This is a genomic window from Pseudomonas sp. Marseille-QA0332, from assembly GCF_054950175.1.
In genome coordinates this window covers 1,867,344-1,924,840 of the sequence record NZ_CM143106.1, presented here as the reverse complement: position 1 = coordinate 1,924,840, position 57,497 = coordinate 1,867,344, and the positions used below count along the sequence as shown (strand labels likewise).

45 protein-coding genes and 1 tRNA gene (2 of these 46 cut by a window edge) are annotated in these 57,497 nt (G+C 63.5%); 28 read left to right on the top strand and 18 right to left on the bottom strand.

Features of this window, described 5'->3' with window-relative positions; genetic code table 11:
- The 7 genes from ACY8GK_RS08955 to ACY8GK_RS08925 form a co-directional block, all read left to right on the top strand.
- Positions 1–2,595: the 3' portion of a 2-oxoglutarate dehydrogenase E1 component gene (locus ACY8GK_RS08955; RefSeq protein WP_196180139.1), read on the top strand. 237 nt of this gene lie to the left of the window's left edge; only the last 2,595 of its 2,832 coding nucleotides appear in the window; its start codon lies off the left edge, out of view; its stop codon occupies positions 2,593–2,595.
- A gap of 39 nt (positions 2,596–2,634) precedes the next feature.
- A complete protein-coding gene (gene odhB, locus ACY8GK_RS08950; protein ID WP_196180138.1) occupies positions 2,635–3,861 on the top strand; it encodes a 2-oxoglutarate dehydrogenase complex dihydrolipoyllysine-residue succinyltransferase in 1,227 nt (408 codons plus the stop codon).
- A 95-nt stretch (positions 3,862–3,956) separates the two neighbouring features.
- The gene (gene lpdA, locus ACY8GK_RS08945; protein ID WP_196180137.1) at positions 3,957–5,393 is read left to right on the top strand and encodes a dihydrolipoyl dehydrogenase; all 1,437 of its coding nucleotides are present in this window, start codon (positions 3,957–3,959) and stop codon (positions 5,391–5,393) included.
- 171 nt (positions 5,394–5,564) lie between these two features.
- Entirely contained in the window at positions 5,565–6,731 is a 1,167-nt protein-coding gene (sucC, locus tag ACY8GK_RS08940) for an ADP-forming succinate--CoA ligase subunit beta (RefSeq protein WP_196180136.1), read from the top strand.
- Positions 6,731–7,615 (top strand): succinate--CoA ligase subunit alpha, encoded by an 885-nt coding sequence (gene sucD / locus ACY8GK_RS08935; RefSeq protein ID WP_462402849.1) that lies wholly within the window; start codon positions 6,731–6,733, stop codon positions 7,613–7,615. Before sucC ends, sucD begins: the two co-directional genes overlap by 1 nt.
- A gap of 422 nt (positions 7,616–8,037) precedes the next feature.
- Positions 8,038–9,351 (top strand): branched-chain amino acid transport system II carrier protein, encoded by a 1,314-nt coding sequence (gene brnQ, locus ACY8GK_RS08930; protein WP_196180134.1) that lies wholly within the window; start codon positions 8,038–8,040, stop codon positions 9,349–9,351.
- Between the two features lie 176 nt (positions 9,352–9,527).
- The gene (locus tag ACY8GK_RS08925) at positions 9,528–10,286 is read left to right on the top strand and encodes a DUF599 domain-containing protein (RefSeq protein ID WP_196180133.1); all 759 of its coding nucleotides are present in this window, start codon (positions 9,528–9,530) and stop codon (positions 10,284–10,286) included.
- Between the two features lie 60 nt (positions 10,287–10,346).
- Here ACY8GK_RS08925 and ACY8GK_RS08920 read toward each other — a convergent pair whose 3' ends face one another.
- Entirely contained in the window at positions 10,347–10,619 is a 273-nt protein-coding gene (locus ACY8GK_RS08920; RefSeq protein WP_196180132.1) for a hypothetical protein, read from the bottom strand.
- 390 nt (positions 10,620–11,009) lie between these two features.
- Between ACY8GK_RS08920 and htpG the strand changes: the two genes are divergently transcribed.
- Positions 11,010–12,917 carry a molecular chaperone HtpG gene (gene htpG / locus ACY8GK_RS08915; RefSeq protein WP_196180130.1) on the top strand — a complete coding sequence of 636 codons (1,908 nt, stop codon included), beginning with the start codon at positions 11,010–11,012 and terminating at the stop codon, positions 12,915–12,917.
- A gap of 79 nt (positions 12,918–12,996) precedes the next feature.
- Positions 12,997–13,722 (top strand): dienelactone hydrolase family protein, encoded by a 726-nt coding sequence (locus ACY8GK_RS08910; protein ID WP_462402848.1) that lies wholly within the window; start codon positions 12,997–12,999, stop codon positions 13,720–13,722.
- 70 nt (positions 13,723–13,792) lie between these two features.
- On the opposite strand, the gene ACY8GK_RS08905 is transcribed toward ACY8GK_RS08910, so the two are convergent.
- The 3 genes from ACY8GK_RS08905 to mfd are packed head-to-tail and all read right to left on the bottom strand — an operon-like array spanning position 13,793 to position 21,153.
- Positions 13,793–17,119, bottom strand: a complete 3,327-nt coding sequence (locus tag ACY8GK_RS08905) for a DEAD/DEAH box helicase (protein WP_462402847.1) — start codon at positions 17,117–17,119, stop codon at positions 13,793–13,795.
- A 1-nt stretch (position 17,120) separates the two neighbouring features.
- Positions 17,121–17,693 (bottom strand): CsiV family protein, encoded by a 573-nt coding sequence (locus ACY8GK_RS08900; protein WP_462402846.1) that lies wholly within the window; start codon positions 17,691–17,693, stop codon positions 17,121–17,123.
- A 10-nt stretch (positions 17,694–17,703) separates the two neighbouring features.
- Positions 17,704–21,153 carry a transcription-repair coupling factor gene (gene mfd, locus ACY8GK_RS08895; protein WP_196180125.1) on the bottom strand — a complete coding sequence of 1,150 codons (3,450 nt, stop codon included), beginning with the start codon at positions 21,151–21,153 and terminating at the stop codon, positions 17,704–17,706.
- A 334-nt stretch (positions 21,154–21,487) separates the two neighbouring features.
- Here mfd and ACY8GK_RS08890 point away from each other — a divergent pair, with 334 nt between their 5' ends.
- Positions 21,488–22,951, top strand: a complete 1,464-nt coding sequence (locus ACY8GK_RS08890) for a glyceraldehyde-3-phosphate dehydrogenase (RefSeq protein WP_196180124.1) — start codon at positions 21,488–21,490, stop codon at positions 22,949–22,951.
- Between the two features lie 379 nt (positions 22,952–23,330).
- The gene (sthA, locus tag ACY8GK_RS08885) at positions 23,331–24,725 is read left to right on the top strand and encodes a Si-specific NAD(P)(+) transhydrogenase (RefSeq protein WP_196180123.1); all 1,395 of its coding nucleotides are present in this window, start codon (positions 23,331–23,333) and stop codon (positions 24,723–24,725) included.
- Between the two features lie 42 nt (positions 24,726–24,767).
- Here sthA and ACY8GK_RS08880 read toward each other — a convergent pair whose 3' ends face one another.
- Both ACY8GK_RS08880 and ACY8GK_RS08875 read right to left on the bottom strand, forming a co-directional pair.
- Positions 24,768–25,490: a glycerophosphodiester phosphodiesterase gene (locus tag ACY8GK_RS08880; protein ID WP_196180122.1), complete on the bottom strand. Its 723-nt coding sequence runs from the start codon at positions 25,488–25,490 to the stop codon at positions 24,768–24,770.
- A gap of 15 nt (positions 25,491–25,505) precedes the next feature.
- Positions 25,506–26,108 carry a PilZ domain-containing protein gene (locus tag ACY8GK_RS08875; RefSeq protein ID WP_196180121.1) on the bottom strand — a complete coding sequence of 201 codons (603 nt, stop codon included), beginning with the start codon at positions 26,106–26,108 and terminating at the stop codon, positions 25,506–25,508.
- A 93-nt stretch (positions 26,109–26,201) separates the two neighbouring features.
- On the opposite strand from ACY8GK_RS08875, the gene ACY8GK_RS08870 reads away from it, so the two are divergent.
- The 3 genes from ACY8GK_RS08870 to ACY8GK_RS08860 are packed head-to-tail and all read left to right on the top strand — an operon-like array spanning position 26,202 to position 29,448.
- Entirely contained in the window at positions 26,202–27,452 is a 1,251-nt protein-coding gene (locus ACY8GK_RS08870) for a lipoprotein-releasing ABC transporter permease subunit (protein WP_196180120.1), read from the top strand.
- Between the two features lie 7 nt (positions 27,453–27,459).
- Complete coding sequence (gene lolD, locus ACY8GK_RS08865; protein WP_196180119.1) at positions 27,460–28,143, top strand: lipoprotein-releasing ABC transporter ATP-binding protein LolD; 684 nt, start codon at positions 27,460–27,462, stop codon at positions 28,141–28,143.
- A 60-nt stretch (positions 28,144–28,203) separates the two neighbouring features.
- Entirely contained in the window at positions 28,204–29,448 is a 1,245-nt protein-coding gene (locus ACY8GK_RS08860) for a lipoprotein-releasing ABC transporter permease subunit (protein WP_462402845.1), read from the top strand.
- A gap of 40 nt (positions 29,449–29,488) precedes the next feature.
- On the opposite strand, the gene ACY8GK_RS08855 is transcribed toward ACY8GK_RS08860, so the two are convergent.
- Positions 29,489–30,844, bottom strand: coding sequence for a heavy metal sensor histidine kinase (locus ACY8GK_RS08855; RefSeq protein WP_462402844.1), 1,356 nt, complete (start codon positions 30,842–30,844; stop codon positions 29,489–29,491).
- Positions 30,844–31,524: a heavy metal response regulator transcription factor gene (locus tag ACY8GK_RS08850; RefSeq protein WP_196180115.1), complete on the bottom strand. Its 681-nt coding sequence runs from the start codon at positions 31,522–31,524 to the stop codon at positions 30,844–30,846. Before ACY8GK_RS08850 ends, ACY8GK_RS08855 begins: the two co-directional genes overlap by 1 nt.
- A 157-nt stretch (positions 31,525–31,681) precedes the next feature.
- Between ACY8GK_RS08850 and ACY8GK_RS08845 the strand changes: the two genes are divergently transcribed.
- Both ACY8GK_RS08845 and queF read left to right on the top strand, forming a co-directional pair.
- Positions 31,682–32,170: a cupredoxin domain-containing protein gene (locus ACY8GK_RS08845; RefSeq protein WP_462402843.1), complete on the top strand. Its 489-nt coding sequence runs from the start codon at positions 31,682–31,684 to the stop codon at positions 32,168–32,170.
- 68 nt (positions 32,171–32,238) lie between these two features.
- Positions 32,239–33,069: an NADPH-dependent 7-cyano-7-deazaguanine reductase QueF gene (queF, locus tag ACY8GK_RS08840; RefSeq protein WP_462402842.1), complete on the top strand. Its 831-nt coding sequence runs from the start codon at positions 32,239–32,241 to the stop codon at positions 33,067–33,069.
- Between the two features lie 113 nt (positions 33,070–33,182).
- Here the strand turns inward: queF and ACY8GK_RS08835 are convergent, their stop codons facing one another.
- Both ACY8GK_RS08835 and ACY8GK_RS08830 read right to left on the bottom strand, forming a co-directional pair.
- Complete coding sequence (locus tag ACY8GK_RS08835; protein ID WP_196180112.1) at positions 33,183–33,446, bottom strand: DUF4404 family protein; 264 nt, start codon at positions 33,444–33,446, stop codon at positions 33,183–33,185.
- A 124-nt stretch (positions 33,447–33,570) separates the two neighbouring features.
- Positions 33,571–34,134 (bottom strand): phosphonoacetaldehyde phosphonohydrolase-related protein, encoded by a 564-nt coding sequence (locus ACY8GK_RS08830; protein ID WP_196180111.1) that lies wholly within the window; start codon positions 34,132–34,134, stop codon positions 33,571–33,573.
- Positions 34,135–34,319: 185 nt separating this feature from the next.
- Here ACY8GK_RS08830 and ACY8GK_RS08825 point away from each other — a divergent pair, with 185 nt between their 5' ends.
- On the top strand, positions 34,320–35,027 hold the full coding sequence (locus tag ACY8GK_RS08825) for an MlaA family lipoprotein (RefSeq protein ID WP_196180110.1): 708 nt from the start codon (positions 34,320–34,322) through the stop codon (positions 35,025–35,027).
- A gap of 80 nt (positions 35,028–35,107) precedes the next feature.
- Here ACY8GK_RS08825 and ACY8GK_RS08820 read toward each other — a convergent pair whose 3' ends face one another.
- The 4 genes from ACY8GK_RS08820 to ACY8GK_RS08805 form a co-directional block, all read right to left on the bottom strand.
- Positions 35,108–37,393 carry an Orn/Lys/Arg family decarboxylase gene (locus ACY8GK_RS08820; RefSeq protein ID WP_462402841.1) on the bottom strand — a complete coding sequence of 762 codons (2,286 nt, stop codon included), beginning with the start codon at positions 37,391–37,393 and terminating at the stop codon, positions 35,108–35,110.
- Positions 37,390–38,796 carry a putrescine-ornithine antiporter gene (potE, locus tag ACY8GK_RS08815; protein ID WP_462402840.1) on the bottom strand — a complete coding sequence of 469 codons (1,407 nt, stop codon included), beginning with the start codon at positions 38,794–38,796 and terminating at the stop codon, positions 37,390–37,392. Before potE ends, ACY8GK_RS08820 begins: the two co-directional genes overlap by 4 nt.
- A gap of 232 nt (positions 38,797–39,028) precedes the next feature.
- Positions 39,029–39,105 (bottom strand) — tRNA-Pro (locus tag ACY8GK_RS08810).
- Between the two features lie 66 nt (positions 39,106–39,171).
- Positions 39,172–39,393, bottom strand: a complete 222-nt coding sequence (locus ACY8GK_RS08805) for a YgdI/YgdR family lipoprotein (protein WP_196180106.1) — start codon at positions 39,391–39,393, stop codon at positions 39,172–39,174.
- 194 nt (positions 39,394–39,587) lie between these two features.
- Between ACY8GK_RS08805 and moaB the strand changes: the two genes are divergently transcribed.
- From moaB to yegS, 3 genes are all read left to right on the top strand, one after another.
- Positions 39,588–40,127: a molybdenum cofactor biosynthesis protein B gene (moaB, locus tag ACY8GK_RS08800; RefSeq protein WP_196180104.1), complete on the top strand. Its 540-nt coding sequence runs from the start codon at positions 39,588–39,590 to the stop codon at positions 40,125–40,127.
- Positions 40,128–40,149: 22 nt separating this feature from the next.
- Entirely contained in the window at positions 40,150–41,337 is a 1,188-nt protein-coding gene (locus ACY8GK_RS08795) for a molybdopterin molybdotransferase MoeA (RefSeq protein WP_196180199.1), read from the top strand.
- An 84-nt stretch (positions 41,338–41,421) separates the two neighbouring features.
- Positions 41,422–42,303 (top strand): lipid kinase YegS, encoded by an 882-nt coding sequence (gene yegS / locus ACY8GK_RS08790; protein WP_196180103.1) that lies wholly within the window; start codon positions 41,422–41,424, stop codon positions 42,301–42,303.
- On the opposite strand, the gene ACY8GK_RS08785 is transcribed toward yegS, so the two are convergent.
- Both ACY8GK_RS08785 and ACY8GK_RS08780 read right to left on the bottom strand, forming a co-directional pair.
- Positions 42,287–42,946 (bottom strand): response regulator transcription factor, encoded by a 660-nt coding sequence (locus tag ACY8GK_RS08785; RefSeq protein ID WP_196180101.1) that lies wholly within the window; start codon positions 42,944–42,946, stop codon positions 42,287–42,289. The two genes, yegS and ACY8GK_RS08785, sit on opposite strands and share 17 nt — an antisense overlap.
- A gap of 203 nt (positions 42,947–43,149) precedes the next feature.
- Positions 43,150–43,584, bottom strand: a complete 435-nt coding sequence (locus ACY8GK_RS08780) for a histidine kinase (RefSeq protein WP_196180099.1) — start codon at positions 43,582–43,584, stop codon at positions 43,150–43,152.
- 337 nt (positions 43,585–43,921) lie between these two features.
- On the opposite strand from ACY8GK_RS08780, the gene ACY8GK_RS08775 reads away from it, so the two are divergent.
- The gene (locus ACY8GK_RS08775) at positions 43,922–44,857 is read left to right on the top strand and encodes a chemotaxis protein CheV (protein WP_196180097.1); all 936 of its coding nucleotides are present in this window, start codon (positions 43,922–43,924) and stop codon (positions 44,855–44,857) included.
- Between the two features lie 66 nt (positions 44,858–44,923).
- Here the strand turns inward: ACY8GK_RS08775 and ACY8GK_RS08770 are convergent, their stop codons facing one another.
- Positions 44,924–46,852 (bottom strand): transglycosylase SLT domain-containing protein, encoded by a 1,929-nt coding sequence (locus tag ACY8GK_RS08770; RefSeq protein ID WP_462402839.1) that lies wholly within the window; start codon positions 46,850–46,852, stop codon positions 44,924–44,926.
- Between the two features lie 209 nt (positions 46,853–47,061).
- On the opposite strand from ACY8GK_RS08770, the gene ACY8GK_RS08765 reads away from it, so the two are divergent.
- Positions 47,062–48,987, top strand: a complete 1,926-nt coding sequence (locus tag ACY8GK_RS08765; protein ID WP_462402838.1) for an ATP-binding cassette domain-containing protein — start codon at positions 47,062–47,064, stop codon at positions 48,985–48,987.
- Between the two features lie 43 nt (positions 48,988–49,030).
- On the opposite strand, the gene ACY8GK_RS08760 is transcribed toward ACY8GK_RS08765, so the two are convergent.
- Positions 49,031–49,471, bottom strand: coding sequence for a universal stress protein (locus ACY8GK_RS08760; protein ID WP_196180091.1), 441 nt, complete (start codon positions 49,469–49,471; stop codon positions 49,031–49,033).
- A 108-nt stretch (positions 49,472–49,579) separates the two neighbouring features.
- On the opposite strand from ACY8GK_RS08760, the gene ACY8GK_RS08755 reads away from it, so the two are divergent.
- The 6 genes from ACY8GK_RS08755 to ACY8GK_RS08730 form a co-directional block, all read left to right on the top strand.
- Positions 49,580–50,017: a hypothetical protein gene (locus ACY8GK_RS08755; RefSeq protein WP_196180088.1), complete on the top strand. Its 438-nt coding sequence runs from the start codon at positions 49,580–49,582 to the stop codon at positions 50,015–50,017.
- Positions 50,018–50,408: 391 nt separating this feature from the next.
- A complete protein-coding gene (gene fadB / locus ACY8GK_RS08750) occupies positions 50,409–52,556 on the top strand; it encodes a fatty acid oxidation complex subunit alpha FadB (protein WP_196180086.1) in 2,148 nt (715 codons plus the stop codon).
- A gap of 32 nt (positions 52,557–52,588) precedes the next feature.
- Positions 52,589–53,764 carry an acetyl-CoA C-acyltransferase FadA gene (gene fadA, locus ACY8GK_RS08745; RefSeq protein ID WP_196180084.1) on the top strand — a complete coding sequence of 392 codons (1,176 nt, stop codon included), beginning with the start codon at positions 52,589–52,591 and terminating at the stop codon, positions 53,762–53,764.
- Between the two features lie 68 nt (positions 53,765–53,832).
- Positions 53,833–54,084, top strand: coding sequence for a DUF1653 domain-containing protein (locus ACY8GK_RS08740; RefSeq protein ID WP_196180082.1), 252 nt, complete (start codon positions 53,833–53,835; stop codon positions 54,082–54,084).
- 100 nt (positions 54,085–54,184) lie between these two features.
- Complete coding sequence (topA, locus tag ACY8GK_RS08735) at positions 54,185–56,794, top strand: type I DNA topoisomerase (protein WP_462402837.1); 2,610 nt, start codon at positions 54,185–54,187, stop codon at positions 56,792–56,794.
- Positions 56,795–57,044: 250 nt separating this feature from the next.
- Positions 57,045–57,497 carry the 5' portion of a DUF6586 family protein gene (locus tag ACY8GK_RS08730; protein ID WP_196180078.1) on the top strand. Its footprint extends 66 nt past the window's final position, so only the first 453 of its 519 coding nucleotides appear in the window; the start codon lies at positions 57,045–57,047; its stop codon lies beyond the right edge, outside the window.

Here is a 57,497-nt window from a genome sequence, read left to right as displayed (position 1 = left end):
GTGTCCGCCGGGAGCGTGAGCAGTGAACACGAGAAGAAGCAGGTTGAAGTTCTGCGTCTGATCCAGGCCTACCGCATGCGCGGGCATCAGGCTGCCAAGCTCGACCCCCTGGGCTTGTGGCAGCGACCCGCGCCGGTAGACCTGTCGATCAATCATTACGGCTTGACCAATGCCGATCTTGATACGACCTTCCGTGCCGGCGACCTGTACATCGGCAAAGAGGAAGCGAGCCTACGCGAAATCATCGACGCGCTGGAGAAGACATATTGTCGCACCATTGGCGCCGAGTTCACCCACATCGTCGACTCCGAGCAGCGTAGCTGGTTCCAGCAGCGCCTGGAGAGCGTGCGTGGGCGCCCTGACTACTCCGCCGAGGCGCAGGTGCACCTGCTCGAGCGCGTCACCGCCGCCGAAGGCCTGGAGAAGTACCTGGGCACCAAGTACCCCGGCACCAAGCGCTTCGGCCTGGAAGGCGGCGAGAGCCTGATCCCGATGCTGGACGAGATGATCCAGCGCTCCGGCTCCTATGGTGTCAAGGAAGTCGTCATCGGCATGGCCCACCGTGGCCGCCTGAACGTGCTGGTCAACACCTTCGGCAAGAACCCGCGCGAGCTGTTCGACGAGTTCGAAGGCAAGAAGAAGAACGAGCTCGGCTCCGGTGACGTGAAGTATCACCAGGGCTTCTCCTCCAACGTGATGACCACCGGTGGCGAAGTCCACCTGGCCATGGCCTTCAACCCGTCGCACCTGGAAATCGTCTCGCCGGTCGTCGAAGGTTCGGTACGCGCCCGCCAGGATCGCCGCAATGATCGTCTCGGCGACAAGGTCCTGCCGATCACCATCCATGGCGATGCCGCCGTGGCTGGCCAGGGCGTGGTCATGGAGACCTTCCAGATGTCGCAGACCCGCGGTTTCAAGACCGGCGGCACCGTGCGCATCGTGATCAACAACCAGGTCGGTTTCACCATCAGCAACCCGCTGGATTCGCGATCCACCGAGTACTGCACCGACGTCGCCAAGATGATCCAGGCGCCGATCCTGCACGTCAACGGCGACGACCCGGAAGCCGTGCTGTTCGTCACCCAGCTGGCCATCGACTACCGCATGCAGTTCAAGCGTGACGTGGTCATCGACCTGGTCTGCTACCGTCGCCGCGGCCACAACGAGGCCGACGAGCCCAACGGCACCCAGCCGCTGATGTACCAGCAGATCAGCAAGCAGCGCACTACTCGCGAGCTGTATGCCGAGTCGCTGATCCAGGCCGGTCGCATCGATGCCGAGCGCGCCCAGGCCAAGATCGACGAATACCGCAATGCACTGGACAACGGCCTGCACGTGGTCAAGAGCCTGGTCAAGGAGCCGAACCGCGAGCTGTTCGTGGACTGGCGTCCATACCTGGGCCACGCCTGGACCGCGCGTCACGATACCCGCTTCGACCTCAAGACCCTGCAGGACCTGTCCGGCAAGCTGCTCGAGCTGCCCGAAGGCTTCCTGGTCCAGCGCCAGGTCTCGAAGATCTACGAGGATCGCCAGAAGATGCAGGCCGGCGGTCTGCCGATCAACTGGGGCTTCGCCGAAACCATGGCTTACGCCACCTTGCTGTTCGAAGGCCACCCGGTGCGTATCACCGGCCAGGACGTCGGGCGCGGTACCTTCTCGCACCGCCATGCCGCGTTGCACAATCAGAAGGATGCCAGCACCTATCTGCCGCTGCAGCACCTGTTCGATGGCCAGCCCAAGTTCGAGCTGTACGACTCCTTCCTCTCCGAGGAAGCCGTGCTGGCGTTCGAATACGGCTACTCCACCACCACGCCGAACGCGCTGGTGATCTGGGAGGCCCAGTTCGGTGACTTCGCCAACGGTGCCCAGGTAGTGATCGACCAGTTCATCACCAGTGGCGAGCACAAGTGGGGTCGTCTCTGCGGCCTGACCATGCTGTTGCCGCACGGCTACGAAGGTCAGGGGCCGGAGCACTCCTCGGCGCGCCTGGAGCGCTATCTGCAGCTGTGCGCCGAACACAACATCCAGGTCTGCGTACCGACCACGCCGGCGCAGATCTACCACCTGCTGCGTCGTCAGGTCATCCGGCCGCTGCGCAAGCCCCTGGTCGTGCTGACGCCCAAGTCGCTGCTGCGCCACAAGCTGGCGGTCTCGACCCTGGAAGATCTCGCCGAAGGCTCGTTCCAGACGGTGATCCCGGAAGTCGACAGCATCGATCCGGCCAAGGTCGAGCGTCTGGTGCTGTGCAGCGGCAAGGTCTACTACGACCTGCTGGAAAAACGTCGTGCCGAAGCTCGCGAGGACATCGTCATCGTGCGCATCGAGCAGCTGTACCCGTTCCCCGAGGACGACCTGGTCGAGATCCTGGCCCCCTACACCAACCTCAAGCATGCGGTCTGGTGTCAGGAAGAGCCGATGAACCAGGGCGCCTGGTACAGCAGCCAGCACCATATGCGCCGTATCCTGAACCGTCTCGATTCGTCGCTGGTTCTGGAGTACGCCGGTCGCGAAGCTTCCGCGGCCCCGGCCTGTGGCTACGCATCGATGCACGCCGAGCAGCAGGAACGCCTCCTGCAAGCCGCATTCACCGTCTGACGCTTCGCACAAGAAACCGTATTTAAGGAAACCCTGATAATGGCTATCGAGATCAAAGCCCCAACCTTCCCGGAATCGGTCGCCGATGGCACCGTCGCCACCTGGCACAAGCAGCCTGGCGAAGCAGTCAAGCGCGATGAGCTGATCGTCGACATCGAGACCGACAAGGTTGTCCTGGAAGTCCTGGCCACCGCCGATGGCGTGCTGGGCGACATCGTCAAGGGCGAGGGCGATACCGTCCTGTCCGACGAGGTCCTAGGCTCGATCGTTGAAGGTGGCGCCGCAGCTGCCGCTCCGGCCGCTGCGCCGGCCGCCGCTCCTTCCGCCGCACCGGCCGCCGCCGATGCCGGCGAGGATGATCCGATCGCGGCGCCCGCCGCACGCAAGCTGGCCGAAGAGAACGGCATCGACCTGGGCTCGGTCGCCGGCACCGGCAAGGGCGGTCGCGTGACCAAGGAAGACGTGGTCGCGGCAATCGCCAACAAGAAGTCGGCCCCGGCTGCCGCCCCGGCCACCAAACCGGCCGCCGCCGCTGCGGCGCCTGTGGTCACCAGCGGTGGCGATCGTACCGAGAAGCGCGTGCCGATGACCCGCCTGCGTGCCAAGATCGCCGAGCGCCTGGTCGAGGCGCAGTCGAGCATGGCCATGCTGACCACCTTCAACGAAGTCGACATGACCGAAGTCATGGCGCTGCGTTCGAAGTACAAGGAACTGTTCGAGAAGACCCACAACGGCGTGCGCCTGGGCTTCATGTCGTTCTTCGTCAAGGCGGCCACCGAAGCGCTCAAGCGCTTCCCGGCGGTCAACGCCTCGATCGACGGCAACGACATCGTCTACCACGGCTATGCCGACATTGGCGTCGCGGTATCCAGCGATCGTGGCCTGGTGGTCCCGGTCCTGCGCAATGCCGAGCAGATGAGCCTGGCGGAAATCGAGAACGGCATCGCCACCTTCGGCAAGAAGGCCCGCGACGGCAAGCTGGCGATCGAGGAAATGACCGGTGGTACCTTCACCATCACCAACGGTGGTACATTCGGTTCGATGATGTCCACCCCGATCGTTAACCCGCCGCAGGCCGCGATCCTGGGCATGCACAACATCATCCAGCGCCCGATGGCAGTCAACGGCCAGGTGGTCATCCGTCCGATGATGTACCTGGCGCTGTCCTACGACCACCGCCTGATCGATGGCAAAGAGGCCGTGACCTTCCTGGTGACCATCAAGAACCTGCTGGAAGATCCGTCCCGCCTGCTGCTGGACATCTAATCGCATAGCCGCAAGTTGCAAGCGCCAAGCTTCAGGCCGAAGCCGATCGTCTTGCAGCTTGCAGCCTGTAGCTTGTAGCTGAAAAGGAATCCCTTATGACCCAGAAATTCGATGTGGTAGTGATTGGTGCAGGTCCTGGCGGCTACGTCGCCGCCATCAAGGCTGCACAGCTCGGTCTGAAGACTGCCTGTATCGAGAAGTACACCGACGCCGAGGGCAAGCTGGCCCTGGGCGGTACGTGCCTGAACGTGGGTTGCATTCCTTCCAAGGCATTGCTCGACAGCTCCTGGAAATACAAGGAAGCCAAGGAAAGCTTCAACGTGCACGGCATCTCCACCGGTGAGGTGAAGATGGACGTCGCGGCGATGGTCGGTCGCAAGGCAGGCATCGTCAAGAACCTGACCGGTGGCGTCGCCACGCTGTTCAAGGCCAATGGGGTCACCTCGATCCAGGGCCACGGCAAGCTGCTGGCCGGCAAGAAAGTCGAAGTGACCAAGCCTGACGGCAGCACCGAGACCATCGAGGCCGACAACGTGATCCTGGCCTCCGGCTCGCGTCCGATCGACATTCCGCCGGCACCGGTCGACCAGAAGGTCATCGTCGACTCCACCGGCGCCCTGGAATTCCAGTCCGTGCCTCAGCGCCTCGGCGTGATCGGCGCCGGCGTCATCGGTCTGGAACTGGGTTCGGTATGGTCGCGCCTGGGTGCCCAGGTAACCGTGCTCGAGGCGCTCGATACGTTCTTGATGGCCGCCGACTCGGCAGTTTCCAAGGAAGCCTACAAGGTCCTGACCAAGCAGGGCCTGGACATCAAGCTGGGCGCCCGGGTGACCGGCTCGCAGGTCAACGGCGAAGAGGTCGAAGTGACCTACACCGACGCCAACGGCGAGCAGAAGATCACCTTCGACCGGCTGATCGTCGCGGTCGGCCGTCGTCCGGTGACCACCGACCTGCTGGCCGCCGACAGTGGCGTGGACATCGACGAGCGTGGCTACATCTATGTCGATGACTACTGCGCCACCAGCGTTCCGGGCGTCTATGCCATCGGTGACGTGGTGCGCGGCCTGATGCTGGCACACAAGGCCTCCGAAGAGGGCATCATGGTCGTCGAGCGCATCAAGGGCCACAAGGCCCAGATGAACTACGACCTGATCCCTTCGGTCATTTACACCCATCCGGAAATCGCCTGGGTCGGCAAGACCGAGCAGACCTTGAAGGCCGAAGGTGTAGAGGTTAACGTGGGCACCTTCCCGTTCGCGGCCAGTGGCCGTGCGATGGCGGCCAACGACACCGGCGGCTTCGTCAAGGTCATCGCCGACGCCAAGACCGACCGCGTGCTGGGCGTTCACGTGATCGGCCCATCCGCTGCCGAGCTGGTACAGCAGGGTGCGATCGCTATGGAATTCGGCACCAGCGCCGAAGACCTGGGCATGATGGTCTTCTCCCATCCGACCCTGTCCGAAGCGCTGCATGAAGCCGCGCTGGCCGTGAATGGCGGCGCCATTCACGTGGCCAACCGTAAGAAGCGTTAACTATAAGAAACCACGGCGGGTTGCCCGTCGTGAGTCTTGCGTGCATGACTCACCGCGGAATGCTCGTCGGATCGGGCCCCCGGCGCTGTCCGGGGGCAAACGGTCACAGGTGGCGCGGTGCCATTGATGGCGCAGCGCCGAAGCGCAGTACTAACGAAGACGGTAAAAAGCATGAATCTTCACGAGTATCAGGGCAAGCAGCTGTTCGCTGAATACGGCCTGCCAGTTTCCAAGGGTTTCGCTGTCGATACCCCTGAGGCGGCTGCGGAAGCCTGCGACAAGATCGGTGGTTCCGAGTGGGTCGTCAAGGCCCAGGTCCACGCCGGTGGTCGCGGCAAGGCGGGCGGCGTCAAGCTGGTCAAGAGCAAGGAGGACGCCAAGGCGTTCGCCGCGCAGTGGTTGGGCAAGAATCTGGTGACCTACCAGACCGATGCCAACGGTCAGCCAGTTTCCAAGATCCTGGTCGAATCCTGCACCGACATCGCCAAGGAACTGTACCTGGGCGCGGTAGTGGATCGCTCGAGCCGTCGCATCGTGTTCATGGCGTCCACCGAAGGTGGCGTGGACATCGAGAAGGTCGCTCACGACACGCCCGAGAAGATCCTCAAGGCCACCATCGATCCGCTGGTCGGCGCGCAGCCGTTCCAGGGTCGCGAGCTGGCGTTCCAGCTGGGCCTGGAAGGCAAGCAGGTCACCCAGTTCGCCAAGATCTTCGTGGGCCTGGCCAAGCTGTTCAAGGACCACGACCTGGCCCTGCTGGAAGTGAACCCGCTGGTGATCAAGGCCGATGGCGACCTGCACTGCCTCGATGCCAAGATCAACATCGACGCCAACGCCATGTACCGTCAGCCCAAGCTGAAGACCTTCCACGACCCATCGCAGGACGATGCCCGTGAAGCCCATGCCGCCAAGTTCGAGCTGAACTACGTGGCCCTGGAAGGCAACATCGGCTGCATGGTCAACGGTGCCGGTCTTGCCATGGGTACCATGGACATCGTCAACCTGCACGGCGGCAAGCCGGCCAACTTCCTCGACGTAGGTGGCGGTGCGACCAAGGAACGCGTTACCGAAGCGTTCAAGATCATCCTGTCCGACAGCAATGTCGCCGCGGTGCTGGTCAACATCTTCGGCGGCATCGTTCGTTGCGACATGATCGCCGAAGGCATCATTGGCGCTGTGAAGGAAGTCGGCGTGAAGGTGCCGGTTGTCGTCCGTCTGGAAGGCAACAACGCCGAACTGGGCGCTAAAGTATTGGCAGAAAGCGGTTTGAACATCATTGCTGCAACCAGCCTGACCGACGCTGCTCAACAAGTTGTCAAAGCTGCGGAGGGCAAGTAATGAGCGTCCTGATCAATAAAGACACCAAGGTCATCTGCCAGGGCTTCACTGGCTCGCAAGGTACCTTCCACTCCGAGCAGGCCATCGCCTACGGCACCAAGATGGTTGGTGGCGTGACGCCGGGCAAGGGCGGCACCACTCACCTGGGCCTGCCGGTGTTCAACACCGTGAAGGAAGCGGTCGAGGCTACCGGCGCCGAGGCTTCGGTCATCTATGTACCGGCTCCGTTCTGCAAGGACTCGATCCTCGAGGCGGCTTTCGGTGGCATCAAGCTGATCGTCTGCATCACCGAAGGCATTCCTACCCTGGACATGCTCGATGCCAAGGTCAAGTGCGACGAACTGGGCGTTACTCTGATCGGCCCGAACTGCCCAGGCGTCATCACCCCGGGCGAATGCAAGATCGGCATCATGCCAGGCCATATCCACCTGCCAGGCAAGGTCGGCATCGTCTCCCGTTCCGGCACCCTGACCTATGAAGCGGTCAAGCAGACCACCGACGCCGGCTTCGGCCAGTCGACCTGCGTAGGTATCGGCGGCGACCCGATCCCAGGTTCCAACTTCATCGACATCCTCAAGCTGTTCCAGGAAGACCCGCAGACCGAAGCGATCGTAATGATCGGTGAAATCGGCGGTTCGGCCGAGGAAGAAGCTGCCGCCTTCATCAAGGCCAACGTCACCAAGCCCGTGGTTTCCTACATCGCTGGTGTCACCGCACCGGCTGGCAAGCGCATGGGTCATGCTGGCGCGATCATTTCCGGCGGCAAGGGCACCGCGGACGAGAAATTCGCCGCGCTGCAGGACGCGGGCGTGAAGACCGTCCGTTCCCTGGCGGACATCGGCAAGGCTCTGGCCGAGCTGACTGGCTGGAAAATCAAGAAGTAACTTCGCAATACCCCCCCCGCGCAGTACAAGGCCACCTACGGGTGGCCTTTTTTTGAGCTGCAAGCTGCAAGAAAAAACTGCTGGTGCAGGTTGACGGTTGTGCTTCAGCCTGCACCATCGGCTTGCCGCTTGTGCCTATCGTCATGATAGGAATTTTCCGACAGACATTTTCGCTGGGCCTGAGACAATGCCAGCCATTGTCATCGGCATGGAGGCGAAAGGGTACGCACATCGGACAACTGTCACTGTGCCAGTGCGTTTGTCCGGCAAATTGAGTAACCTACGCGCTCACTCTGTGCCCGTCCCCCAAAAGGGAACGACACGCTAAACGGGTCTGGCTCAACCAAGCCGGGCAGCATTTCCTTCATCCACGGGAAATCCCCTCCTTGAACCCCGATTTCAGCAGTGTGGTACTTCCTTAAATGAAAGTGTTAAAAGGCCAGGATATCCTGGCGCTTGGCTTCATGACGTTCGCGCTCTTCGTCGGTGCGGGCAATATCATCTTTCCGCCCATCGTTGGCCTGCAGTCCGGGCCGAATGTGTGGCTGGCTGCGCTGGGCTTCCTGGTGACCGCGGTGGGCCTGCCGGTGATCACCGTGGTCGCGCTGGCCAAGGTCGGCGGTGGCATGGATGCCTTGAGCAGTCCGATCGGCAAGTTCTTCGGTGGCTTGCTGGCAGCCGTGTGCTATCTCTCGGTCGGGCCGCTGTTCGCCACGCCCCGTACCGCGACCGTATCGTTCGAGGTCGGGGTCGCTCCGCTTACCGGCGAGAGCCCGCTGGCGCTGTTCATCTACAGCCTGGTCTATTTCATCGTGGTACTGGCCGTGTCCATGTACCCAGGCAAGCTGCTCGATACGGTCGGCCGTTTCCTGGCGCCGTTGAAGATCGTCGCGCTGGCCGTGCTGGGCATCGCTGCCTTCATGCTCCCGGCCGGTGGAATCGGCGAGGCGCAATCGGCTTACGTCGCGGCGCCGTTCTCCAAGGGCTTCAGCGATGGCTACCTGACCATGGATACCCTTGGTGCGCTGGTGTTCGGCATCGTCATCGTCAATGCCATTCGTTCGCGCGGGGTCGAGTCGCCAAAGCTGATCACCCGTTATGCCATCATCGCTGGCCTGATCGCCGGCGTGGGGCTTGCACTGGTCTACGTCAGCCTGTTCCGCCTCGGTTCCGGCAGCCATGAGATCGCCGCGGGAGCTGCCAACGGCGCGGCCGTGCTGCATGCCTATGTCCAGCACACCTTCGGCTCGCTGGGTAGCGGCTTCCTGGCCGTGCTGATTGCCTTGGCCTGCCTGGTCACCGCAGTCGGCCTGACCTGTGCCTGCGCCGAATACTTCAGTCAGATCCTGCCGTTGTCGTACCGTGCCCTGGTGGTGATCCTGGCGGGCTTTTCGCTGCTGGTGTCGAACCTGGGCCTGACCAAGCTGATCATGTTCTCGGTCCCGGTCCTGACAGCCATCTACCCGCCGTGCATCGTCCTGGTCGCCTTGAGCTTCTGCAATGATCTGTGGAATTCTCCGGCGCGCATCCTGGGTCCGGTCATGCTGGTCTCGCTGCTGTTCGGCATCGTCGATGCGATCAAGGGCAGCAGCCTGGCCACGGCGTTGCCGGACGTGCTGACCCACCTGCCGCTGAGCCACCAGGGTCTGGCATGGCTGGTACCTTGCGTGATCGCGCTGGCGATCGCGGTGGGCTTCGACCGCATGCTGGGCAAGCCGCGCGAAGCGCTGGCCTGACCGCTCCAGGCCCTTGCCCGGTGCCGGCCACAAGCCAACGAGGCCCGGGCGCCTGGTCCTGATCCAACCCCGCTGCCATTGGCCGCGGGGTTTTTTGTGGCAGTGCGTGTCTTTTGCGAGCCGCTTGCATCGAATGCCGGTCTATATCGTTCTATAGCTGACGTATGGAAAACCGCATGGATTACCTGCACCATAACCTGAGCGATCTGCTGGCGGCCATCTGGTTCGTCATCTGTTGGGCCGGATACACCCGCTATGCCAGCTGGAGGGCACGTGACACGGCGTGCCTGGCCAGCGTGATGCACCTGTACCGGGAAGACTGGATGCGACGCATGCTGCTGCGTGACAACCGCATCGCCGATGCCAGCGTCATCGGTAACCTCGAGCGCAATGCATCGTTCTTCGCTTCCAGCACCTTGATCATCCTGGCCGGCATCCTCACCGTGCTCGGCGCCTCGGACCGCGCCTTGTCCCTGCTGGCGGACCTGCCACTGGTCCAGCCCGCGACACAGGGCATGTCGGAAATCAAGCTGCTGTGCCTGGCCACGGTGTTCGTCTATGCGTTCTTCACCTTCAGCTGGTGCATGCGTCAGTACAATTTCGCCGCTGTCCTGGTGGGCTCGGCGCCGATGATCGGCGAGCGGCAGGTCAACGAGCCGGAGCGCAAGGCGTTCGCCGCGCGGGCGGCACGTGTACTGTCGATGGCGGCCAACCAGTTCAATTTCGGGCTGCGCTCCTATTATTTCGGCATGGTCATGTTGAGCTGGTTCATCACACCCTGGCTGTTCATGCTCATGAGCATGGCGGTCGTGCTGATTCTTTATCGCCGTGAGTTTCATTCGGATGTACTGGCCGTAATGGTCTATACGCCGACCGATAATACTGTGCTGGAACAACCAAAGACCCTTGCGCCGTCTTCGACTGAATCGGTTTAGTTGGTAATCCAGGCATAAAAAAACCCGACGATGTCGGGTTTTTCCCAGCGCGCAGTGACGTTACTGGCGAGCAGGCTCGGGAGCGGTAACCGGCGCGGTGCTGTTGGGAGCGGCTTCCTTGGCGGCCTCGCGGTTGGCTTCGGCCTGATCCTTGGCGGCTTCGGCGTTTTCCTCGGCGGCGTCGTTCACCTTGTCCTGCGCGTCGTTCATGTTCTCCTGGGCTTGTTCGCGGTGTTCCTGTGCATCTTGCGCCTTGTCTTCGCTCGCTTTATCGCAAGCAGCCAGGCCCATGGCAGCAGCCAGCATCAGAGCAAAAGCAAAAGGTTTACGCATGGGTGTTTCTCCTTGTGGAATAAGTGAGTTGTTCCTTCGAGTTCAGGCTCGCGAAATTAGTTCCACAATGGATGCAGATAGACAACTGCCAATTGCACTTGAACTTTTTCCCGGTTTTGCAACGTTCGATATGCGCCTGTCGATGTTCCATGCACCCACTGCATGCATCGTGGCTACGGTGCGCCCGGTCAGGCTCGCGAGTCGGACTGCCAGGGCGTAGCCGAACGCGGCAGGCCGGGCAGCCACTTGGCGCTTTTCCACCTCGGTAGTGTGCGCAAGCACTTGAAAAGCAAGCGCCTGCCCCCATCTGCAAGTCATCCCGCCACTGAAGCAGGCCAGGGTACGGCCGGGCTTGCGGCGCCAACTGCCATTGATCGGAGTTTGAAGACCATGAGTGTGGATACTCAAAAAGAAACCCTGGGCTTCCAGACCGAGGTAAAGCAGCTGCTGCACCTCATGATCCATTCCTTGTACTCGAACAAGGAAATCTTCCTGCGTGAACTGATTTCCAACGCCTCCGACGCTGCGGACAAGCTGCGCTTCGAAGCGCTCGCCAAGCCTGAGCTGCTCGAAGGCGATACCGAGCTGCGCATTCGTGTGAGCTTCGACAAGCAGGCCGGTACCGTCACGCTCGATGACAATGGCATCGGCATGAGCCGCGAAGAGATCATCAAGCACCTGGGCACCATCGCCAAGTCCGGCACCGCCGACTTCATGAAGAACCTCACCGGTGACCAGAAGAAGGACTCGCACCTGATCGGCCAGTTCGGCGTGGGCTTCTATTCGGCCTTCATCGTCGCCGACAAGGTCGATGTCTACAGCCGCCGCGCTGGCTTGCCGGCTGCCGAAGGCGTGCATTGGTCGTCCAGAGGCGAGGGCGAGTTCGAGATCGCCAACCTCGACAAGCCGGAGCGCGGCACCCGTATCGTGCTGCACTTGAAGAAAGGCGAGGAAGAGTTCGCCGACGGCTGGCGCCTGCGCAACGTCATCAAGAAGTACTCCGATCACATCGCCTTGCCGATCGAGCTGCCCAAGGAGCAGGCCGCAGCTGCCGAAGGCGAGGAGCAGCCGGCCCAGGAATGGGAAACCGTCAACCGCGCCAGTGCCCTGTGGACCCGTCCGCGTACCGAAATCAAGGACGAGGAATACCAGGAGTTCTACAAGCACATCGGTCACGACTTCGAAAATCCGCTGGCCTGGAGCCACAACAAGGTCGAGGGCAAGCTGGAGTACAACTCGCTGCTCTACGTGCCGGCTCGCGCACCGTTCGACCTCTACCAGCGTGAAGCGCCACGTGGCCTGAAGCTGTACGTTCAGCGTGTCTTCATCATGGACCAGGCCGAGTCCTTCCTGCCGCTGTACCTGCGTTTCATCAAGGGCGTGGTCGACTCCAACGACCTGTCGCTGAACGTCTCGCGCGAGATCCTGCAGAAGGATCCGATCATCGATTCGATGAAGTCGGCACTGACCAAGCGCGTGCTGGACATGCTGGAGAAGCTGGCCAAGAACGACCCGGAGAAATACAAGGGCTTCTGGAAGCATTTTGGCCAGGTTCTCAAGGAAGGCCCGGCGGAAGACTTCGCCAACAAGGAAAAGATCGCCGGGCTGTTGCGCTTTGCCTCGACCCAGGACGACAGCGGCGAGCAGACCGTCGCCCTGGCCGACTACCTGGCGCGTGCCAAGGAAGGCCAGGACAAGATCTACTACCTCACCGGCGAGTCCTTCGCGCAGGTCAAGAACAGCCCGCACCTGGAGGTCTTCCGCAAGAAAGGCATCGAGGTCCTGCTGCTGACCGATCGTATCGACGAGTGGCTGATGAGCTACCTGACCGAGTTCGAAGGCAAGTCGTTCGTCGACATCGCCCGTGGTGACCTGGACCTGGGTCAGCTGGACTCCGAGGAAGACAAGAAGGCTCAGGAAGAAATCGCCAAGGACAAGGAAGGGCTGGTCGAGCGCCTCAAGACCGCGTTGGGTGACAGCGTGGCCGAAGTGCGCGTCTCGCACCGTCTGACCGACTCGCCGGCGATCCTGGCCATTGGCGAGCAGGACCTTGGCCTGCAGATGCGGCAGATTCTGGAAGCCAGTGGACAGAAGGTTCCCGAGTCCAAGCCGATCTTCGAATTCAACCCGACTCATCCGCTGATCGAAAAGCTCGACAACGAGCAGAGCGAGGACCGTTTTGCCGAACTGTCGCATATCCTTTTCGATCAGGCTGCCCTGGCCGCTGGCGACAGCCTGAAGGATCCGGCCGCCTACGTGCGTCGCCTGAACAAGTTGCTGGTCGAACTGTCTGCTTGAGTGAGTGAACCAGGAGCCTGCCCGGGCGGCGAGCAGCATGCCGCCCGGGCAGGCTTTTTCATGTCTGCGGGAGGAACTGATGAGCAAGGTAATCGTCGAGTCGTTGCATTACCACATTGCGGGCAAGGCTTATGAAAGTCGCCTGGTGCATGCGCCAGGCGCGCAGCCCAAGCCCGCGCTGGTCATGGCGCCGAACTGGATGGGCATTGGCGAAGGCGCCGAGCGCATTGCCCGGGAAGTGGCCGACCAGGGCTACGTGGTGCTGATCGCCGACCTCTACGGCAAATCGGTGCGTCCAGCCAATGCCGACGAAGCCGGGGCGGCGATGATGCCGTTGAAAAACGATCGTGCCGAACTGCGCAAGCGCATGGAGGCGGCCTTGGCCCAGCTGCTAGGCCAGTCGAAGGCATTGCTGGCGCCAGGCAAGGTCGCCGCATTCGGTTTCTGCTTCGGTGGCTGCTGTGCGCTGGAACTGGCGCGCTCTGGTGCCGACCTCAAGGCAGCAGTGTCCTTCCACGGTACCCTGGATACGCCTGACCCCACCGACGCACGCAAGATCAAGGGATCGGTGCTGGTACTGCATGGTGCGGCCGACCCGCTGGTGCCGAAGGAGCAGCTGCCAGCCTTCGAGCAGGAGATGAGCGCTGCGAAGGTCGACTGGCAGCTGCTCAGCTACGGTGGCGCGGTGCATTCGTTCACCGATCCGGCAGCCAACGTTCCGGGCAAGACCCAGTATGACCGGCGCACCTCGCAACGTGCATTCCGCTCGATGTACAACCTGCTGGATGAGGTGTTCGCCGGCTGACGCCCCGAGGCGTGAACTGACCTGATCCCATGCGGGCCAGGTCAGTCCTCGCGCGAACGAGACGAGCCCCTCAGCGTCCGGCCTGCTTGCCAGGCAGCGGCGCGAACAGGGCGTCGATTTCCTCGTCGCCCAGCCGCCATTGGCCGGCCTCGCCACCTTCCAGCAAACCGGCGGCAAGCGCCGCCTTTTCCTGCTGCAGCTGCTGGATCTTTTCTTCCACCGTGCCGCGGGTAATCAACTTGTAGACGAACACAGGCTTGTCCTGGCCGATGCGATAGGCACGGTCGGTAGCCTGGTTTTCGCTGGCCGGGTTCCACCATGGATCGAAATGGATCACCGTATCGGCCGCCGTGAGGTTCAGGCCCGTGCCACCGGCCTTCAGGCTGATCAGGAACACCTGGCTGTCGCCTTCCTGGAACGCTTGCACCGGCGTCCGCCGGTCGCGCGTGTCGCCGGTCAGCAGGCTATAGCGGACCTTGCGCTTGTCCAGCTCGACCGCGATCAACGCAAGCATCGAGGTGAACTGGGAAAACAGCAGCACGCGGCGGTCTTCGCTGAGCAACTCGTCGAGCATCTCCAGCAGGCTGCCAAGCTTGCCCTTGTCGGTCTGCCCGGGGTGCTCCTCGAGCCCTTTGACCAGGCGCAGGTCGCAGCAGACCTGGCGCAGCTTGAGCAAGGCTTCGAGAATGATGATCTGGCTGCGCGCCGTGCCTTTGCGGGCGACCTCGTCCCGGACCTTCCTGTCCATGGCCACGCGCACGGTTTCATAGGTGTCGCGCTGCGCGTCGCTCAAGTCCACCCAATGCACGATCTCGGTCTTGGGCGGTAGCTCGCGGGCCACCTGTTCCTTGGTCCGGCGTAGCAGGAACGGGCGGATCCGCGCGACCAGGTGGGCCAGGCGAGTGGTGTCCCCATGCCGCTCGATCGGCGTGCGGTAGTCCTGGTTGAAGCGCTTGCTGTCACCCAGCCAGCCAGGCATCAGGAAATGGAAGATCGCCCAGAGTTCGCCAAGGTTGTTTTCCATGGGCGTGCCGGTCAGGCACAGGCGTTGGCGGGCCTGCAGCTGGCGTACGGCGAGGGCGGTCTTGCTGCGAGGGTTCTTGATGTTCTGCGCTTCGTCGAGGACCAGCACGTGCCAGGTACGTGTGTGGTAGCGCTCCAGGTCACGGGATAGCAGAGCATAGGTGGTCAGAACCAGGTCGTAGTCGTGCAGGCTGTCGAAGTACTTGAGACGACCGGCTCCCTGTAGGGCGACGACGCGCAACTGGGGGGTGAAGCGTTGGGCTTCGTCGAGCCAGTTCGGTACCAGGCTGGTTGGCATGACCACCAGCGCCGGATGTTCCAGTCGTCCGGCTTCCTTTTCGCATAGCAGGTGCGCCAAGGTCTGCAGGGTCTTGCCCAGGCCCATGTCGTCACCGAGGATGCCGCCTACCTCCAGTTCGCGCAGCGTCTGCAGCCAGCTCAGGCCCTCGAGCTGGTACGGACGCAGCTGAGCGCGCAGGCCTGCTGGCGGCTGGACCACCCGTTCGCGGGCGTCGCGCAGGCGCCTGGCCAGCGAGCGCACCTGCTCGCCGCCTTGCCATTGCAACGGCAGGTCGTCGATCGGGTCGAGCCTGCTGGCGTCGGCGCGGTCCAGGCGCAGCGCCGGGCCTTGCATGGCGTCGTCGAAATAGAGACCGGCGAGCGTGCCCAGGACCGCCTTGACACGCCCATAGGGCAGGGCTACGCGCAGGGCCGGGCTGTTGTCGTGCCGCGCGCCATTGAGGTCGATCAGCAAATGCTCATCGTCGGCGCGGCGTGCCAGTTCGCTGGGACGCAGCAGTTCCGAATCGCTACGCAGCAGGTGCAGCAAGATGGGTAACAGGCTGTGACGCTGGCCCTCGACCACGATGCCCAGCTCCAGGTCGAACCATTCCCGGCCCTGCGCTTCGTCGACTGCCGCATACCAGTCCTGCACCTCGTGCAGGTCGAAGGCGAAGTCGCGCTGCACTTCGATGTTCCAGCCGGCATGGCGCAACTCGGGCAGTCCCTCCCTGACGAAGTGCAGCCAGGCCGCGTCGTCGGGCAGTTGCAGCATCTCTCCGGCCCCGTCAGGCAATGCCTTGCTCTGCCGGGTCGCGGCCTTGAAGCCAAGGCTCTTGAGAGCCTTGCGAAACGCCTGTTCGGCGGCTGGCTGGCGCTTGATCTGCTGGCTGATCTCGCCCTTGAAGCGTGACAAGGGCTTGTCGTCGGTGCCGACGGCGCGCATGCCGTCGTAGTCGAACGAAAGCGCGGCACGATGCTGCAGTTGTCGTTGCATGCGTCCGACCTTTGGCGAGTAGGCACTGAACTCCACGCTACCCAAGGTCAGGCGCGGCCGGGGCATCAACTGGTCGAGCTGCTCGGTGCGTACCGTGGTCGGCGTCGGTACCTGCCGGTTCAGCGCGCTCAGGCGCAGGCTCAGTGGCACGATGAGGTGTTCGGGGACCTGGGGTGCCTTGGCGAGCTGGCTGGCGATGAACGGATCAAGTTCATGGCGCAGCTTGCCTAACATGTGGCGCGCAGTATCGACGTAGTACAGCGGTGCCAGCGGCAGTACCTGGTCGATGGGATGCTCTTGGGCATACCAGGCACCGCGATAGCTGCCATCGTCCTGACGCACCCAGCGAAACTCGGCCTGGCGTTCCGGCCCCGGCTCGAGCTCGACATCATCGCGGTCCGATAGCAGGCGCCCGCAGCCCAGCACGTGTTCGAGCAGCTGGGCGCCGCCGCTGCCTTCGAGCAGCACGCTGCCGGACAGGTCGTGATTGCCGGCATGGGCTTGAATCAGGCGCAACACGCGCTTGTCGGTCTCGGTGACGTAGCGCGGCGGGTAGTAAATCAGGTCGAGCAGCGAACTCGGGCGGTCGAGCTCAAGATCGCCATTGCCCGAGCGGGTGCCCTTGTAGACCCGCAGGTAGCAATGGCCGTCCTCGATGCCCACTCGGTAGAACAGGCCGCGCCCCTCCCGCTTGGTCTGAACGGTGGTTTCGACGACCGGGTTCTCCAGGGCCGCCACCCACTGGGTCAGCTCCGGGGAAAGATGGGGCGAGGCGGTTCCCGGTTCGGGCAGCTGAGTCTCGCTGGCACGAAGGTGGAACAGGACGGCGGCGCAGTGCTTGCAGTCGAGCCCGACCGGGCAGCTGCAGGTGCCCTCGATCTCCATGGCGTCCTTGTTGAGGAACACGCTGATCGACTGCTTGTATCGCTGGCCTTGCGAGCCTGTGCATTCCCCTTCGACGAGCGTGTCATCGAGCCCGAGGATCCTGGCCTTGCCTGCCGCGGCATAAGCCTTGCCACGCTCGAGGCTGCGCCGGTCGAAGCAGCGGAACCAGTCGTCGAATTCCCGTATGAAGAACGCTGCACCGCTATGGTTCACGTCATTGCTCCAGCAGGACCGGCGACGGCATGGACGTCGTACGCGTGCCGACCGGGGCTATCTTGAGCAGCAGCGCCAGGTGGCCGCCGTCGAGGAAGGTCAGCTGGTTGGCCTTGATCGTGCTGTTTTGCTGACGGTAGGCCTCGCTTTGCAGCACGCCGCCATTGCCGTCGAGCTGGTTGACGCGAAAACTGGCCTGCACGGCGATGAATCGCTGTCTGGACAGGGCTAGGGTGCCTTCGATCGGGAAGCGGCCGAACTGTTGCTCGCCAGCGACCAGGGCGACGGCGACCGGTTCGCTGCCGGCTGGCTGCTGCCAGGCCTGGTGCAGCAGCACGGTGTAGTCGGAAGCGGCCCGCAGGCGCTCGGCCTGGTCGTCGAGCGTGGTCGGCAGCAGGTCAGCCTCGGCCAGGCGCCGTGCACCATCACTCCAGTTTTCCGCAGCGATGCGGGTGGTGACGGCTGGCACGCTATTCTGGTGCAGCAGGATCATTTCTACCTTGTACAGGCCCTCGGCGAGGGCGGCAGGCATGTACAACGCCAACAGCGGGATCAGGTTTCGCAGGGTACGCATGGCCGTTCCTTCAGGCAGGCTGTGGAGTCAAGCGCTCGAACAGCGCTTCGAGGGTATTGAAGCGCTCTTCCGGACGCTCCATGGGGACCATGAAGCGGAACTGCGTGGCACCCTCGAACTTGTAGCGCTTGGGCTGGCCCTGGATCAGCTTGATGAGCGTGAGCGGGTCTACTGGCGTCTCGGCTTCGAATTCGATCTTGCCGCCATTGGGCCCGGCATCGACCTTCCTGATGCCAAGCTTCTCGGCCTGCAGCTTGAGCAATGTCAGGCGGATCAGGTTCTTGGTCGGTTCCGGCAGCAGGCCGAAGCGGTCGATCATTTCCACCTGCAGATCCTTGAGCCCTTCCTCATCGGCCGCCGAGGCGATGCGCTTGTAGAGGATCAGCCGGGCATGCACGTCGGGCAGGTAGTCTTCGGGAATCAGCGCGGCCAGGCGCAGGTTGATTTCCGGACCACCGCCCAGCGGCTGTTCGAGGTTCGGCTGGGTGCCCTTGCGTATGGCCTTGACGGCGCGTTCGAGCATTTCCATGTACAAGGTGAAGCCCACGGCCTGGATCTGCCCGCTCTGGCCTTCGCCGAGCAGCTCGCCCGCGCCGCGGATTTCCAGGTCGTTGGTGGCCAGGACGAAGCCGGCGCCCAGGTCCTGAGTGTTGGCGATCGCCTCCAGGCGCTTTTCCGCATCGCTGCTGATCTGCCGGCGCGGTGGGGTGAGCAGGTAGGCGTAGGCCTGGTGGTGGCTGCGTCCTACTCGGCCACGCAGCTGGTGCAGCTGGGCGAGGCCGAACTTGTCTGCGCGTTCGATGACGATGGTGTTGGCACTGGGCACGTCGATGCCGGTCTCGATGATGGTCGAGGCCACCAGCACGTTGAAGCGCTTGTGGTAGAAGTCGCTCATGACCTGTTCCAGCTCGCGTTCGCGCATCTGGCCATGGCCAATGCCGATACGGGCCTCAGGGACCAGTTCGGCCAGCTCGGCGGCGCACTTCTCGATGCTCTTCACATCGTTGTGCAGGTAGTACACCTGGCCCCCGCGCAACAGCTCGCGCAACAGCGCTTCCTTGACCGTGCTCTTGTTCTGCTCCATGACGAAGGTGCGCACCGACAGGCGCCGCGCCGGTGGCGTGGCGATGATCGACAGGTCGCGCATGCCGGACACGGCCATGTTCAGTGTGCGCGGAATCGGCGTGGCGGTCAGGGTGAGGATGTCCACCTCGCTGCGCAGGGCCTTGAGCTGCTCCTTCTGGCGTACGCCGAAGCGATGCTCCTCGTCGATGATGACCAGGCCCAGGTCCTTGAACTTGACGTCTTCCTGCAACAGCTTGTGGGTTCCGATGAGGATGTCGATCTTGCCCTCGGCCAGGCTGGCCGCTGCGGCGGAGACTTCCTTGGCGGACTTGAAGCGGCTCATGACCTCGACGGTCACCGGCCAGTCGGCGAAGCGGTCGCGGAAGCTGTTGTAGTGCTGCTGGGCGAGCAGGGTGGTAGGCACCAGGACGGCGACCTGGCGGCCGCTGTGCACGGCGATGAACGCCGCGCGCATGGCCACTTCGGTCTTGCCGAAGCCGACGTCGCCGCAGACCAGGCGGTCCATGGGCTTGCCGGCCAGCATGTCCTGGCGCACCGCCTCGATGGCGCTCTGCTGATCGGGGGTTTCCTCGAACGGGAAGCCGGCGCTGAAGGTGGCATAGTCGGCGGCCGGGTCGGCGAAGGCATGACCTTTGCGCGCCGCCCGACGGGCATAGATGTCGAGCAGCTCGGCTGCCACGTCGCGAACCTGTTCGGCGGCCTTGCGCTTGGCCTTCTGCCAGGCCTCGGAACCGAGCCGGTGCAGCGGTGCCAAGGCATCGTCGCTGCCGGTATAGCGGGCGATCAGGTGCAGGTTGGCCACGGGTACGTAGAGCTTGGCCCCTTCGGCATACTCCAGGGTAAGGAATTCGGCCGCCTGGTTGTCGATCTCCAGGGTGGCCAGCCCCAGGTAGCGCCCGACGCCATGGTCGATGTGCACCACCGGCGCGCCTTCGCGCAACTCGGTCAGGTTCTTGATCACCGCGTCGTTGGCCGCTTCGCCGCGTTTTTCGCGACGTCGGCGCTGCATCACGCGCTGGCCGAACAGCGGGCTTTCGGCTATCAGGGCGATGGCCGGATCGTCCAGCAGCAAGCCGTCGTCCAGCGGCGCGATGGTGATCGCCAGGCGCTCGTTTCCGGTGACGAAGTCGACCCAGCCTTCGACCGTTTGCGGTCGCAGCTTGAGCCGTTCGAGCAACTCCAGCAGCACTTCGCGCCGCCCCGCCGATTCGGCGGTGAACAGGACCCGGCCAGGGAACCGGTCGAGGAAGCCGGAAAGCTCGGCCAGCGGCTGATTGGCCTTGGCCTCGATGGCCAGGTTCGGCAAGGCTCGGGCAGGGAAACGCTCGCGCCCGCCACCGGCTTCGATATCGTCGGAGCCGACCACCACCCTTGGCCACTGCTTGAGGCGCGCGAAGCAGTCCTCGACCGGCAGGAACAGCTCGGCCGGTGGCAGCAGCGGGCGGGTCAGGTCGCCACGACGGTCCTCGTAGCGCCCGCGTACATCGTTCCAGAAATGTTCGGCTGCCTGCTCGACGCCCGGCAGCGAGAACACCTGGGTATCGCTCGGCAGGTAGTCGAAGAGGGTCGAGGTTTCCTCGAAGAACAACGGCAGGTAGTACTCGATGCCGGCCGGAATGATGCCGCTGGCGAGGTCCTGGAAGATCGCGCTGCGGCGGAAATCCACGTCGAAGCGCTCGCGAAAGCGTGCCTTGAAGCGTGTCACCGCTTCTTTCTGCAACGGGAATTCGCGGGCCGGCAGCAGCCGTACCGAATCGACCTTGTCGATCGAGCGCTGGGTTTCCGGGTCGAAGGTGCGCAGCGTCTCGATCTCGTCATCGAACAGGTCGATCCGGTATGGCAGCTTGCTGCCCATCGGGAACAGGTCGATCAGCGCGCCGCGCACGGCGAACTCGCCATGCTCGTAGACCGTGTCCACGCAGCGATAGCCGCTGGCCTCCAGGCGCGTGCGCATCTGCTCCACATCGATCTTCTGGCCGATATCCAGCGCCAGGCTGCTGCCCAGCAGGAAGCGGGTCGGCGCCAGTCGGTGCAAGGCCGTGGTGATCGGCACCACCAGGATCCCGTGTTGCAGTTCTGGCAGGCGGTAGAGACTGGCGATACGTTGGGAAATGATGTCCTGGTGCGGCGAGAAGAGGTCGTAGGGCAGGGTTTCCCAATCCGGGAACGGCAGCACCGGCAACTCTGGCGCGAAGAAACGCAGCTCCTGCTCGAGACGGTCGGCGCCCTGGCTGTCGGCAGTCAGCAGCAGGGTGAAGCGCCCGGCACTGCTGGCGGCCTCGGCGATGGCCAGGCTCAGGGCGGCTCCGGGCAGGTTGCCCCAGGTTTGTTTGCCGGCCGTGGCCGACAGATGCGGTAGGCGCAGAACTGACACGGGCTATCGGGCTCCAAGCATTCGGCAAAGAGGTCGATTGTAACGGGCCTACGGCCTGCTGTCAGGCGGGGCAGGCGTCCCGATACCGCCCTTCCAGCACCGCCGGTGGAGATTTGCAGGCCCGGCGGCGGCCACGCCCACGCGGTGGGCGTTGGCCGGGCTTGCAGCGCCCTCGATGAGTGTCTGCATGAAGTGCAGCACGCCATAGGGGCAGAGGTCCACTGCGACACTGATACTCGCAGCACCGTCAGATGCCGGTCGGAAGGCTGAAAAGGCACGGATTGCCCAAGGCAGCGCGGAGCGTCATAATGTAGCCCCTTTTTTCTGTCCCTACATGTGGAAGGTTCCCGTGACTCAGAAGCCCGACCAGTGTCTTGGTGAATGGATCGATCGTGAAGCCCTGGCTGAAGCGATGATCCCGCTAATCGGTCAGCTCTACCGCAATAACAATGTGGTGAGCTCGATCTATGGCCGCAGCCTGATCAACCGCTCGGTGATCTCGATCCTCAAGGCCCACCGTTTTGCCCGTCACCGCCAGAGCGACGAGGCCGAGTTGTCGGTGCACGAGACATTCCCATTGCTCAAGGCCATGAGCGAGCTGAAGCTGGGCGCCGCTTCGGTCGACCTGGGCAAGCTGGCCAACAAGTTCAAGCAGCAGGGCAATGGCCGCAGCGCCGAGCAGTTCGTGCGGGAAGAGCTGGCCGAAATCGTCGGGCAGCAGAATGCTGGCGCGAGCAAGGGCACCGACGTGGTGCTGTACGGCTTCGGCCGTATCGGTCGCCTGCTGGCGCGCATCTTGATCGAGAAGACCGGTGGTGGCGACGGCCTGCGCCTGCGCGCCATCGTCGTGCGTAAAGGCGCCGACAACGACCTGGCCAAGCGTGCCAGCCTGCTGCGTCGCGACTCGGTGCATGGTCCGTTCGATGGCACCATCGTCGTCGACGAAGCCAACAACACCATCACCGCCAATGGCAACCTGATCCAGGTGATCTATTCCAACGATCCGTCCACGGTGGACTACACCCAGTACGGCATCGAGAACGCCCTGCTGGTGGACAACACCGGCAAGTGGCGTGATGCCGAGGGCCTGGGCCAGCACCTCAAGTGCCCGGGTGTCGCCCGCGTGATCCTCACCGCGCCTGGCAAGGGAGCGCTGAAGAACATCGTGCATGGCATCAACCACGGCGAGATCACCGCCGACGACAAGATCGTCTCTGCCGCCTCCTGCACCACCAACGCCATCGTGCCGGTGCTCAAGGCCGTCAACGATCAGTACGGCATCGTCAATGGCCACGTCGAGACCGTTCACTCGTTCACCAACGACCAGAACCTGATCGACAACTTCCACAAGGGCAGCCGTCGCGGTCGCGCCGCGCCGTTGAACATGGTCATCACCGAGACCGGCGCCGCCACCGCCGCCGCCAAGGCGCTGCCGGTGCTCAAGGGCAAGCTGACCGGCAACGCGATCCGCGTGCCGACGCCGAACGTCTCCATGGCCATTCTCAACCTCAACCTGGAGAAAGCCACCAGCCGCGAGGAGATCAACGAGTACCTGCGCCAGACGGCCATGCACTCGGAACTGCACAAGCAGATCGACTATGTCAGCTCCCAGGAAGTCGTCTCCACCGACTTCGTCGGCTCGCGCTATGCTGGCGTGGTCGATGCCGAAGCCACCATCTGCAACGACAACCGCGTCGTGCTGTATGTCTGGTACGACAACGAGTTCGGCTACAGCTGCCAGGTCGTGCGAGTGATGGAAGACATGGCCGGGGTCAACCCGCCGGCGTTCCCACGCTGAGTGCTGACTGAGCGAAGGACGGGAGCCGATGGGCTCCCGTCCTGTTTGTGCGGCAGGTGATTTCTGCCGGCGCGGGTTGCCTGGTTCGTATCTCGTGCGGCCTGGGCGCTTGTCGCTTGCCCAAGCCCGAGGCCGCTCCAAAGCGCTGGCACAATCACCCTGCCAAGACCGCGCGGCCTTCAGCCTTTGCCCGGCCACCAGCTGCTGGCTCGGCAATATCATGTAGTGCAGGCAGAAATAGCCTACGACGCGACCAAGGGTTAATGTGCGCGGCGTCCAGTCTTGATTAGACTGCACCCGAAATTTTTTCATGGCGCCTGGCGCCGTGATCGCGTCCCGCGGCCGTCGTGGCCCGCGGGCCAGTTCTGAAGGAGTACGCATGGCTGTCTACAACTACGACGTGGTGGTGCTAGGGTCCGGCCCGGCCGGTGAAGGCGCGGCGATGAATGCCGCCAAGGCAGGGCGCAAGGTCGCGATGGTCGACAGTCGCCGTCAGGTCGGGGGCAACTGCACCCACCTGGGCACCATCCCGTCCAAGGCGCTGCGTCACTCGGTACGGCAGATCATGCAGTTCAACACCAACCCGATGTTCCGGGCCATCGGCGAGCCTCGCTGGTTCTCTTTCCCGGACGTGCTCAAGAGCGCCGAGACGGTGATCGCCAAGCAGGTCGCCTCGCGCACCAGCTACTATGCGCGCAATCGCGTCGACGTCTTCTTCGGCACCGGCAGCTTCGCCGACGAGCAGACCGTCGAAGTCGTCTGCCCCAACGGCGTGGTCGAGAAGCTGGTGGCCAAGCACATCATCATCGCCACCGGCTCGCGCCCCTACCGTCCGGCCGATATCGACTTCAACCATCCGCGCATCTATGACAGCGACACCATCCTCAGCCTCGGCCACACGCCGCGCAAGCTGATCGTCTACGGTGCCGGAGTCATCGGTTGCGAATATGCCTCGATCTTCAGCGGTCTTGGCGTGTTGATCGAGCTGGTGGACAACCGCAGCCAGCTGCTGAGCTTCCTCGACTCGGAGATCTCCCAAGCGCTGAGCTACCATTTCAGCAACAACAACATCACCGTGCGCCACAACGAGGAGTACGAGCGGGTCGAGGGCCTGGACAATGGCGTCATCCTGCACCTGAAGTCGGGCAAGAAGATCAAGGCCGACGCGCTGCTGTGGTGCAACGGCCGGACCGGCAATACCGACAAGCTGGGGCTGGAGAACATCGGCATCAAGGTCAACAGCCGTGGCCAGATCGAGGTCGACGAGAACTACCGCACGGTCGTGCCGAACGTCTACGGCGCCGGCGACGTGATCGGCTGGCCAAGCCTGGCGAGCGCCGCCCATGACCAGGGACGGTCGGCAGCCGGCAGCATCGTCGACAACGGTAGCTGGCGTTTCGTCGATGACGTGCCGACCGGTATCTATACCATTCCGGAGATCAGCTCGATCGGCAAGAACGAGCAGGAGCTGACCCAGGCCAAGGTGCCGTACGAGGTGGGCAAAGCCTTCTTCAAGAGCATGGCGCGTGCCCAGATCGCCGGCGAGCCGCAAGGCATGCTGAAGATCCTGTTCCATCGCGAGACGCTGCAGATCCTCGGTGTCCACTGCTTCGGCTACCAGGCTTCGGAGATCGTGCACATCGGCCAGGCGATCATGGACCAGCCTGGCGAGCGCAATACGCTCAAGTACTTCGTCAACACCACCTTCAACTACCCGACCATGGCCGAAGCCTACCGGGTGGCTGCCTACGACGGGCTGAACCGGCTTTTTTGAGCGGCTCCGACCGGCGGCCTGAGCCGGTCGGAGGCAATGGTTTCAGTCTTTTCCAAGGGTGGTCCTGGCCAAACCGGGAAAGTCTGTGATCAGGCTGTCCACGCCAAAGTCGGCGAGCCGGCGCATCAGCGCCGGCTCGTTGACCGTCCACACCGATACATGCAGCCCCAGCCCCTGCGCCTTGAGCAGGCGCTCGGGCGTGCATAGCGTCCAGTTCAGCGCCAGCAGCTCGCAGCGATAGTTCTGCGCGACCTTCAGCGGGTCGAGCCAGGCATATTCGGCGACCAGGCCGCGGGCGACGTCAGGCACCAGTTCCAGCGCCGCGCCCAGCACCTCGCGGGAACTGGAGGTGATGGTCACCTTGTCGAGCAAGCCATGGCGCGCGGCCAGTTCGCGAATCGCCAGCACGGTACTGGCGGCGCGTGTGCGCGATGCGCTCTTGACCTCCAGCTGCCAGTGCTCGAAGGGGCATTGTTCGAACAGTTCCTCGAGGCGCGGGATGGGGCAGGGCTGCAGCCATTGGGGACCGCCGCGGCGCGCGTCGTAGGTGGCCAGTTCGGCGGCGCTGTGCTCGGCCACCTTGCCACGCCGACCCGTGGTGCGCTTGAGCGTCGGGTCGTGGATCACCATCAGCTCGTTGTCGGCGGACAGGTGCAGGTCCAGCTCGCAGCGGGTCACGCCGTGGGACAGGCATTGCCGGAAGCTGTTGAGGGTGTTTTCGGGGGCTTCGCCCTTGGCGCCGCGGTGGCCATAGATCAAGGTCACGTTCGTTCCTTAAGGTCAAGAAAAGGGAGCTTGGCCAGCGTCAGGAGAATGCCTTTGCAAGGCCTGGCGTCGTTGCTGCTGCTGGCGCTGCAGTACATGCCGGGCCAGTAGCTGGCGCTGGGCATCGGTGATTTCGACGAACTCGACAGCGATGTCGTGGCCGCCCCGGGCCCGTGGCCGGCAGCCTGCCACCCGGCCGCGCAACAATAGCCCAAGGCCCTGGGGCATGAGCATCATCCTGGTCGCCACGCCAGTGCCAGGTTCGAGGGGAGCGTCCTGCACGAACTCGATGCCGCCTTCGGACAGCGTGACGCGCTGCGGCTCGCCAATCTCGCCGAACAAGGTCCGGGCGACCACGGCGCCGAGCAGATCGATGCGCCTGTTCTGCGCCCGCAGCAAGGCAGCCAGGGTCCGATCCCTGTCGCCAAGCTGGCGCAGCAGGTGCTGTGACTCGAATTCGGCCACATGCACTTCGCCCAGCAGATCGAACAGCGGCCAGGCGCCCCGAGCGCTCGCGCAAGCATCGGCATCCTGGTCGGCCAGGGGACTGATTTGCAGTGCGATCGAGTCCTCGATACGGTAGTATTCGCGGCGATCTTCTTCGTCTGTAGTCGTCATGGCGAACCCATGCTGGCGGCGGTGGTCCGAGTGTAAAGCCGCCGCAGGCGCCTCGCCACAAGGACGTTCCCTTTCATCCGAACAAGCCCCGACATGTTCAGACCTCTTTTCGTATTCATCGGTACGCGCTACACCCGTGCCAAGCGTCGCAACCATTTCGTCTCGTTCATTTCCCTGACTTCGATGATCGGCCTCGCCCTGGGCGTGGTGGTGATGATCGTGGTGCTCTCGGTCATGAACGGCTTCGATCACGAGATGCGCACCCGCGTGCTGGGCATGGTGCCTCACGCCACCCTGGAAACTGGCCAGCCGATCGATGACTGGCCCGCCCTGGCCGAGAAAGCCAGGCGCAATCCCCAGGTGCAGGCGGTTGCGCCGTTTACCCAGATGCAGGGCCTGCTGACCCATGACGGCAAGGTGCAGAAGGTTCTGCTCAATGGCATCGAGCCGGCCCGCGAGCGCGAGGTGTCGATCATCGACGACTTCGTCCGCCAGGGGCGCCTGGACCAGCTGGCACCTGGCAGCTGGGGCATCATGATCGGTGACAAGGCCGCGGCCAAGCTGGGCGTGGGGGTCGGCGACAAGCTCACCTTCGTGGCGCCGGAGGTCAGTATCACTCCGGCCGGGATGTTCCCGCGCATGAAGCGTTTCACGGTGGTCGGCATCTTCCATGTCGGTGCCGGCGAGATCGATGGCTACCTGGGGCTGACCAACCTGTCGGACCTGTCGCGCCTGCATCGCTGGAAAGCCGACCAGGTGCAGGGCTTGCGCCTGAAGTTCGACGACCTGTTCCAGGCGCCACGCGTGGCCTGGGACATCGCCCAGCGCCTGGGCGAACAGGAATTCTATGCCCGCGACTGGACCCGTACCCATGGCAACCTGTACCAGGCCATCCGCATGGAGAAGGCGATGATCGGGCTGCTGTTGCTGCTGATCGTGGCCGTGGCGGCCTTCAACATCATTTCGACCCTGGTCATGGTGGTCAACGACAAGAAAGGCGATATCGCGATCTTGCGCACCCTTGGCGCCACGCCGCGGCAGATCATGGCCATCTTCATGGTCCAGGGCACGGTCATCGGGGTGCTTGGAACCTTGGCCGGGGCCGCGCTCGGCATTCTCGCGGCGCTCAACGTGAGTGCCGCCATCGCCGGGCTGGAGAAGCTGATCGGGCACAAGTTCCTCAATGCCGACGTGTATTTCATCGACTACCTGCCTTCGCAGATCCTCGCCCGAGACGTATGGATGGTCTGCGGCGCGGCATTGGTCCTGAGTTTCCTCGCCACCTTGTATCCGGCCTGGCGCGCGGCGCGCACCCAGCCGGCGGAGGCGCTACGTTATGAGTGAGTCGCGCATGAGTGAAAAAGCCGTACTGAGCTGCCGCAACCTGGGCAAGTCCTACGAGGAGGGGCCGGAATCGGTGCAGGTGCTGTCGGGCCTGCAATTGGAGCTGCACCCTGGAGAACGGGTCGCGATCGTCGGTAGCTCCGGATCGGGCAAGAGTACCTTGCTCAACCTGCTGGGGGGGCTGGACACCCCGACCGAGGGCAGCGTCTGGCTCGCCGGCGAAGAGCTGTCGGCCCTTGGCGAGCGGGCCCGGGGGCTGTTGCGCAACCGGGCGCTGGGCTTCGTCTACCAGTTCCACCACTTGCTGCCGGAGTTCACCGCCCTGGAGAACGTGTGCATGCCGTTGCTGATCGGCCGCACGGCGATTCCCGAGGCTCGCGAGCGGGCCTGCGCCTTGCTCGAGCGGGTCGGGCTGGGGCACCGGCTCAACCACAAGCCGGCCGAGCTGTCAGGTGGCGAACGCCAGCGCGTGGCCATCGCGCGCGCCCTGGTCAACCGGCCTGGCCTGGTGATGCTCGACGAGCCCACCGGCAACCTCGACCATCATACGGCGCAAGGTATCCAGGAGCTGATGCGCGAGCTCTCGGGCGCTTCGCGCACGGCGTTCCTGGTGGTGACCCACGACTTGAGCCTGGCGCGCCAGATGGACCGTGTGCTGCGCCTGGAAGATGGCCAGCTGGTGCCGATCTGAATCGATCGCACGGGGCAGGCGTGCTGCCCCGTTCCTATTTTCCATTGGATGTTCCCTCACATGTTCAGACCCTTGCCCTTGTTCATCGGTGCTCGCTACACCCGTGCCAAGCGCCGCAATCACTTCATCTCGTTCATCTCGATGACTTCGATGATCGGCCTGTCCCTGGGCGTGCTGGCGATGATCGTGGTGTTGTCGGTGATGAACGGCTTCCAGCGCGAGATGAGTTCACGCATCCTTGGCCTCGTGCCGCACGCCAGCATCCTGGGCGTGCAGCCTCTGGATGACTGGCGCGGCGTCGCCGAGGCCGCCATGCGCAACCCGGCGGTCGTGGCCGCCGCGCCGCTGACCGAAATGGAGGGCATGCTTTCCTACAAGGGTGGCATGCAGCCGATCCAGGTCAGCGGCATCGACCCGGCGCAGGAGGGCAAGGTGTCCATCGTCGGCCAGCACATCGTCCGGGGTGACCTGCAGGCGCTGCGGCCAGGGGAATACGGCGTGGTGCTGGGCGAGCTGACCGCCAAGCGCTTTGGCCTCGACAGTGGCGACAAGCTGACCTTGATCGTGCCCGAGATCAGCAGTGCCCCCGGCGGCATCACCCCGCGCATGCAGCGGCTCACGGTGGTCGGGATCTTCAAGGTCGGGGCCGAGCTGGACGGTTCGCAAGCCTATGTGCATGTCGCCGATGCCGGCCAGATGCAGCGCTGGGCGCCGGGCCAGGTGCAGGGCGTACGGCTGAAGCTGCATGACCTGTATGCCGCGCCGCAGGTCTCCAAGGCCATCGCCGCCGCGCTCGGCGACGGCTATCGCGCCGATGACTGGTCGCACACCCAGGGCAGCCTGTTCAGCGCGATGAAGATGGAGAAGACCATGATCGGGCTGTTGCTGCTGATGATCATCGCCGTCGCGGCCTTCAACATCATCGCTACCCTGGTGATGGTGGTGAACGACAAGGGCGCCGATATCGCCATCCTGCGTACCATCGGCGCCACCCCGGCGCAGATCATGGGCACCTTCATGGTCCAGGGCAGCCTGATCGGCGTGGTGGGCACGTTGCTCGGTGGCGTGCTGGGCGTGATCGCCGCGCTCAATGTCAGCCAGATCGTCGGCTGGCTGGAGCGCATCAGCGGCCAGCATATCTTCACCTCCGACGTGTATTTCATCAGCAGCCTGCCATCGGAGCTGCAATGGGGCGATGTCGGCCTGATCTGCACGGCCGGGCTGGTGATGAGCTTCCTGGCGACGATCTACCCGGCCTATCGCGCCTCGCAGGTAGAGCCGGCCTACGCCTTGCGCTACGAGTGAACCCTGTCCCGGCAGCCGGGGCGCCTCGTGGTGCTCCGGCTCAGGGCACCGGCAACTCGATCACGAAGCAGGTCCAGCCTGCGTCACATTCGGCGGTGATGGTTCCAGCGTGGGCCTGGATGATCGAGCGAGTGATCGCAAGGCCCAGGCCGGCGTGCTCGCTTCGACCTTCCCGGCGTGCCGGGTCGGCGCGCAAGAAACGGTCGAACAGGCGGGGCAGCAGGCTGGGTTCGATGGCAGGTCCGGTATTGGCAATGACGATGCGCACGCGCTGCGCACTGGTATCGCAACTGACCCGGACCGTTCCGGCGGGCGGGGTGAAGCGCAAGGCATTGTCCAGCAAATTGGAAAAGGCCCGGCGCAGCATGTGCCGGTCACCGTGCAACCAGGCCTGACCGTTTCGTGCCAAGGTGATGCCTCTGTCTTCGGCGAGCAAGGCATGGTATTCCAGCAGCGCATCGAGCTCGTCATGCAGCGTCAATTTCTGGCGGCTCGGGGTCAGCAAGCCGTGATCGGCCTTGGCCAGGTAAAGCATGTCGTTCACCAGCTGGGCCATCCACTGGAGCTCCTCGAGGTTGTCGTGCAACGCTTCCCGGTACTCTTCCAGGTTGCGTGTGCGCGTGAGCGTGACCTGAGTGTGGGTAAGCAGGTTCGACAGCGGTGTGCGCAGCTCGTGGGCGATATCGGCGGAAAAGGCCGAAAGACGCTGGAAGGCTTCCTCCAGGCGTTCGAGCATGGCATTGAGCGTTTCGCCCAGGTGGGCCAGCTCCTCGGGCATTTGTGTCACCGGCAGGCGCGTGGTCAGCGAGCGGGCCGAAACGTTCGCGGTGATTCGACTCATCTGGCGCAGCGGTCGCAGGCCGCGGCGTACGGCCCAGGCCCCGAGCAGGGCGGTGGCCAGCGCCGACAGGCCGACCGTCAACCAGATCAACCGCTGCATGTGTTGCAGAAAATGCTGGTGATGGGTGATGTCGAGGAACAGCGCCAGCTGCGGTGAGCGAGGCTGGTCATCGCGCAGGCGGGCAGCCAGGACTCGGTAGTCGACGCCGTCGGCATGCACGCTGGTCAGCCCCAGCGGCTCCAGGGCGCCTGGCAAGCCGTCCCGGCTGTCGAACCATATGCTGCCATTGGCTGCACGTATGCGCAGGGCAAGCTCGGCCTGATGGCCAAGCGCTTCGCGCAGGCTCGCCAGGTGCTGGGCCAGATCGTCTTCGGTGTCGAGCATGGCGAGCAGGTTGCGCAGCGATGCCAGGCGGGGCTGAAGCAACTGCTGGTCCAGTTCGATGAAGTGCCGTTCACTGGCGCTGCTGAACAGGATGCCTGCCAGCAGCGATACCACGGCGCTGCAAGCGGCGAACAGCATGGCCAGACGCGTGCCGAGCGAGACGCGGTGCATCAGGCCTGGCGCTCTTCGAGCACGTAGCCCATGCCACGTACCGTGTGGATCAGCTTGTCGGGATGGGGGTCGTCGATCTTCGCCCGCAGGCGGCGGATCGCCACTTCGATGATGTTGGTATCGCTGTCGAAGTTCATGTCCCAGACCTGCGAGGCGATCAGCGACTTGGGCAGTACCTCGCCCTGACGTCGCAGCAGCAGCTCGAGCAAGGCGAATTCCCTGGCAGTCAGGTCGATACGCTGGCCGGCGCGCTCGGCACGCCGACGCACCAGGTCAAGGCGCAGGTCGCGCAGGCCGAGGCTGGTTTCCTGGGACGGTTGGCTGCCGCGCCTGAGCAAGGTCCGCACGCGTGCCAGCAACTCGGCGAAGGCGAATGGCTTGACCAGGTAATCATCGGCGCCCAGTTCCAGGCCTCGCACACGGTCCTCGATGGCATCACGCGCGGTCAGGAACAGAACCGGCATGGGCAGGCCCGCCTGGCGCACGGCCTGGAGGATCTGCCAGCCATCGCGACCGGGCAGCATGACATCCAGAATCAGCAGGTCGTGTTCGCCGCTCAGGGCCCGTTGCAGGCCAGCGTGCCCGTCGTCGACAAGCTCGCTGGCGAAGCCTGCTTCGCTCAGTCCTTGGCGCAGGTACTGGCCGGTTCTGGCCTGGTCTTCGACGATCAGCAGCTTCATGGTTCTACACGATATCCGGGAATGGGCCGCGTCATCATACGCCAGGGCGCCCCGGCAGACCCAAGCTGACAAAGATGTAATCCAGCCGTCAGCGTACTGGCAGGCCCAGGTGGCTAGGCTGTTGCTCCAATCCACGCGTCCATTGGAGCCGTCCTACATGAAGCACCTTTCGATCGTTGCCCTGCTGGCGTTGAGCACTTTGTCGTCTCAGGCTGGCGCCACGCAGGCCTTCGCCTTCGGTGAGCCAGCCGATGCGGCGAAGGCCGACCGTACCGTCCAGGTCGTGCTCGAGGACATTGCCTTCGAGCCGAAAAGCCTGCGCGTCAAGGCGGGCGAGACGGTGCGCTTCGTGGTGATCAACCAGGGCCGCCTGCCCCATGAATTCAACCTGGGGGACAAGGCCATGCATGCCGAGCATCAGAAACAGATGCTGGCCATGCCCATGTCGGTTCAGGGTGGCGCCACGGGGCACGGCGAGCATCAGCATGCCGCGCATGTCCATGACCACCCCAACAGCGTGCTGGTCATGCCCGGCCAGCGCGCAGAGCTCGCCTGGACATTCAAGGCTGGGGCGCCGATCGAATTCGCCTGCAACGTGCCAGGGCACTACCAGGCCGGCATGGTCGGTCCGTTGACCATCGAGTAATGTCGCCCCCAAGCGGACAGGCAAAGTCGGTAGAATGACGTCATTTCACGTTTCACGGAACAGACTCCATGCATCGCGCTGTAGAAGATTCGCCGCTTGGCAAGACCAGCGAATACGTCGCTACCTATACGCCTTCCCTGTTGTTTCCCATTCCGCGCGCGGCCAAGTGGGCCGAGCTCGGGGTCAGCGCCGAGGCCTTGCCATGGCAGGGCGTGGACTACTGGAACTGCTTCGAGCTGTCCTGGCTGTTGCCATCGGGCAAGCCGGTCGTGGCCATCGGTGAGTTCGCCATCGCAGCGGATTCGCCGAACATCATCGAGTCGAAGTCGTTCAAGTTGTACCTCAATTCGCTGAACCAGACCGTATTCGAATCCACCGATGCGGTGCGGGCCTGTCTGGAGCGAGACCTGTCGGCCGTCGCCGGCAAGCCGGTGGCCGTGCAGGTGCGCAGCCTGGAGCAGGTCGAGGCCCAGGGCGTGACCGGCCTGCCGGGTCGGTGCATCGACGACCTGGAGATCAGTGTCAGCGATTATGCCCGGCCGCGTCCCGAACTGTTGCGTTGCGACCCGGCGCGTCAGGTGGCAGAGACCTGGCACAGCCACTTGCTCAAGTCCAATTGCCCAGTGACCGGCCAGCCGGACTGGGGAAGCGTGGTGGTCGAGTATCGAGGCAGCGCCCTGGAGCCGGCCAGCCTGCTGGCCTACCTGGTCAGCTTCCGCCAGCATGCGGACTTCCATGAACAATGCGTGGAACGCATCTTCCTCGATCTCCAGCGATTGCTGGACCCGCAGCACCTTACCGTGTACGCCCGGTACGTGCGTCGTGGCGGGCTGGACATCAATCCGTATCGCAGCACCGGGCCGATCGCGCTGGGCAACGTGCGCCTGGTTCGCCAGTGAGCGCAGGCGGGCCCGCGCTGCCTGACAGCTGGCACGGACGGTTGGTCAGGCTCGGCTGACCGTGCTGTTCGTGGCGACATGGCACAGCGCCCGGCATCGGCCAGGCGCTGGCTTCAGATGCCCATGCTATGGAGATGGGTGGCGATATTGCGCAGGGTGGCGGTAAGGTCCGGATGGGCGGCCTCGAAGCGCTCGACCGCCAGGTTGACCCCATCGGCGAGGTTGTTGTCCTGGGTGGCCTCCTCCAGTTTCAGCTGGGCCTCGATCTGCTGCATGAGGGCATGCAGGTGGTCGCGTTCCTCCAGCGAAAGCGGTGGGTTCTTCTCCAGTTGCTCGCGCAGGCTATCGAGTTGCTCTTGAAGTTCGCGGGCAGGCATGGGTGTTCTCCCTCAGTGAATAGGCACAGGCATGGACCTCGGCCGAGCGGCAAAGGTTCTCGCCTGCCTTGAAAGCGTAATTCACCCTGCGTGGCTCTGCCCGAGCGCAATCGGCATGACTGTTTCAGGGCTTTTCGCCTTTTTGGCGGCGTCGGCTGATGTCAGCCAGGCAGGTGTCGAGGTCTTCCAGGTGGTCGATGACCGAATGCACGCCAAGGTCGAACAGTGCCAGGGTGGCCTTGCTGCGCAGCAAGTCACGGTCCTGCTGGCTCATCGACTGCCAGCCCAGGCTGGCAAGGTCGCAGGCGGGACTGCAAGTGGCCAGGCCGACCGTCCAGAGCCCCGCGTTGAGCCCCGACAGCAGCTGGCGTGGCTCGCCGCTGACCAGCACGCAGCCCTCCAGGCGCGGGCTGCCTAGGCTCATCAGCGCCTGCCAGCAGGCATCGGGGGCAGGCCAGGAAGGCGCCTGCAAGGCTTGTCCGGGCAACCAGTCCGGAAGCATGGCGGCCAGCCGCGCGGCCTCGGCGCTGTCCAGTTCGTCGATCCAGATGCACGGCACCTGCTGGCGGTGAAGCGCGCCAAGGCTGTCCAATGCACCGGGGGCGAGCGAGGGTTCGCCGTCGTGGGGCCGGACCAGGCAGCCGCGCAGGCCGAACAGCACCGCGGTGAGGTTGGTCGCATCCGGCATGGAAACGTCCCTGAAATAATCTGGAGGCTAGCCGGTGATCGTTACCGTTGGATGACAGATACCGCGCAGGACAGCTTGCTGGCAAACAGGTAAAACTGTTTATCGCAACCGCAGTCTTTATACTGACGCCCAATCCGCAGTGCGCCTTGGCGCATATCACCCTGAGATTCGATGGAGAGTTATCTATGCGCGCGATCGGCGCCGGTGTGATCGAACGAATCACCCAGGCCTTCTTCTGTGCCAGCCTAACGTTGATGCCCCTGGCAGCGAGTCAGGCGGCCACCGAGGAAGATCCTTGGGAGGCCGTCAATCGCCCGATCTTCAAGTTCAATGACGTGCTTGATACCTATGCCCTCAAGCCGTTGGCCAAAGGCTACCAGGCGGTGACTCCACAGTTCCTGGAAGAGGGCATCCACAACGTGTTCAGGAACCTGGGCGATGTCGGCAACCTGGCCAATGACGTTCTTCAGCTCAAGCCCCATGCGGCGGGGGTGGATACCGCGCGCCTGATCGTCAATACCACCTTCGGGCTGGGCGGGTTCTTCGACGTCGGCACTCGCATGGGGTTGCAGCGCAACGACGAGGATTTCGGCCAGACCCTCGGTTACTGGGGCGTTGGCAGCGGCCCGTACGTGGTCATCCCGTTCCTCGGCCCAAGTACCGTGCGCGATGCAGTGTCCAGGTATCCCGATACCTATACGCGGCCGTACCGTTACCTGGACCATGTGCCGACCCGCAATTCCATCTTCGCGCTGGACATCATCGATACCCGCGCCGACCTGCTGTCGGCGGAAAAGCTCATCAGCGGTGACAAATACGTCTTCATCCGCAATGCCTACCTGCAGAATCGCGAGTTTCGCGTCAAGGATGGCGAAGTGGAGGACGACTTCTAGAAAGCGCCAGCCTGCCGAGGCAGCCTTCGAGCCGTGTAGGCTGCGTGGGCTGCCTCGGGGCGAGCAGTACCTGGTTGCCTTTACTTGAGTACCAGCAGCTTGTAGGTTCCTGCTTCGCTCTCGATGCCATGGGTGTCATGGGTGAAGCCTGGGAAGGCACTGTCGAAACGCTCGAGCGCGGTCAGGTAGGCCAGCACCGGCCCGTCTGCCGGGCCAGCGTTCTCCCCCGGCATCAGCAACGGGATGCCGGGCGGGTAAGGCACGATCCCCGTGGCGACGGTCCGACCCGCCACCTGTGCCAGGCTGACCCGTTCCACTTCGTTGCGTACCAGCTTCTCATAGGCTTGCACCGGGCTCAGCTTGGCCTCGGGCAGCATGGCGAATGCCTGGGCCATGGTCGATGTGGTGCGATGTGCTTTCATGGCCGCGAAGATCTCCTCGGCCAGGTCGCGCAAGCCCATGCCGGTGTAGCGCTGCTGGTTGGCGGCGACCAGCCCGGGCAGGCAGAGCTCGAGTTCCAGGTTGCTGTCATGGTCTCGCTTGAAGTCCAGCAACGCATTGACCAATGTTCCCCATTTGCCTCGGGTGATGCCGATGGAGAAAAGGAACAGGATGGTGAAATCCGTGGTTTTCTCCACGACGATACCCTGGTAGCCCAGATAGGCGCTGAGCACGCAGGCCGGGATGCCGGTGTCCATGAGCTGGCCATCCTCGCCCATGCCTGGGGTGAGCACCGAGACCTTGATCGGGTCAAGCATGCAGTAGCCGTCCTCGATATCGCCGAAACCGTGCCATGGCTCGCCGGGGCGTAGCACCCAGCAGCGCGGATCGCTCTTCAAGGTTGCGGCAGGGGCGTCGTGGAATGCCACCGGGGCGCCGTCCAGATGGACTTGCGGCGGCTGCCAGCAGGAGAAGAACCACTCGCCCTGGGTCGACATCTCGTTGTGCATGCGCGAGATGACCTGGCGGAAGGCGATGGCTTCCTCGATGGATTCGTTGGTCAGGATCTCTCCGCTGGGCGCCTCCATCATGGCCGAGCTCACGTCGCACGAAGCCATGATGGCGTAGTTGGGCGAGGTGGAGGCATGCATCATGAACGACTCGTTGAAGCGTTCGTGGGCAATGGGGTTGCGCCCGTCGCGGACATGGATCATCGACGCTTGGGAGAGCGCGGCCAGCAACTTGTGGGTCGATTGGGTGGCGAATACGGTAGGCCCGCCGCGATCGTGGTCCTGGGGCCTGCCATGCATGGCGAAACGGTTCTTGTAGAGCGGATTGAAGCGGGCATAGCCGTACCAGGCTTCGTCGAAGTGCAGTCGGTCAACGCTCTGGCCCAGCAATTGCTCGACCCGGGTCACATTGTAGGTGAGCCCGTCGTAGGTGGAGTTGGTGATGATCGCGTGGACCGGAGTGGGGTCGATGTCGGGGCCTGCCAGAGGATTGCTGGCGATGGCGGTGCGTATCGCCTCTGCACTCAAGCGCTGGGGTGGAATCGGCCCGATGATGCCGTAACGGTTGCGCGTGGGCAGCAGGTAGGTCGGGATCGCCCCCGACAGGGTCATCGCATGTTCGACCGACTTGTGGCAGTTTCGATCGCACAGCGCGACCTGGCCGCGGGTCACGCTGGCCATGAGAATCACCCGGTTGGAGGTGGACGAGCCATTGGTCACGTAGTAGGTGCGATGGGCGCCGAATACCTTGGCTGCATAGCGTTCGCCCTGGCCAATGGGGCCGCTGTGGTCGAGCAGCGAGCCGAGTTCGCTGACCGAGATCGACAGGTCCGAACGTAGCAGGTTCTCGCCGAAGAATTCGTAGAACGCCCGGCCAGCCGTGCTTTTCAGGAAGGCCGTGCCGCCCGTGTGACCTGGCGTGTGCCATGAATACTCGTAGGATCGCGCGAATTTCAGCATGGCTGCGAACATCGGCGGCAGAACGTTCTGGCGGTAGCGCTCGATCGCGGCGAGGATGCGCCCGCTGAGGAAGCGACTGCTGTCTTCGGGCAGCCAGATGAAGTCGTCGGCGTGCTGCATCACCAGCAAGGGAATGTTGGAGGCCGTGCTGCGATCGCTGAGCAGGAATACCGGCACTCGGGTATTGCGTCGGCGCAAGGTCGCAAGCAGCTCGATGCAGGCTGCGTGCCCCTCGCTGCGGTCCAGCTCCCAACTCAGCAGCACGCACTGGATGGCCGGGTCGGACTGCAGGATGGCCGTGGCATCGTCCAGGGACTCGGAAACCAGCACGCTGATGGCGCGCTCCTCCACGTCGCTGATCAGCTGGTCCAGGGCACGGCCGAACACCGTGCGTTTGTCAGGCGTGCTGGCGATCAGCAGCGCCAGCATGCCAAGCAGTCTGCGTTGGTCGGTCATGGGCGGGTCTCCGCGGTGGATGCAAGCTCGTTGACGGGTATGGGCGGCTGGCTCAGGTGCTGGGCGCCGACAGTCTGCACTGGCACGCTGCGGTTGAGCGCTTCGAGGCGAATCAGACGATTGTTGACGAAGCCGAACAAGGTGTAGCCGAAGATGGTGGCCAGCCCGCCCATCATCAGCGCCTGCTCACCCGAGTTGTACAGGGCCAGGTAGCTGTAGGCGGTCGCTACCCAGGCGATGAGGTTGGTGACCAGGGCCTTGCCCGGCGGTACCTGCGAGGCCTTCTGCAAGGTCATGAGGGCGGCCATGGACAGGATGTAGGGCACCAGGTTGGTGACCACCGCCAGGTTCACCAGGGTGTCGAACTGCTTGCTCAGGTCCGGACTGATGGTCAACAGGCCCAGGGCCGTCTGGCCGGCCAGCAGGATCAGCATGCCGATGATCGGGGTGCCGGCCCTGTTGGCCTTGGCGAAGACCGGCAGGAAGTAGCCGGTGTCGGCCGAACTCTTGAACACCTGGGCGATGGTGAATTGCCAGCCCAGCAGCGAGCCGACGCAGGCAAGCACCATCAGCGCCATCACGGCATTGCCGACCGCGGGATTGAACATCTTGGCGAAGGCCAGCCCGAACGGCGCGGTGGATGCAGCCAGTTCGGGGTTGTCGACGATGCCGGCGATGACGTTGGTGGAGAGGATATAGATCACCGCTGCACCCAAGGTGCCGCCGAGTACCGCGATCGGCACGTTGCGTTCGGGGTTTTCCACGGCGTCGGTATTGGCGCAGGCCGACTCCAGGCCCAGGAAGGCCCAGAGCGTGATCGCCACCGACGCGCCCGCTGCCTCGAACCAGCTCTTGTCGTGCGGGTTCCAGCCGGCGGCATAGATGCTGCTGTCGAACCAGAACCAGCCGATGGTCGAGACCAGCACGACCGGGGCGATCACGCCCCAGACCGTGACGGCTCCGATCTTTCCGGTGACGCTGGCACCGCCGAAATTGGCGAATGTGGTGATCCACAGAAGCGCTATGGTCGCCAGGGCGACCTGGAGCGAATCGAGTCGCAGGTCGAACAGGACCTGGATGTACCCGACGGCCGTGATGCTGATCGCGACGTTGGCGATCAGCAGCGACAACCCATAGGTGTAGTTGGTGATGTAGTTGCCGCCCTTGCCGAAGGCATACTCGGCATAGCCGCCCATGCCACCGGTCTTTCGGCTGAGCATGCCGCAGCGGGCGAAGGCATAGGCCAGTGCCAGGGAGCCCGTGGCCGTGACCAGCCAGGACAGGACCGAGATCGCGCCTACTTCGGCAAGTTTCGCCGGCAGCAGGATGATGCCTGACCCAAGCATGTTGACCGCTGTCAGCAAGGTCAGTTGAACGACGCTCATTTTCCTGGGCGTTGCCATTGTCGTATTCCTTGACGGACCGAAGTATTAGGCATAGCAAAACCTCGCCATATGACAAGCATGATGTCGAACGGTCTCGCGCTTGGGCGGCGAAGGAAGCCTGGTCGTCCGCGGCATGGGATGGCGGATGGCCGGGTGGGGCGGGTAGAGGACGGGCAGGAACGAAAAAGCCCGCACGAGGCGGGCTTTCGGGAGGTGCCAGGACCGATAGGACCAGCCTGGCACCTGGATTTGGTCGGAGAGACAGGATTCGAACCTGCGGCCTTCTCGTCCCGAACGAGACGCGCTACCTGGCTGCGCTACACTCCGATGGGAATGATCTTATCCGATCCCTCCGGGGCCATGCAAGCCCCTGATGTCGCAGGAAATCCTCGTTCACAGCTCCTTGACGGTGCGCACCTGGTCCTTGTTGATACGGGTGTGCTTGCCGTCGAGCTGTTCGAACTCGTAGAAGCCGGATTCTTCATCATAGGAAGGCGTATCCACGGCCTGGAGCTCACGACCGTCATTGAGGGTGATCACGGTCGGCGATGCGCAACCGGCGAGCGTGGCCAGACCCAGTGCAAGTGCAAAAGCGGAAAGGGTACGTTGGAACATCGTCTTTCTCCGATACGAAGTGGTGGGATGACAGTGAGACGCAGGGTCGCCGCACAAGTTCCTTGCCCCTGCAGCATAGCGCCCGTACGAACCGGAGCAGGCCACCGAGGCCGGTACGGCTGCGGCGACGACGCATGGCCTGTGGTATAACCATCGGCATTCATCCTTCCCGTCAGCGGATTCCAGGTTTCCAGATGAAAGCCAAGGCAGACACTCCCTTCGTACCACTGAATATCGCGGTGCTCACCGTGAGCGATACGCGTACCTTCGAAACCGACACTTCCGGACAGCTGTTCGTCGATCGGCTCACCGAGGCCGGCCACCTGCTGGCCGCCCGCGTACTGCTCAAGGACGATCTGTACAAGATCCGTGCGCAGGTCGCGGCCTGGATCGCCGACGAGGTGGTGCAGGTGGTGCTGATCACCGGCGGGACCGGGTTCACCGGCAGGGATAGCACGCCGGAAGCCGTCAGCTGCCTGCTGGACAAGCAGGTCGAAGGCTTCGGCGAGCTGTTCCGGCAGGTTTCGCTCGCGGATATCGGAACCTCCACGGTGCAGTCGCGTGCCTTGGCCGGCCTGGCCAACGGCACCCTGGTCTGCTGCCTGCCCGGCTCAACCAATGCGGTGCGAACCGGCTGGGACAAGATCATCGGCGAACAGCTCGATGCGCGGCACCGGCCATGCAACTTCGTCCCTCACCTGAAGCAGGCAGCGCCCTGTGAAAGCCGTGGGTGAGCCGGCTACGAAGCGCTCCCTGATGCCGGTGGAGCAGGCACTGGAGCGGCTTCTGGCACTGGCCGAGGCGGCACCGATCGGCGCTACCGAACAGGTGCCGCTGGCCGCTGCCGATGGGCGCGTGCTGGCGCATGCCCTGGTGGCCAGCCTGGACCTGCCGCCGTGGGCGAACAGTGCCATGGATGGCTATGCTCTGCGCATGAGCGACTGGCAGGGCGAGCCTTTGCCAGTCAGCCAGCGGATCTTCGCCGGTCAGGCCGCGGCGCCGCTCGAGCCGGGCACTTGCGCGCGGATCTTCACCGGCGCACCGGTACCCGAGGGCGCCGACTGCGTCGAGATGCAGGAAAACGTCGAGGTGCTCGAGGACGGTCGGGTTCGCCTGCTGGCCCCGCTCGCCCTGCAGCAGAACATTCGCCCGCAGGGCCAGGAAACCCGTGTCGGCGAGCCGGTCATGCCGGCCGGTACCCGCCTGGGGCCGATCGAACTCGGCCTGGCGGCCAGCCTCGGCGCCGCGCTGCTGCCGGTCGTGCGTCGCCTACGGGTGGCGGTGTTGTCCACTGGCGACGAACTGGTGGAGCCTGGTTCCCCGCTGGGACCGGGACAGATCTACAACAGCAATCGTCGCCTGCTGCTCGGCTGGCTGCAAAGGCTGGGCTGCGAGGTCGTCGATGGGGGCATTCTGGCCGATGATCTGGCGCAGACCCGGGCTTGCCTGGCCAGCCTGCAGGATGTGGACCTGATCCTCTCCACCGGTGGAGTTTCGGTCGGTGAGGCGGATTACCTGGGCATCGCCTTGCGCGAAGCGGGTGAGCTGGCTTTCTGGAAGCTGGCGATCAAGCCGGGCAAGCCACTGACCGTTGGGCATTACCAGGGCATCCCCGTCATCGGTCTGCCTGGCAACCCGGCTTCGACCCTGGTGACCTTCGGCTTGCTGGCCCGTCCTTACCTGTTGCGCCGCCAGGGCGTGGCCGAGGTGGCCGCACTGCGTTTCGATGTGCCGGCGGGGTTCGACTGGCCCAAGGCCGGCGGACGGCGCGAGTACCTGCGGGCGCGCCTGGAGAACGGTCGGGCCTGCCTGTATGGCAATCAGAGCTCAGGCGTGCTGCGCAGTGCGGTGTGGGCCGAAGGGCTCGTCGAGGTACGCGAAGGCCTGACGCTGGAGGTGGGGCAAAGCGTGCCTTTCATTCCGTTCAGCGAACTGCTTGGCTGAAAGCCGGAGGTTTTCCCGCGCTCAGGGAGTATATCGGCCATCGGCGCGGTCGAGATTGCGGTGGCTCTGCGGAGGAGAAGCGCTATGGACACTCGACGGGCGATGCTGGTCCTGCATGGCAAGCAGGCAATGAACGAAGAAGTACGGGACGCCGTCAAGCAGATGCGCGAGCGTGGCTGGACGTTCGATGTACGCTTGACCTGGGAAGCCGGTGATGCGCAGCGGCTGGTCAAGGAAGCGCTGGAGGCCGGCTATGCCCATGTCGTGGCCGGCGGCGGCGACGGTACGCTGCGCGATGTGGCGCAAGCCATGGAGGGCGCCCAGGCGAGCCTGGCCTTGTTGCCCCTGGGCACGGCCAATGACTTCGCCCATGCCGCCAACGTGCCCCTGGAGCCTGGCGCGGCGCTGCTGTTGCTGGAACGTCCAGCCACGCCGGTGGATCTGGGGCGGGCAGGTGACAAGGCATTCCTGAACATGGCCACGGGTGGCTTCGGCAGCCAGGTCACCGCCAACACCTCGGAGGACTTGAAGAAAGCCTTGGGCGCGGCCGCCTACATGATCACCGGGATCAGTCGCTTCAGCGAGCTGCAGGCGGCATCGGTGGAGATCCACGGCCCGGACTTCCAGTGGCAAGGCCCACTGCTCGCGCTGGGTATTGGCAATGGTCGGCAAGCTGGCGGCGGGCATGAGCTGTGCCCCGACGCGGTGATCGATGATGGCTTGCTGGACATCAGCATCCTGCCGGCCCCACAGGAAGTGGTCGGCGCCTTGCGCGAGCTGCTGGTGGGCGAGGGGCTGTACATCCGTGCCCGACTACCCTGGGTGGAGGTGCGCAGTGTCCAGGGCATCGACATCAACCTCGATGGGGAACCGTTGCAGGCGCAACGGCTGCGCTTCGAGGCGCGCGCCAAGGCGCTGCGTCTGCACCTGCCGGCGGGTTCGCCCTTGCTCAGTCATCCAGGCTGATGATCTTCTCGCGTACCGCGAACAATACCAGGCCGGCCACGTCATGGATCTGCAAGCGTTTCATGACCTGTGAGCGGTGGGTTTCCACGGTCTTGACCGACAGGCCCAGCCCGTTGGCTATCTCGCGCGTGGTCTTGCCCCTGACGATCAGGCGCAGGATTTCCATCTGCCGGGCCGTGAGGTTGTACCGCTGCGCGGCAGCCTGGCGCTTGCCCTCCAGGTGGAGCAAGGCCTGGTCGATCACGGTCTGGGCGATGGCCGGGCTGAGGTAACGGCCGTTGTTGCACAAGGCAGTCAAGGCCAGTTGCAGTTCGACAGCGGTGGTGTTCTTGAGCAGGTAGCCATGGGCGCCGTGTTCCAGGGCGCGCATCACCAACTCCGGGTCGCGATGCATCGACAGGATCAGCACGCGGCAGGTCGCGCCGCATTCACGCAGCCTGGTCAGCGCATCCAGGCCGCCGGTAGAGTGCATGGACGCGTCGAGCAGGACGATGTCCGGCGACAACTCGGCAACCAGGTCGAGCAGCCGGCTGCCGTCGGCGGTTTCGCCGATGACCGAGAAGCCTGGGATATCCGCGACCAGTGCGCGCACGCCAGCACGGATCAGAGAATGGTCGTCCACCAGCAGCAGTCTACAGGTCATGGGTCGTCCGGTTCGGTCGCAGGCTCGCAAGCGGGAGGCAGGCCGGAGGATGCAGCCTGGCAGAGGACCTGCCTGCACCATGTTAGCACTTCGAGCCGGACAGGTCCCTGACCAACCGGCAGCGGTGGATTGCCGCGGTCGATCCGGATCTTCCTGGTTGAGGGTTTGAGCAGTACCACTGAAAGTTGCTTGTGAGCACCACGCTAGCCGGCAGCCGGGCCAGCGAGCACCTCGCGTTGGCCCAGGCTGTCCGCCAGATCCTCGAGCAGGACCACCTGTTCGGCAGTATCCAGATTGAGCAGACCGGTATGGGGATCGAGCAGTTCGAGCTGCCAGGCCAGGTGCGTCAGACATGCTTCTATGACTGGCAGGGCACGCGGCCGCAAGGCGAGGCGCAAGCAGGCCGGCTGCAACTGCTGGCCCAGCGTCTTGGCGAAGCTGGCCACTTCGGCCAGGCCGGCAGCCGCGGCGCGGCGCGAAAGTTCGTCCAGGGTTTCGGTGAGGTGCAGGCAGGCATCCGGATCGTTGTCGATCACCACCAGATGCAACAGGCAATCCTGGGCCCGCTCCAGCAACCTTTGCGCATCCTCCATGAAGGCCGGCAGCAGGCCGACGGGCAATGACGCACGTTCAGTCATGACGTTTCCAACCATCGAAGCTAGGAAACCTGCCGCCACGGCGAGGCCAGGGCTGGCAAAGCCTGTCGCTGTCCGCAGGTTCGAGAGGGGCGCAACATTAAAGGTTGAAGCCAGCTCCGCAAATCGGTTTCAACCTTACGGGAGCTAGGGAAATCCCTGAGCAGGGCGAGGAAAACAGCCAATGTGCGGTAGTGAGTGGGTGTGGTCCTGAAAAAATGATACTGAAATGACATCAATTTTGCCGGCCCCGTTCGTCGAATGGGTAAAGCTGGTCGTCGAACAGCCGATACAGCATCACCACGTTGTCTTAAACATTTGTTGCAATCCAGGGGGCTCAATGGCTGGCATTCTTGACACGGTAGACCAACGAACGCAGCTGGTGGGCGAAAATCGCCTGGAAATTCTCATGTTCCGGCTCGCTGGTCGACAACTGTTCGCCATCAATGTGTTCAAGGTTCAGGAAGTCCTGCAATTGCCGCGCCTTACCTTGATGCCGCAACGCCATGCCTTCGTCTGCGGCGTGGTCAACCTGCGTGGGCAGACGCTACCGGTCATCGACCTGTCCCAGGCCATCGGCATGCGTGCGCTGCAACCTGGGCCGAACAGCACCATCATCGTCACCGAATACAACCGTTCGGTTCAGGCATTCCTGGTCGGCAGCGTGGACAGAATCGTCAACATGAACTGGGAAGCGATCATGCCGCCGCCTTCCAGCGCCGGTCGCCAGCACTACCTGACCGCCATCACCAAGGTCGACGAGCAACTGGTGGAGGTGATCGACGTGGAAAAGGTGCTCGCCGAAATCGTGCCCTACAACGCCAAGGTTTCGCGCGACAAGCTCGAGGACCCGCTGCTGGCGCGCGCCCGCGGCCGAGAAGTGCTGCTGGTGGATGACTCCAGCGTGGCCTTGGCGCAGTTGCGTGAAACGCTGAGCCAGCTGGGCGTGAAACTGCATGTGGCCAGCGATGGGCTCAAGGCCTTGCGGCTGCTCAAGGGTTGGGCGGATGCGGGGGAAAATGTCGGTGAAAAGCTGCTGATGATCTTCACCGACGCGGAGATGCCGGAGATGGACGGTTACCGCCTGACCACCGAGATCCGCAACGATCCGCGCCTGCGCAATCTGTTCGTGGTGCTGCATACCTCGCTGTCGGGCAGCTTCAACGAGTCGATGGTCAGGAAGGTCGGTTGCGACAGCTTCCTTTCCAAGTTCCAGCCGGATCGCTTGGTGGATATCGTTCGCGAGTGCCTGCAGCGCCAACCTGCCGAAACCTGAGGCGGCTGCCGGCAGCGAGCTGGTCGAGCACTACGGGAGGCTCGGGCAGGCGGCTGCCGGCATGTGTCACATGTCGTCGAAATAACGCTCGTGCCAATCGACCAGCGGCTGAGGCGAATTGAGTTTCTGGCCGTAGATGACCGAATACGACAGCACGTTCTGCACGTACTGACGCGTTTCGTCGAACGGAATGGATTCGACCCAGACATCGAAGCTCAGGTGCCTGGCGCCCTTGAGCCACTGTCGTACCCGGCCCGGCCCGGCATTGTAAGCGGCCGAAGCAAGTACCCGGTTGCCGTTGAACTGCCCATGTACCTGGGTCAGGTAGGCCGCGCCCAGCTGAATGTTCTTCTCGGGATTGAGCACTTGGGCCGGCGAGGCCAGCGGTATGTCGTACTTGCGCGCGGTCTCCTTGGCGGTAGCCGGCATCAACTGCATCAGGCCGCTGGCGCCGACGCCGGAGCGCGCGTCTTCCATGAAGGCGCTTTCCTGGCGGGTGATCGCGAACACCCAGCTCGAGTGCAGGCCTCGGACCTTGGCCTCGCGTACCAGCGTATCGCGGTAGGCCATGGGGAAGCGGATTTCCAGATCGTCCCAGTACTTCGCCAGGCTGATGGTGCGGATGGCCGGGAAATACCAGCGCATGTCATAGGCCAGGCGCGCCTGCGCGACCATCTCGTCGCGATCGAAGTGACGGCTGACGTGGTACCACTCGCGGCGGCCGTCGACGATCTGGCCGCGGGCGTGGAACTCCAGCGCGCGCTGGACGCCGGGCGTGGCTTTTACCTTGGCCAGCAGCTGCTTGCTCAGCACCAGCGGCTTGCTGTTGAGCTGGTAGGGGGTGCGCGCCCGATCGGCGGCGAGGAAGCCGTAGAAATCCCGTTCTCGCGAGACGACCTTGTACAGTGCCATGACCTGCGGGTTGTCCGGTTGCGCCAGTTCCAGGCTGCGTGCCTGCCAATAGCGCCAGCGGTTGCTGGCCGCCAGCTCCGGCGGCAGGCGTCGGGTCAGCTCGTAGGCGTCCTGCCAGCGACCAAGGCGCAACAGCAGGCGCAGACGCCATTCGGTGACCGTGTCGTCGCGCAGCTCAGGATCGTAGCGGGTCATCAGTTCCAGCGCGCGAGGATCGTAGCGGCGCGCCAAGGTCAGGCCGATCTCGCGGGCGATGGCGACCTTCTCGTCCTTGGAGAAATGCATGCGCGAAGCATAGCCGTCGAGCAGCGCCATGGCTCGCTGTGGATCCTGGCGGGCCAGGCGGCGCAGGCCAAGACCGACCGCATCGGACATCGCCTCGTCGACCGGCTCGAAGCGTGTCGGCTGGTCCAGCAGTTCGGGCTTCTGTGCCACCTCGATCAGCAGGCGACCCTGGCGGCCCAGGGTGGGCAACGTGTTGACCAGGCTGTTGGCCAGGGCATAGTTGCGCGCTTGCGCGGCCAGCCTGAGCCTGTGCCAGCGACGGGCCTCGGTCAGCTGGCCTTCGGCGGCCCACATGCCGAACAGCGTGTCGCAGGCGGTCGGCTGGGACTTGCCCACGTTCCACAGCTTTTCCGCCGTGGCCAGGCCTTCGGCGCGCTGCCCGTGGATGAGCTGGTACTGGCCATTGAGGCAGTCGAGCTCGGTGAAGTTGAGTTTCGGGTCGTAGTAGCGGGCGAAAGTGGCCCAGTCGCCACGTTCGGCGAGCCAGCGCAGCCAGCGCAGCTTCATCCAGTTGGCCTGGGGCAGGTCGCCGTGGGCGGCCAGGAAACGTTCGATTTCCTCATTGCTGGCACTTTTGAGGCGGGCGGTCAGTTCGTCATAGGCCAGGTAGGGCGTCAGAGGATAGTCGCTCAGGGCCTGTGCGTAGCGCAGATAAGGGCCTTTGTCGCCCTTGGCCAGCGCACGCTTGGCCTCGTCGTAGTACTGGCGTTGCAACACCAGGTCGCCGGCCTGGGTCATGGCGCTGGTGGTGGCGGTGAGAAACAGGCAGGAGACGAGGGAGAACAGGCAGCTGCGCATGATACGTCCGGGCAGTTGAAAGCATGGAAAGTGACGGCTTCGCCAGCACAGGTTGAGTCGTACGACCTTAGCTTAGCTGTTTGCCGATAGGCGAACAAAGCGTTGTGCGACATCCGATCGCCGACGGGTCGGCCGATGGCAGGCCTGGGCGCATAATGCCTTGGGCGGCCAAGTCGGGTAGAATGCGCGCCCGGTTTCTGGAGAGAATCATGACCCTGCTCAAATTCAGCGATGTGTCCCTGGCCTTCGGCGCGATGCCGCTGCTGGACAAGGTGTCCTGGCAGATCGCCCGTGGCGAGCGGGTGTGCATCATCGGCCGCAACGGTACGGGCAAGTCGAGCATGCTGCGCCTGGTCAAGGGTGAGCAGAAGCCCGATGACGGCGAGATCTGGCGAGCCCCTGGCCTGAAGATCGGTGAGCTGCCCCAGGAGCTGCCTGTCGCCGATAGCCGCAGCGTGTTCGACGTGGTCGCCGAAGGTCTCGATGGCGTGGGTGCCTTGCTGGCAGAGTTCCATCATCTGAGCCAGAATATCGGCGGCGACGACGATCTGGACAAGCTCATGCATGTGCAGAACGAGCTCGAGGCGCGCGACGGCTGGCGCTTGCAGCAGCTGGTCGAAAGCACGCTCAGTCGCTTGCAGCTGCCCGCCGACAAGACCTTGGCCGAACTGTCCGGCGGTTGGCGCCGTCGGGTCCTGCTGGCTCAGGCACTGGTATCCGAGCCCGACCTGCTGCTGCTCGACGAGCCGACCAACCATCTGGACATCGGTGCCATCGCCTGGCTCGAGGAAGCCCTGAGCGGATTCAACGGCGCCGTGCTGTTCATCACCCACGACCGTTCGTTCCTGCAGAACCTGGCCACTCGTATCCTGGAACTCGACCGTGGCGGGTTGATCGACTGGAACGGCGACTATGCCAGCTTCCTGGTGCACAAGGAGGCGATGCTGGCCGCCGAGGAAACGGCCAACGCGCTGTTCGACAAGCGGTTGGCCCAGGAGGAAGTCTGGATCCGCCAGGGCATCAAGGCCCGTCGCACGCGCAACGAAGGCCGCGTACGGGCGCTCAAGGCGCTGCGGGTCGAGCGCGGTCAGCGCCGCGAGCGCCAGGGCAAGGCCAATATCCAGATCGAGTCGGCCGACAAGTCGGGCAAGCAGGTCATGCTCCTGGAAGACGTCAGCTTCGCCCATCCCGACGGCCCGTGGCTGGTCAGGGATTTTTCCATGGTCCTGCAGCGTGAGGACCGCATCGGTCTGCTGGGAGCCAATGGTACCGGCAAGACCACCTTGCTCAAGCTCATGCTGGGCGACCTGGAGCCCGGGAGCGGACGAATCGAGCGTGGAACCCGTCTCGAAGTGGCCTATTTCGACCAGATGCGGCATCAACTGGATCTGGAAAAGACCGTCATCGACAACCTTGCCGAAGGACGGGACTTCATCGAGATCGATGGCCAGAGTCGGCACGTGCTCAGCTACCTGGGCGACTTCCTGTTCAGCCCGCAGCGTGCCCGCACGCCGGTCAAGGCGCTGTCAGGTGGCGAGCGCGCGCGCCTGCTGCTGGCCAAGCTGTTCAGCAAGCCGGCCAACCTGCTGGTGCTGGACGAGCCCACCAACGATCTGGATGTGGAAACCCTCGAGCTGCTCGAGGAAGTGCTGTCGAACTACAAGGGAACGGTGCTGATGGTCAGCCACGACCGTGCCTTCCTCGACAACGTGGTGACCAGCACACTGGTCTTCGAAGGGCAGGGGCGGGTACGTGAGTATGTCGGGGGCTACGAGGACTGGATTCGCCAGGGTGGCTCGCCGAAGCTGCTGGGCGTGAGCGAAAGCAGGTCTGGCAAGTCCGAGCTCAACAGCGCAGTGGTGCAGGCGCCGAAAGCCGCGCCAGCGCCTGCCCCCTCGGCACCGGCCGAGCCGGCCAAGAAGAAGCTCAGCTACAAGCTCCAGCGCGAACTGGAGGCCCTGCCTGGACAGATCGACGCGCTCGAGCAGCAGATGGCTGCGGTTCAGGCGCAAATCGCCTCCCCAGGTTTCTACCAGCGACCGATTGGCGAAACATCGCCGGTACTGGCGCGCCTGGAGCAGCTTCAGGCAGAACTGGACGTGCTGGTCGAACGCTGGGCCGAGCTGGAAGACTGAAGACGTTGCGGCCTGGCCAGCGAGAATGGCCAGGCCGCGGCGCTCAGTCCTTCTTCTGCAGGCGCACCGCCAATACGTCGCAAGGGGCACCATGCAGCACATCGTTGGCCGTCGAGCCAAGCAACAGGGCCAGGCCATGGCGACCGTGACTGCCGACGACGATCAGGTCGCATTGCTGTTCGGTGGCCAGGGCATGGATTTCCTGGCGCGGCTGGCCGTATTTCAGATGCGAATCACCGCGCTGGATGCCTGGATACTTGTTGAACAGGCGGTCCATTCGCTCCTTGGCCTGATCGAACTGCTGCTGTTGCAGTTGCGAGAGGTCCATCGGCACGTCGCCGCCAAAGGCCATGGCCATCGGCTCGACGATATGCACCAGCGAGACCTTGGCGCCAGTGGGCTCGGCGAGCTTCATGGCACGCTTGATGACCGGGTCGCATTCTTCGGTCAGGTCGACAGCGACCAAGAGGTGTTCGTAGGACATGAGTGGCACTCCTGACAATCGCAATGGTTCAAGTATGGTCGTTTTCCGGCTGAGCGTGCGAGTCACGGCTAACCAGCTCATTTGCAACGCATTGTAGGGGCTACAGATATGACGATATGGCTGGTTGTGTCAATCCTTGCACTGGTGCTCAGCCCACTGGCCTGGCTGCGACCTTCGCGCAGGCAGAGCGAGCAGATGAGCCTGCGCATGACAGGGCGCAGGATGGGCCTGGCCATGCAGCTGGCCCCCCAGCAATGGCCGTACTGGTTGCACAAGGATCTGCCGGACCCGTGTCCGCAGTACTACCGGGCCCGGCGCAGAGGGCGCGCGGACAGCTGGTGCTACTGGCAGGCAGCGCCCGGGGTATGGCTTGACCAATGGCGTGAACCCTGCGCCGAGCCGCGCCTGGTCGAGGCGTTCTCACGCCTGCCCGAGAGCGTCCACAAGGTCGAAGCCGACTCGCGCATGCTTTCCCTGTATTGGGGCGAGCGCGGCGAGGAGTCTGTATTGGTGGATATTGCCGCGGTGCTGGAGCAGTTGGCTTGAGGGGCTGAGCTGCAAGCTTCAAGCTGCACGTGCGTCGCGGTTGGTCTTGGTTCTCTCTTCCCCAGAGTTTTTTCGTTCGTCGTGGTCTATACCACAGGTCTGGTCGTGTCCGTCACGAGGCTGTGAATGGGCGGGCGGAAAGTGACCGAAAAGTCGCGTCTCGCCGGTGCCTCGGGGCATTTGACAATGCCCCGCATTTCGGAGAATGTGTGCGCACCCAAGTCAAACGGGCGTATGAATTGAGCGTTTGCATGAAGCAGCGCTCTGTCTCGGCCCGATCAGCGCGGCGACCGGGGTGCCTGGGGTCATGGCAGGCGCAGGCTGCTGGCCAGCCGCCTGGCTACAGCGATCGGCGCGTACAGTTCAGCTTCCATATCGTGGAGATCAGTTGATGATTTACGAAGGTAAAGCCATCACGGTTAAGGCTCTTGAAAGCGGCATCGTCGAACTGCGCTTCGACCTCAAGGGTGAATCCGTCAACAAATTCAACAGGCTTACCCTGGACGAGTTGCGCCAGGCGGTCGACGCCATCAAGGCCGATACCTCCGTCAAGGGCGTGATCGTCAGCAGTGGCAAGGACGTATTCATTGTCGGTGCCGATATCACCGAATTCGTCGAGAACTTCAAGCTGCCCGAGGCCGACCTGGTCGCCGGTGGCCTGCAGGCCAACCGGATCTTCAGCGACTTCGAGGATCTGCAGGTGCCGACGGTAGCGGCCATCAACGGCATCGCGCTCGGCGGAGGCCTGGAAATGTGCCTGGCCGCCGATTACCGGGTGATGGCCGACAGTGCCAGGATCGGCCTGCCGGAAGTCAAGCTTGGCATCTACCCCGGTTTTGGCGGTACGGTGCGCCTGCCGCGGCTGATCGGTCCGGACAACGCCGTCGAGTGGATTGCCGCGGGCAAGGAGAACGGTGCCGAAGAAGCCCTCAAGGTCGGCGTCGTGGATGCGGTGGTGAAGCCGCAAATGCTGCAGGCAGCGGCGCTTGACCTGGTCCGTCGCGCGATCACTGGCGAACTCGACTACAAGGCCAAGCGCCAGCCCAAGCTGGAGAAGCTCAAGCTCAATGCCATCGAGCAGATGATGGCTTTCGAGACGGCCAAGGGCTTCGTCGCCGGCCAGGCAGGGCCAAACTACCCGGCCCCGGTGGAAGCGATCAAGACCATCCAGAAAGCTGCCAATTTCGGTCGCGACAAGGCCTTGGAGATCGAGGCGGCCGGCTTCGCCAAGCTGGCCAAGACTTCGGTCGCGCAAAGCCTGGTCGGGCTGTTCCTCAATGACCAGGAGCTCAAGCGCAAGGCCAAGGTGCACGACCAGCTCGCCCGCGAAGTCAGTCAGGCGGCGGTACTGGGGGCCGGTATCATGGGCGGCGGTATCGCCTACCAGTCGGCGCTCAAGGGCACGCCGATCCTGATGAAGGACATCCGCGAGGAGGCTATCCAGCTGGGCCTGGGGGAGGCGGCCAAGCTGCTGGGCAAGCGGGTCGAAAAAGGCCGCCTGACCCCGGAAAAGATGGCCGAGGCGCTCAATGCCATCCGGCCGACCCTGTCCTATGGGGACTTCGGCCATGTCGACATCGTCGTCGAGGCAGTGGTCGAGAACCCCAAGGTCAAGCAAGCGGTGCTGGCCGAGGTCGAGGCCAAGGTCGGCGAGCAGACGATCCTCGCCTCCAATACCTCGACCATCTCCATCAACCTGCTGGCCAAGGCGCTTGAGCGACCGGAAAACTTCGTCGGCATGCACTTCTTCAATCCGGTGCACATGATGCCACTGGTCGAAGTGATTCGTGGTGAACGATCCAGCGACGAGGCGGTGGCCACCACGGTGGCCTACGCCCGCAAGATGGGCAAGAACCCGATCGTGGTCAACGACTGCCCCGGCTTTCTGGTGAACCGGGTGCTGTTCCCCTACTTTGGCGGCTTCGCCCGTCTGGTCGGGGCCGGCGTCGATTTCGTACGCATCGACAAGGTGATGGAGAAGTTCGGCTGGCCGATGGGCCCGGCCTACCTGATGGATGTGGTGGGCATCGATACCGGTCATCATGGCCGCGACGTGATGGCCGAAGGGTTCCCCGATCGCATGAAGGATGACCGGCGCACCGCCATCGATGCGCTCTACGAGGCCGATCGCCTGGGCCAGAAGAATGGCAAGGGGTTCTATGCCTACGAGACCGACAAGCGAGGCAAGCCGAAGAAAGTCGCCGATCCCGCCGTGCTCGACGTGCTGCGGCCGATCATCCATGAGCATCGCGAGCTGAGCGACGAGGACATCATCAACTGGATGATGATCCCGCTGTGCCTGGAAACCGTGCGCTGCCTGGAAGACGGTATCGTCGAGACGGCCGCCGAGGCGGACATGGGCCTGGTCTACGGCATCGGCTTCCCTCCCTTCCGTGGCGGCGCGTTGCGCTACATCGATTCGATCGGGGTCGCCGAGTTCGTCGAGCTGGCCGACCGTTATGCCGATCTTGGGCCGTTGTACCAACCTACCGAGAAGCTGCGCGCAATGGCCCGTGACGGCCAGCGTTTCTTTGGTTGAGCGACCCACCGAGACTGAGCGAGAGAACAGATATGAGCCTGAATCCTAGAGACGTGGTGATCGTCGACTTCGGTCGTACCCCCATGGGCCGCTCCAAAGGTGGCATGCACCGCAATACCCGTGCCGAAGACATGTCGGCGCACCTGATCACCAAGCTGCTGGAGCGCAACGGCAAGGTCGATCCGAAGGAAGTCGAGGATGTGATCTGGGGCTGCGTCAACCAGACCCTCGAGCAGGGCTGGAACATCGCCCGCATGGCTTCGCTGATGACGCCGATTCCGCATACCAGCGCGGCGCAGACGGTAAGCCGCCTTTGCGGATCATCCATGAGCGCGCTGCATACCGCTGCCCAGGCAATCATGACCGGCAACGGCGACGTGTTCGTGGTCGGGGGTGTCGAGCACATGGGGCATGTCAGCATGATGCATGGGGTCGACCCCAATCCGCACCTGTCGCTCTACGCCGCCAAGGCCTCGGGGATGATGGGGCTGACCGCCGAAATGCTTGGCAAGATGCATGGCATCAGCCGCGAACAGCAGGATCTGTTCGGCCTGCGCTCGCACCAGCTGGCCCACAAGGCGACGGTCGAGGGCAAGTTCAGGGACGAAATCATCCCCATGCAAGGGCATGATGAGAACGGTTTTCTCAAGGTCTACGACTACGACGAGACGATCCGGCCGGAAACCACCCTCGAAGGTCTCGCCGCGCTCAAGCCAGCCTTCAACCCCAAAGGCGGCACCGTGACGGCGGGCACCTCCTCGCAGATCACCGATGGCGCCTCGTGCATGATCGTGATGTCGGCGCAGCGTGCCAAGGACCTGGGCATCGAGCCGATGGCGGTGATTCGCTCGATGGCGGTTGCCGGGGTGGACCCGGCGATCATGGGTTACGGTCCGGTGCCAGCGACGCAGAAAGCGCTCAAGCGTGCCGGCCTGAGCATCGCCGACATCGACTTCTTCGAGCTCAACGAAGCCTTTGCCGCGCAGGCCTTGCCGGTGCTCAAGGACCTGAAAGTGCTCGACAAGATGGATGAGAAGGTTAACCTGCATGGGGGAGCCATCGCCCTGGGCCATCCTTTCGGCTGTTCTGGCGCGCGGATTTCCGGCACGCTGCTCAATGTCATGAAACAGAATGGAGGGGCGTTGGGCGTAGCCACCATGTGCATCGGTCTTGGCCAGGGCATCAGCACGGTCTTCGAGCGGGTCTGAATGGATCGCCGATGACGACCGGGGCCGGGTGCCCCGGTTTTTTTTTGCAACAGCCAGAGGAGACAGGCATGCAACTGCAGCCAGGAGTTTATCGTCACTACAAAGGTCCCGAGTACCGCGTATTCGCAACGGCACGCCACTCTGAAACCGAAGAGTGGATGGTGTTCTATCAGGCGTTGTACGGTGATTTCGGGCTCTGGGTCCGGCCCTTGGCGATGTTCCAGGAGTCGGTCGAGGTTGACGGCGAGCGAGTGCCGCGCTTTGCTTTGGTCGAGGCCGAAACGGGACCGTTCGAACCACTGGGCACCATGGGCCGTTGAACTACTGCGCTTGACCTCACTCTGTTGCCACTATATATAGCGGTGCCGCATCAGGCACCTGATGCGTTTTTATCTTCAGATTTCAGGAATACTCCGATCCATGGGCAAATCGCTGGTCATTGTGGAATCCCCGGCCAAGGCCAAGACCATCAACAAGTACTTGGGCAACCAGTACGTGGTGAAGTCGAGTATCGGCCATATCCGCGACCTTCCCACCAGCGGTTCGGCCAGTGCCTCCAAGGAACCGGCAGCCAAGCGCGGCAAGGCAGCGGGCGAAGCACCAGCCCTGTCGCCGAAGGAAAAGGCCCGGCGCCAGCTGGTAGCGCGCATGGGGGTCGATCCGGAGCATGGCTGGAAAGCCAAGTACGAGATCCTGCCTGGCAAGGAAAAGGTCATCGACGAGCTCCGTCGCCTGGCCAAGGACGCCGATACCATCTATCTCGCGACCGACCTTGACCGTGAAGGGGAAGCCATCGCCTGGCATCTGCGCGAAGCGATCGGTGGCGACGATAGCCGCTACAAGCGCGTGGTGTTCAACGAGATCACCAAGAAGGCCATTCAGGACGCATTCGCCCAGCCGGGCGAGCTGGACATCGATCGGGTCAATGCGCAGCAGGCACGGCGTTTCCTCGATCGGGTAGTGGGCTACATGGTATCGCCGCTGCTGTGGTCGAAGATCGCTCGTGGCCTTTCAGCGGGTCGTGTGCAGTCGGTGGCGGTCAAGCTGGTCGTGGAGCGAGAGCGGGAAATCCGTGCCTTCATCCCGGAAGAATACTGGGAAGTGCATGCCGACCTCGGCACTGCCCGCGATGCGCAAGTCCGGTTCGAGGTGGCTCGGGAAAATGGCGAAGCCTTCAAGCCACTGAACCAAGCCCAGGCCATGGCTGCCCTGGAAAAGCTGAAGACGGCAAGCTACAGCGTCATCAAGCGCGAAGACCGACCGACTAGCAGCAAGCCATCCGCGCCGTTCATCACCTCGACACTGCAACAGGCGGCCAGCAATCGCCTCGGCTTCGGGGTCAAGAAGACCATGATGATGGCCCAGCGCTTGTATGAGGCAGGCTACATCACCTACATGCGAACCGACTCGACCAACCTTTCGGCCGATGCGCTGGAAATGGCCAGGCACTACATCGAACGGGAGTTCGGCAAGCAATACTTGCCCGATGCGCCCGTGGTCTACGGCAGCAAGGAAGGCGCCCAGGAGGCGCACGAGGCGATCCGGCCCTCCGACGTGCAGATGCATCCGAGCAAGCTGAGCGGCATGGAGCGTGACGCCGAGCGCCTCTATGAGCTGATCTGGCGTCAGTTCCTGGCCTGCCAGATGCCGCCTGCCCAGTATCTTTCGACCAGCGTGACCGTGGCGGCCGCCGAATTCGAGCTGCGCGCCAAGGGCCGTATTCTCAAGTTCGACGGCTATACCCGCGTTCTGCCCCAGCAGAGCCGGCCCGGAGAAGACGATGTCTTGCCGGAGATGACCAAGGGCGAAGCGCTCGAGCTTATCCGGCTCGACCCGAGCCAGCATTTCACCAAGCCTCCGGCGCGCTTCACCGAGGCGAGCCTGGTCAAGGAGATGGAAAAGCGCGGTATCGGCCGACCGTCCACCTATGCGGCGATCATTTCCACCATCCAGGATCGCGGCTACGTGACGCTGCACAACCGGCGATTCTATTCGGAAAAGATGGGCGATATCGTGACCGAGCGCCTGTCCGAGAGCTTTTCCAACCTCATGGACTACGGATTCACCGCCGACATGGAGGAGAACCTCGACGACGTGGCGCAGGGTGAACGGGATTGGAAGAACGTGCTGGATGAGTTCTATGGCGATTTCAGCCGCAAGTTGCAGCACGCCGAATCCAGCGAAGGCGGAATGCGCGCCAACCAGCCGACCTTGACCAATATCCCGTGCAAGGAATGCGGTCGTCCGATGATGATCCGTACCGCCTCGACCGGCGTGTTTCTTGGCTGTTCCGGCTATAGCCTGCCGCCGAAGGAGCGTTGCAAGGCGACCATCAATCTGGTCCCCGGCGACGAAATCGCGGCCGATGACGAGGGTGAGTCCGAATCGCGCGTATTGCGCAGCAAGCATCGCTGCCCGATCTGTGCCACGGCCATGGATGCCTATCTGCTCGACGAAAAGCACAAGCTGCATATCTGCGGGAACAATCCGGACTGTCCGGGCTACGAGATCGAGCAAGGCAGTTACCGGATCAAGGGCTATGAAGGACCAAGCCTGGAATGTGACAAGTGCGGCAGCGAAATGCAGCTCAAGACTGGGCGTTTCGGCAAGTTCTTCGGATGCACCAATCCGGCCTGCAAGAATACCCGCAAGCTGCTCAAGAATGGCGAAGCGGCGCCGCCGAAGATGGACGCCGTGAAGATGCCCGAGCTCAAGTGTGAGAAGGTCGATGATACCTATGTCTTGCGTGATGGGGCTTCCGGGCTGTTTCTGGCGGCCAGCCAGTTTCCCAAGAATCGCGAGACGCGTGCGCCATTGGTCAAGGAAATCGTTCCACACAAGAACGAGATCGACTCCAAGTATCACTTCCTGTGCGAGGCGCCGCAGCATGACCCCGATGGACGCCCTGCCGTGATCCGCTACAGTCGCAAGACCAAGGAGCAATACGTGCAGTCGGAAGTCGATGGCAAGCCGACCGGCTGGAAAGCCTTCTACGACGGCAAGACCTGGAAGGTCGAGGACAAGCGCTAGGGTTGCATGAAAGTCGTCGAGCGGCGAGCAGGCAAGGTTTTACCGGCCGCCAATGAGCGGCGAGCCTGTTGCAACCCGGCATGATCGTCGCGCAGGCACTTTCGTATGAGCCCAAGGCGTGTCGGTGAGCGAAAGCGGGCAGGAGGCCCATTCGACGGAGTTCGAATGGTGTCTCCGAGCTTGCTAGGGCGCCATTCCCTGGCTGAAACTGCATCATCGTCGCGCAGTGCGCACAACAGAGGGCTTCGTCATGGCTCAGGAACGCTATACCCGCACCAACCAGAAACTTTTCTTTGCCGGGCTGGCCCTCGACTCGATGGCCAAGGCCTCCCTGAGCACGGCCATGAACGCCCAGGGCCTGGTCCAGGCCGAGCGCGAGGCGGCGCTCTTTCATCTATACGGAGCGTTGCTTGGCCTGTGTCATGAGATTGCCGGGTTCTATCGCCTTGCCCAAGCGAGCGCGCCGCGGGTCGAAGCCTTTCTTGACGAGCAGGGCCTGCAAGGCGTGGCCATACCGGAGATGGCGGAACTGATGGAGCTCGCCGGGCAGCGCGAGACATGGCTTGCGCATTTGCTGCAGGCCTACCGTGGACTGTTCCTGCCGCCGCAGCCGGAGCGGACAGCCAAGGGGGACGTCGCCGTACCGTTGATCCAGGCCGTCAATCTCGAGCCGGCGGTACCGCCGCTCTCGCATGAGGTGCTG

What these genes read in the sequence shown, in the direction of transcription:
- odhB (WP_196180138.1), top strand. Translation starts at nt 2,635, where the DNA reads ATGGCTATCGAGATCAAAGCCCCAACCTTCCCGGAATCGGTCGCCGAT.
- lpdA (WP_196180137.1), top strand. Translation starts at nt 3,957, where the DNA reads ATGACCCAGAAATTCGATGTGGTAGTGATTGGTGCAGGTCCTGGCGGC.
- sucC (WP_196180136.1), top strand. Translation starts at nt 5,565, where the DNA reads ATGAATCTTCACGAGTATCAGGGCAAGCAGCTGTTCGCTGAATACGGC.
- sucD (WP_462402849.1), top strand. Translation starts at nt 6,731, where the DNA reads ATGAGCGTCCTGATCAATAAAGACACCAAGGTCATCTGCCAGGGCTTC.
- brnQ (WP_196180134.1), top strand. Translation starts at nt 8,038, where the DNA reads ATGAAAGTGTTAAAAGGCCAGGATATCCTGGCGCTTGGCTTCATGACG.
- ACY8GK_RS08925 (WP_196180133.1), top strand. Translation starts at nt 9,528, where the DNA reads ATGGATTACCTGCACCATAACCTGAGCGATCTGCTGGCGGCCATCTGG.
- ACY8GK_RS08920 (WP_196180132.1), bottom strand. Translation starts at nt 10,619, where the DNA reads ATGCGTAAACCTTTTGCTTTTGCTCTGATGCTGGCTGCTGCCATGGGC.
- htpG (WP_196180130.1), top strand. Translation starts at nt 11,010, where the DNA reads ATGAGTGTGGATACTCAAAAAGAAACCCTGGGCTTCCAGACCGAGGTA.
- ACY8GK_RS08910 (WP_462402848.1), top strand. Translation starts at nt 12,997, where the DNA reads ATGAGCAAGGTAATCGTCGAGTCGTTGCATTACCACATTGCGGGCAAG.
- ACY8GK_RS08900 (WP_462402846.1), bottom strand. Translation starts at nt 17,693, where the DNA reads ATGCGTACCCTGCGAAACCTGATCCCGCTGTTGGCGTTGTACATGCCT.
- ACY8GK_RS08890 (WP_196180124.1), top strand. Translation starts at nt 21,488, where the DNA reads ATGTGGAAGGTTCCCGTGACTCAGAAGCCCGACCAGTGTCTTGGTGAA.
- sthA (WP_196180123.1), top strand. Translation starts at nt 23,331, where the DNA reads ATGGCTGTCTACAACTACGACGTGGTGGTGCTAGGGTCCGGCCCGGCC.
- ACY8GK_RS08875 (WP_196180121.1), bottom strand. Translation starts at nt 26,108, where the DNA reads ATGACGACTACAGACGAAGAAGATCGCCGCGAATACTACCGTATCGAG.
- ACY8GK_RS08870 (WP_196180120.1), top strand. Translation starts at nt 26,202, where the DNA reads ATGTTCAGACCTCTTTTCGTATTCATCGGTACGCGCTACACCCGTGCC.
- lolD (WP_196180119.1), top strand. Translation starts at nt 27,460, where the DNA reads ATGAGTGAAAAAGCCGTACTGAGCTGCCGCAACCTGGGCAAGTCCTAC.
- ACY8GK_RS08860 (WP_462402845.1), top strand. Translation starts at nt 28,204, where the DNA reads ATGTTCAGACCCTTGCCCTTGTTCATCGGTGCTCGCTACACCCGTGCC.
- ACY8GK_RS08855 (WP_462402844.1), bottom strand. Translation starts at nt 30,844, where the DNA reads ATGCACCGCGTCTCGCTCGGCACGCGTCTGGCCATGCTGTTCGCCGCT.
- ACY8GK_RS08850 (WP_196180115.1), bottom strand. Translation starts at nt 31,524, where the DNA reads ATGAAGCTGCTGATCGTCGAAGACCAGGCCAGAACCGGCCAGTACCTG.
- ACY8GK_RS08845 (WP_462402843.1), top strand. Translation starts at nt 31,682, where the DNA reads ATGAAGCACCTTTCGATCGTTGCCCTGCTGGCGTTGAGCACTTTGTCG.
- queF (WP_462402842.1), top strand. Translation starts at nt 32,239, where the DNA reads ATGCATCGCGCTGTAGAAGATTCGCCGCTTGGCAAGACCAGCGAATAC.
- ACY8GK_RS08835 (WP_196180112.1), bottom strand. Translation starts at nt 33,446, where the DNA reads ATGCCTGCCCGCGAACTTCAAGAGCAACTCGATAGCCTGCGCGAGCAA.
- ACY8GK_RS08830 (WP_196180111.1), bottom strand. Translation starts at nt 34,134, where the DNA reads ATGCCGGATGCGACCAACCTCACCGCGGTGCTGTTCGGCCTGCGCGGC.
- ACY8GK_RS08825 (WP_196180110.1), top strand. Translation starts at nt 34,320, where the DNA reads ATGCGCGCGATCGGCGCCGGTGTGATCGAACGAATCACCCAGGCCTTC.
- ACY8GK_RS08820 (WP_462402841.1), bottom strand. Translation starts at nt 37,393, where the DNA reads ATGACCGACCAACGCAGACTGCTTGGCATGCTGGCGCTGCTGATCGCC.
- potE (WP_462402840.1), bottom strand. Translation starts at nt 38,796, where the DNA reads ATGGCAACGCCCAGGAAAATGAGCGTCGTTCAACTGACCTTGCTGACA.
- ACY8GK_RS08805 (WP_196180106.1), bottom strand. Translation starts at nt 39,393, where the DNA reads ATGTTCCAACGTACCCTTTCCGCTTTTGCACTTGCACTGGGTCTGGCC.
- moaB (WP_196180104.1), top strand. Translation starts at nt 39,588, where the DNA reads ATGAAAGCCAAGGCAGACACTCCCTTCGTACCACTGAATATCGCGGTG.
- ACY8GK_RS08795 (WP_196180199.1), top strand. Translation starts at nt 40,150, where the DNA reads ATGCCGGTGGAGCAGGCACTGGAGCGGCTTCTGGCACTGGCCGAGGCG.
- yegS (WP_196180103.1), top strand. Translation starts at nt 41,422, where the DNA reads ATGGACACTCGACGGGCGATGCTGGTCCTGCATGGCAAGCAGGCAATG.
- ACY8GK_RS08785 (WP_196180101.1), bottom strand. Translation starts at nt 42,946, where the DNA reads ATGACCTGTAGACTGCTGCTGGTGGACGACCATTCTCTGATCCGTGCT.
- ACY8GK_RS08780 (WP_196180099.1), bottom strand. Translation starts at nt 43,584, where the DNA reads ATGACTGAACGTGCGTCATTGCCCGTCGGCCTGCTGCCGGCCTTCATG.
- ACY8GK_RS08775 (WP_196180097.1), top strand. Translation starts at nt 43,922, where the DNA reads ATGGCTGGCATTCTTGACACGGTAGACCAACGAACGCAGCTGGTGGGC.
- ACY8GK_RS08770 (WP_462402839.1), bottom strand. Translation starts at nt 46,852, where the DNA reads ATGCGCAGCTGCCTGTTCTCCCTCGTCTCCTGCCTGTTTCTCACCGCC.
- ACY8GK_RS08765 (WP_462402838.1), top strand. Translation starts at nt 47,062, where the DNA reads ATGACCCTGCTCAAATTCAGCGATGTGTCCCTGGCCTTCGGCGCGATG.
- ACY8GK_RS08760 (WP_196180091.1), bottom strand. Translation starts at nt 49,471, where the DNA reads ATGTCCTACGAACACCTCTTGGTCGCTGTCGACCTGACCGAAGAATGC.
- ACY8GK_RS08755 (WP_196180088.1), top strand. Translation starts at nt 49,580, where the DNA reads ATGACGATATGGCTGGTTGTGTCAATCCTTGCACTGGTGCTCAGCCCA.
- fadB (WP_196180086.1), top strand. Translation starts at nt 50,409, where the DNA reads ATGATTTACGAAGGTAAAGCCATCACGGTTAAGGCTCTTGAAAGCGGC.
- fadA (WP_196180084.1), top strand. Translation starts at nt 52,589, where the DNA reads ATGAGCCTGAATCCTAGAGACGTGGTGATCGTCGACTTCGGTCGTACC.
- ACY8GK_RS08740 (WP_196180082.1), top strand. Translation starts at nt 53,833, where the DNA reads ATGCAACTGCAGCCAGGAGTTTATCGTCACTACAAAGGTCCCGAGTAC.
- topA (WP_462402837.1), top strand. Translation starts at nt 54,185, where the DNA reads ATGGGCAAATCGCTGGTCATTGTGGAATCCCCGGCCAAGGCCAAGACC.